56 protein-coding genes (2 of these 56 running past the window's edge) are annotated in these 55,266 nt (G+C 62.2%); 28 read left to right on the forward strand and 28 right to left on the reverse strand.

The window, feature by feature from the left end; genetic code table 11:
• The 4 genes from purE to B2S33_RS09270 form a co-directional block, all read left to right on the forward strand.
• Positions 1–192, forward strand: partial view of a 5-(carboxyamino)imidazole ribonucleotide mutase gene (purE, locus tag B2S33_RS09255; RefSeq protein WP_023532690.1) — the final stretch only. Its footprint begins 300 nt before the window's first position; the window shows 192 of its 492 coding nt (coding positions 301–492); its start codon lies off the left edge, out of view; the stop codon is at positions 190–192.
• 10 nt (positions 193–202) lie between these two features.
• A complete protein-coding gene (locus B2S33_RS09260) occupies positions 203–1,285 on the forward strand; it encodes a 5-(carboxyamino)imidazole ribonucleotide synthase (protein ID WP_028686788.1) in 1,083 nt (360 codons plus the stop codon).
• Between the two features lie 108 nt (positions 1,286–1,393).
• Positions 1,394–1,639, forward strand: coding sequence for a GlsB/YeaQ/YmgE family stress response membrane protein (locus tag B2S33_RS09265; protein ID WP_023532347.1), 246 nt, complete (start codon positions 1,394–1,396; stop codon positions 1,637–1,639).
• Between the two features lie 47 nt (positions 1,640–1,686).
• Positions 1,687–2,220 (forward strand): DUF3299 domain-containing protein, encoded by a 534-nt coding sequence (locus B2S33_RS09270; protein WP_027913341.1) that lies wholly within the window; start codon positions 1,687–1,689, stop codon positions 2,218–2,220.
• 15 nt (positions 2,221–2,235) lie between these two features.
• On the opposite strand, the gene B2S33_RS09275 is transcribed toward B2S33_RS09270, so the two are convergent.
• Positions 2,236–3,141 (reverse strand): D-hexose-6-phosphate mutarotase, encoded by a 906-nt coding sequence (locus B2S33_RS09275; RefSeq protein ID WP_088522814.1) that lies wholly within the window; start codon positions 3,139–3,141, stop codon positions 2,236–2,238.
• Positions 3,142–3,211: 70 nt separating this feature from the next.
• Entirely contained in the window at positions 3,212–3,610 is a 399-nt protein-coding gene (locus tag B2S33_RS09280; RefSeq protein WP_003253317.1) for an acyl-CoA thioesterase, read from the reverse strand.
• A 352-nt stretch (positions 3,611–3,962) separates the two neighbouring features.
• Between B2S33_RS09280 and B2S33_RS09285 the strand changes: the two genes are divergently transcribed.
• The 8 genes from B2S33_RS09285 (at position 3,963) to B2S33_RS09320 (ending at position 14,407) form a co-directional block, all read left to right on the forward strand.
• A complete protein-coding gene (locus tag B2S33_RS09285; RefSeq protein ID WP_023532734.1) occupies positions 3,963–5,252 on the forward strand; it encodes an MFS transporter in 1,290 nt (429 codons plus the stop codon).
• Positions 5,253–5,410: 158 nt separating this feature from the next.
• A complete protein-coding gene (locus B2S33_RS09290; RefSeq protein ID WP_088522815.1) occupies positions 5,411–6,409 on the forward strand; it encodes a phosphate ABC transporter substrate-binding protein PstS in 999 nt (332 codons plus the stop codon).
• 137 nt (positions 6,410–6,546) lie between these two features.
• Positions 6,547–8,835 carry an ABC transporter permease subunit gene (locus B2S33_RS09295; protein WP_288650180.1) on the forward strand — a complete coding sequence of 763 codons (2,289 nt, stop codon included), beginning with the start codon at positions 6,547–6,549 and terminating at the stop codon, positions 8,833–8,835.
• 71 nt (positions 8,836–8,906) lie between these two features.
• A complete protein-coding gene (pstA, locus tag B2S33_RS09300; RefSeq protein WP_173645903.1) occupies positions 8,907–10,523 on the forward strand; it encodes a phosphate ABC transporter permease PstA in 1,617 nt (538 codons plus the stop codon).
• A gap of 104 nt (positions 10,524–10,627) precedes the next feature.
• Complete coding sequence (pstB, locus tag B2S33_RS09305; protein WP_196128625.1) at positions 10,628–11,461, forward strand: phosphate ABC transporter ATP-binding protein PstB; 834 nt, start codon at positions 10,628–10,630, stop codon at positions 11,459–11,461.
• Between the two features lie 106 nt (positions 11,462–11,567).
• Positions 11,568–12,338: a phosphate signaling complex protein PhoU gene (phoU, locus tag B2S33_RS09310; protein WP_288650181.1), complete on the forward strand. Its 771-nt coding sequence runs from the start codon at positions 11,568–11,570 to the stop codon at positions 12,336–12,338.
• 165 nt (positions 12,339–12,503) lie between these two features.
• Complete coding sequence (locus B2S33_RS09315; protein WP_027913348.1) at positions 12,504–13,400, forward strand: response regulator; 897 nt, start codon at positions 12,504–12,506, stop codon at positions 13,398–13,400.
• Positions 13,401–13,510: 110 nt separating this feature from the next.
• Positions 13,511–14,407, forward strand: coding sequence for a M23 family metallopeptidase (locus tag B2S33_RS09320; protein WP_027913349.1), 897 nt, complete (start codon positions 13,511–13,513; stop codon positions 14,405–14,407).
• 33 nt (positions 14,408–14,440) lie between these two features.
• On the opposite strand, the gene B2S33_RS09325 is transcribed toward B2S33_RS09320, so the two are convergent.
• From B2S33_RS09325 to phoB, 3 genes are all read right to left on the reverse strand, one after another.
• Positions 14,441–15,781, reverse strand: a complete 1,341-nt coding sequence (locus tag B2S33_RS09325) for a hemolysin family protein (protein ID WP_027913350.1) — start codon at positions 15,779–15,781, stop codon at positions 14,441–14,443.
• A gap of 139 nt (positions 15,782–15,920) precedes the next feature.
• Positions 15,921–17,228, reverse strand: coding sequence for a phosphate regulon sensor histidine kinase PhoR (gene phoR, locus B2S33_RS09330; RefSeq protein WP_288650182.1), 1,308 nt, complete (start codon positions 17,226–17,228; stop codon positions 15,921–15,923).
• A gap of 114 nt (positions 17,229–17,342) precedes the next feature.
• Positions 17,343–18,032: a phosphate regulon transcriptional regulator PhoB gene (gene phoB / locus B2S33_RS09335; RefSeq protein WP_023532543.1), complete on the reverse strand. Its 690-nt coding sequence runs from the start codon at positions 18,030–18,032 to the stop codon at positions 17,343–17,345.
• 172 nt (positions 18,033–18,204) lie between these two features.
• On the opposite strand from phoB, the gene B2S33_RS09340 reads away from it, so the two are divergent.
• Entirely contained in the window at positions 18,205–18,576 is a 372-nt protein-coding gene (locus B2S33_RS09340) for a hypothetical protein (protein WP_027913352.1), read from the forward strand.
• A 94-nt stretch (positions 18,577–18,670) separates the two neighbouring features.
• On the opposite strand, the gene ubiA is transcribed toward B2S33_RS09340, so the two are convergent.
• Entirely contained in the window at positions 18,671–19,561 is an 891-nt protein-coding gene (ubiA, locus tag B2S33_RS09345) for a 4-hydroxybenzoate octaprenyltransferase (protein ID WP_028686782.1), read from the reverse strand.
• The gene (locus tag B2S33_RS09350) at positions 19,561–20,118 is read right to left on the reverse strand and encodes a chorismate--pyruvate lyase family protein (protein WP_145278783.1); all 558 of its coding nucleotides are present in this window, start codon (positions 20,116–20,118) and stop codon (positions 19,561–19,563) included. The genes ubiA and B2S33_RS09350 overlap by 1 nt, the downstream gene beginning before the upstream one ends.
• Before the next feature lie 167 nt (positions 20,119–20,285).
• On the opposite strand from B2S33_RS09350, the gene B2S33_RS09355 reads away from it, so the two are divergent.
• From B2S33_RS09355 to B2S33_RS09370, 4 genes are all read left to right on the forward strand, one after another.
• Positions 20,286–20,453, forward strand: a complete 168-nt coding sequence (locus tag B2S33_RS09355; protein ID WP_023532601.1) for a rubredoxin — start codon at positions 20,286–20,288, stop codon at positions 20,451–20,453.
• Positions 20,454–20,467: 14 nt separating this feature from the next.
• Entirely contained in the window at positions 20,468–21,616 is a 1,149-nt protein-coding gene (locus B2S33_RS09360) for an NAD(P)/FAD-dependent oxidoreductase (RefSeq protein ID WP_027913355.1), read from the forward strand.
• A 189-nt stretch (positions 21,617–21,805) separates the two neighbouring features.
• Positions 21,806–22,105, forward strand: coding sequence for an HU family DNA-binding protein (locus B2S33_RS09365; protein ID WP_023532344.1), 300 nt, complete (start codon positions 21,806–21,808; stop codon positions 22,103–22,105).
• A 146-nt stretch (positions 22,106–22,251) separates the two neighbouring features.
• The gene (locus B2S33_RS09370) at positions 22,252–22,626 is read left to right on the forward strand and encodes a helicase (RefSeq protein WP_110606339.1); all 375 of its coding nucleotides are present in this window, start codon (positions 22,252–22,254) and stop codon (positions 22,624–22,626) included.
• 32 nt (positions 22,627–22,658) lie between these two features.
• Here the strand turns inward: B2S33_RS09370 and B2S33_RS09375 are convergent, their stop codons facing one another.
• The 6 genes from B2S33_RS09375 to exbB form a co-directional block, all read right to left on the reverse strand.
• Positions 22,659–24,062 (reverse strand): aminoacyl-tRNA deacylase and HDOD domain-containing protein, encoded by a 1,404-nt coding sequence (locus B2S33_RS09375; RefSeq protein ID WP_145278785.1) that lies wholly within the window; start codon positions 24,060–24,062, stop codon positions 22,659–22,661.
• A gap of 75 nt (positions 24,063–24,137) precedes the next feature.
• Positions 24,138–26,216 (reverse strand): ATP-dependent DNA helicase RecG, encoded by a 2,079-nt coding sequence (gene recG, locus B2S33_RS09380; protein WP_128610025.1) that lies wholly within the window; start codon positions 26,214–26,216, stop codon positions 24,138–24,140.
• A 3-nt stretch (positions 26,217–26,219) separates the two neighbouring features.
• The gene (locus B2S33_RS09385) at positions 26,220–27,146 is read right to left on the reverse strand and encodes a hydrogen peroxide-inducible genes activator (protein WP_023532770.1); all 927 of its coding nucleotides are present in this window, start codon (positions 27,144–27,146) and stop codon (positions 26,220–26,222) included.
• A gap of 94 nt (positions 27,147–27,240) precedes the next feature.
• On the reverse strand, positions 27,241–27,972 hold the full coding sequence (locus B2S33_RS09390; RefSeq protein ID WP_027913359.1) for an energy transducer TonB: 732 nt from the start codon (positions 27,970–27,972) through the stop codon (positions 27,241–27,243).
• Positions 27,969–28,397 (reverse strand): TonB system transport protein ExbD, encoded by a 429-nt coding sequence (gene exbD, locus B2S33_RS09395; RefSeq protein WP_027913360.1) that lies wholly within the window; start codon positions 28,395–28,397, stop codon positions 27,969–27,971. The genes B2S33_RS09390 and exbD overlap by 4 nt, the downstream gene beginning before the upstream one ends.
• A 3-nt stretch (positions 28,398–28,400) precedes the next feature.
• Positions 28,401–29,363, reverse strand: a complete 963-nt coding sequence (gene exbB / locus B2S33_RS09400) for a tonB-system energizer ExbB (protein WP_288650183.1) — start codon at positions 29,361–29,363, stop codon at positions 28,401–28,403.
• A gap of 165 nt (positions 29,364–29,528) precedes the next feature.
• Here exbB and B2S33_RS09405 point away from each other — a divergent pair, with 165 nt between their 5' ends.
• Positions 29,529–30,380, forward strand: a complete 852-nt coding sequence (locus B2S33_RS09405) for an SDR family oxidoreductase (RefSeq protein WP_027913362.1) — start codon at positions 29,529–29,531, stop codon at positions 30,378–30,380.
• Between the two features lie 60 nt (positions 30,381–30,440).
• On the opposite strand, the gene B2S33_RS09410 is transcribed toward B2S33_RS09405, so the two are convergent.
• The 5 genes from B2S33_RS09410 to B2S33_RS09430 all read right to left on the reverse strand — a co-directional run bounded on the left by B2S33_RS09410 (position 30,441) and on the right by B2S33_RS09430 (position 35,175).
• Positions 30,441–31,172: a hypothetical protein gene (locus tag B2S33_RS09410; protein WP_027913363.1), complete on the reverse strand. Its 732-nt coding sequence runs from the start codon at positions 31,170–31,172 to the stop codon at positions 30,441–30,443.
• Between the two features lie 57 nt (positions 31,173–31,229).
• Positions 31,230–31,610 (reverse strand): RidA family protein, encoded by a 381-nt coding sequence (locus B2S33_RS09415; protein ID WP_009684531.1) that lies wholly within the window; start codon positions 31,608–31,610, stop codon positions 31,230–31,232.
• Between the two features lie 23 nt (positions 31,611–31,633).
• Entirely contained in the window at positions 31,634–33,742 is a 2,109-nt protein-coding gene (gene spoT, locus B2S33_RS09420; RefSeq protein WP_027913364.1) for a bifunctional GTP diphosphokinase/guanosine-3',5'-bis pyrophosphate 3'-pyrophosphohydrolase, read from the reverse strand.
• 59 nt (positions 33,743–33,801) lie between these two features.
• Entirely contained in the window at positions 33,802–34,065 is a 264-nt protein-coding gene (gene rpoZ, locus B2S33_RS09425) for a DNA-directed RNA polymerase subunit omega (RefSeq protein ID WP_012312123.1), read from the reverse strand.
• 237 nt (positions 34,066–34,302) lie between these two features.
• Positions 34,303–35,175 carry a LysR family transcriptional regulator gene (locus tag B2S33_RS09430; protein ID WP_027913365.1) on the reverse strand — a complete coding sequence of 291 codons (873 nt, stop codon included), beginning with the start codon at positions 35,173–35,175 and terminating at the stop codon, positions 34,303–34,305.
• A gap of 206 nt (positions 35,176–35,381) precedes the next feature.
• On the opposite strand from B2S33_RS09430, the gene B2S33_RS09435 reads away from it, so the two are divergent.
• Positions 35,382–36,764 (forward strand): glutamine synthetase family protein, encoded by a 1,383-nt coding sequence (locus tag B2S33_RS09435; protein ID WP_104926647.1) that lies wholly within the window; start codon positions 35,382–35,384, stop codon positions 36,762–36,764.
• Between the two features lie 109 nt (positions 36,765–36,873).
• Positions 36,874–38,415 (forward strand): APC family permease, encoded by a 1,542-nt coding sequence (locus B2S33_RS09440; protein WP_027913367.1) that lies wholly within the window; start codon positions 36,874–36,876, stop codon positions 38,413–38,415.
• Between the two features lie 63 nt (positions 38,416–38,478).
• On the opposite strand, the gene gmk is transcribed toward B2S33_RS09440, so the two are convergent.
• Both gmk and B2S33_RS09450 read right to left on the reverse strand, forming a co-directional pair.
• Positions 38,479–39,099 (reverse strand): guanylate kinase, encoded by a 621-nt coding sequence (gene gmk, locus B2S33_RS09445; protein ID WP_027913368.1) that lies wholly within the window; start codon positions 39,097–39,099, stop codon positions 38,479–38,481.
• Between the two features lie 13 nt (positions 39,100–39,112).
• The gene (locus B2S33_RS09450; RefSeq protein WP_027913369.1) at positions 39,113–39,976 is read right to left on the reverse strand and encodes a YicC/YloC family endoribonuclease; all 864 of its coding nucleotides are present in this window, start codon (positions 39,974–39,976) and stop codon (positions 39,113–39,115) included.
• Between the two features lie 225 nt (positions 39,977–40,201).
• Between B2S33_RS09450 and rph the strand changes: the two genes are divergently transcribed.
• Both rph and B2S33_RS09460 read left to right on the forward strand, forming a co-directional pair.
• On the forward strand, positions 40,202–40,924 hold the full coding sequence (gene rph / locus B2S33_RS09455; protein WP_023532860.1) for a ribonuclease PH: 723 nt from the start codon (positions 40,202–40,204) through the stop codon (positions 40,922–40,924).
• Positions 40,925–40,946: 22 nt separating this feature from the next.
• Entirely contained in the window at positions 40,947–41,315 is a 369-nt protein-coding gene (locus tag B2S33_RS09460; RefSeq protein WP_023532399.1) for a DUF4870 domain-containing protein, read from the forward strand.
• A 34-nt stretch (positions 41,316–41,349) separates the two neighbouring features.
• Here B2S33_RS09460 and B2S33_RS09465 read toward each other — a convergent pair whose 3' ends face one another.
• Positions 41,350–42,129: an exodeoxyribonuclease III gene (locus B2S33_RS09465; protein WP_023532406.1), complete on the reverse strand. Its 780-nt coding sequence runs from the start codon at positions 42,127–42,129 to the stop codon at positions 41,350–41,352.
• An 80-nt stretch (positions 42,130–42,209) separates the two neighbouring features.
• On the opposite strand from B2S33_RS09465, the gene pyrE reads away from it, so the two are divergent.
• Entirely contained in the window at positions 42,210–42,851 is a 642-nt protein-coding gene (gene pyrE, locus B2S33_RS09470; RefSeq protein ID WP_027913370.1) for an orotate phosphoribosyltransferase, read from the forward strand.
• A 102-nt stretch (positions 42,852–42,953) separates the two neighbouring features.
• Here the strand turns inward: pyrE and argB are convergent, their stop codons facing one another.
• The 4 genes from argB to coaBC all read right to left on the reverse strand — a co-directional run bounded on the left by argB (position 42,954) and on the right by coaBC (position 47,075).
• Positions 42,954–43,862 carry an acetylglutamate kinase gene (gene argB / locus B2S33_RS09475; protein ID WP_023532327.1) on the reverse strand — a complete coding sequence of 303 codons (909 nt, stop codon included), beginning with the start codon at positions 43,860–43,862 and terminating at the stop codon, positions 42,954–42,956.
• A gap of 29 nt (positions 43,863–43,891) precedes the next feature.
• Positions 43,892–45,283 carry a phosphomannomutase/phosphoglucomutase gene (locus B2S33_RS09480; RefSeq protein WP_288502191.1) on the reverse strand — a complete coding sequence of 464 codons (1,392 nt, stop codon included), beginning with the start codon at positions 45,281–45,283 and terminating at the stop codon, positions 43,892–43,894.
• A 119-nt stretch (positions 45,284–45,402) separates the two neighbouring features.
• The gene (gene dut, locus B2S33_RS09485; RefSeq protein WP_027913372.1) at positions 45,403–45,858 is read right to left on the reverse strand and encodes a dUTP diphosphatase; all 456 of its coding nucleotides are present in this window, start codon (positions 45,856–45,858) and stop codon (positions 45,403–45,405) included.
• 5 nt (positions 45,859–45,863) lie between these two features.
• A complete protein-coding gene (gene coaBC / locus B2S33_RS09490; RefSeq protein WP_023532606.1) occupies positions 45,864–47,075 on the reverse strand; it encodes a bifunctional phosphopantothenoylcysteine decarboxylase/phosphopantothenate--cysteine ligase CoaBC in 1,212 nt (403 codons plus the stop codon).
• Positions 47,076–47,198: 123 nt separating this feature from the next.
• Here coaBC and radC point away from each other — a divergent pair, with 123 nt between their 5' ends.
• Positions 47,199–47,879 (forward strand): RadC family protein, encoded by a 681-nt coding sequence (radC, locus tag B2S33_RS09495; RefSeq protein WP_028686774.1) that lies wholly within the window; start codon positions 47,199–47,201, stop codon positions 47,877–47,879.
• Positions 47,880–47,979: 100 nt separating this feature from the next.
• On the opposite strand, the gene B2S33_RS09500 is transcribed toward radC, so the two are convergent.
• Entirely contained in the window at positions 47,980–49,569 is a 1,590-nt protein-coding gene (locus B2S33_RS09500; RefSeq protein WP_104926645.1) for an ABC transporter substrate-binding protein, read from the reverse strand.
• Positions 49,570–49,930: 361 nt separating this feature from the next.
• On the opposite strand from B2S33_RS09500, the gene rpmB reads away from it, so the two are divergent.
• Entirely contained in the window at positions 49,931–50,167 is a 237-nt protein-coding gene (rpmB, locus tag B2S33_RS09505) for a 50S ribosomal protein L28 (RefSeq protein WP_003253504.1), read from the forward strand.
• Positions 50,168–50,178: 11 nt separating this feature from the next.
• A complete protein-coding gene (gene rpmG, locus B2S33_RS09510) occupies positions 50,179–50,334 on the forward strand; it encodes a 50S ribosomal protein L33 (protein ID WP_003253507.1) in 156 nt (51 codons plus the stop codon).
• A gap of 83 nt (positions 50,335–50,417) precedes the next feature.
• Here the strand turns inward: rpmG and B2S33_RS09515 are convergent, their stop codons facing one another.
• Positions 50,418–50,777 carry a cupin domain-containing protein gene (locus B2S33_RS09515; protein ID WP_028686773.1) on the reverse strand — a complete coding sequence of 120 codons (360 nt, stop codon included), beginning with the start codon at positions 50,775–50,777 and terminating at the stop codon, positions 50,418–50,420.
• 193 nt (positions 50,778–50,970) lie between these two features.
• Between B2S33_RS09515 and B2S33_RS09520 the strand changes: the two genes are divergently transcribed.
• Together B2S33_RS09520 and B2S33_RS09525 are read left to right on the forward strand one after the other, a co-directional pair.
• Positions 50,971–52,464, forward strand: coding sequence for an aldehyde dehydrogenase (locus B2S33_RS09520; protein WP_023532569.1), 1,494 nt, complete (start codon positions 50,971–50,973; stop codon positions 52,462–52,464).
• Positions 52,465–52,645: 181 nt separating this feature from the next.
• Positions 52,646–53,785: an MFS transporter gene (locus B2S33_RS09525; RefSeq protein ID WP_027913375.1), complete on the forward strand. Its 1,140-nt coding sequence runs from the start codon at positions 52,646–52,648 to the stop codon at positions 53,783–53,785.
• A 10-nt stretch (positions 53,786–53,795) separates the two neighbouring features.
• Here the strand turns inward: B2S33_RS09525 and B2S33_RS09530 are convergent, their stop codons facing one another.
• A protein-coding gene (locus B2S33_RS09530) for a phospholipase D family protein (RefSeq protein WP_028686771.1) crosses the window boundary here: on the reverse strand, positions 53,796–55,266 show its 3' portion. 83 nt of this gene lie beyond the right edge of the window; 1,471 of the gene's 1,554 nt are visible here — the last part of the coding sequence; its start codon lies off the right edge, out of view; it ends in the stop codon at positions 53,796–53,798.

Here is a 55,266-nt window from a genome sequence, read left to right on the forward strand (position 1 = left end):
TCGATCGTGCAGATGCCTGCCGGCGTGCCGGTTGCCACCCTGGCCATCGGCCGCGCGGGCGCAATCAATGCCGCGCTGTTGTCGGCCAGCATCCTTGGCGCCAAGCACCCTCAGTACCACGCGGCGTTGAAGCAGTTCCGCACGGAACAGACCGACACCGTGCTGGACAATCCAGATCCGCGTCAGGCTTGAGGTTCAACCCATGAAAATCGGTGTAATCGGTGGCGGCCAGTTGGGCCGCATGCTAGCACTGGCGGGTACTCCGCTGGGCATGAACTTCGCCTTCCTCGACCCGGCGCCCGATGCCTGTGCCGCCTCTCTGGGCGAGCACTTGCTCGCGGGCTATGGCGACCAGGAACACCTGCGTCAGCTGGCCGATCAGGTTGACCTGGTTACCTTCGAGTTCGAGAGCGTTCCGGCCGAGACCGTGGCGTTTCTTTCGCAGTTCGTGCCGGTGTACCCAAGTGCCGAGGCCCTGCGCATCGCCCGTGACCGCTTGTTCGAGAAAAGCATGTTCCGTGACCTGGGGATCCCCACCCCCGCGTTCGCCGACATCCTGTCCCAGGCAGACCTGGACGCCGCAGTGGCGAGCATCGGCCTGCCAGCGGTGCTCAAGACCCGCACCCTGGGCTATGACGGCAAGGGCCAGAAAGTCCTGCGCACCGCGCAAGACGTGGTCGGCACCTTTGCCGAACTGGGCAGCGTGCCGTGCCTGCTCGAAGGCTTCGTACCCTTTACCGGTGAAGTATCGCTGGTCGCGGTCCGGGCCCGCGATGGTGAAACGCGGTTCTATCCGCTGGTGCACAATACGCACGACAGCGGCATCCTGCACCTGTCGGTCGCCAGTCAGGCGCATCCGTTGCAAGCGCTGGCTGAAGACTACGTCGGTCGCGTGTTGCAACAACTCGATTATGTCGGGGTCATGGCGTTCGAATTCTTCGAGGTCGACGGTGGGCTCAAGGCCAATGAAATTGCACCGCGCGTGCACAACTCCGGGCACTGGACCATCGAAGGCGCCGAGTGCAGCCAGTTCGAAAACCACGTGCGTGCCATCGCCGGTTTGCCATTGGGTTCCACTGCCAAGGTCGGAGAGAGCGCCATGCTCAACTTCATCGGTGAAGTCCCCCCAGTGGAGCAGGTCGTGGCCATCGACGACTGCCACCTGCACCACTATGGCAAGGCGTTCAAGGCCGGACGCAAGGTTGGCCATGCCACATTGCGGTGCCAGGACATGGCCACACTCGAGCACAAGATTGCGCAAGTCCAGGCGCTGATCGGCAACTGATCGAGCGCCAATTCGAACTTCTGCATCCGGCTGGCCCTCTGAAGTGGCAACAAGCCAAAGCGCTGCCTAGGCTTTGGCTTGTTCCATCTTTACTGCAAGGGGATTGCCATGGGTATCATCGGAACCATCTTCATCGGCCTCATCGTCGGCCTGCTGGCTCGTTTCATCAAACCGGGCGACGACAGCATGGGCTGGATCATGACCATCCTGCTCGGTATCGCGGGCTCGCTGTTGGCCACCTATGGCGGTCAGGCGCTTGGTATCTACCAGGCAGGTCAGGCAGCCGGCTTCTTTGGCGCACTGGTAGGCGCCATCCTTCTTCTGGTGATCTACGGATTCATCAAGAAACGCTGAATACTGGTTAGAATGCCGGCAATTCATCCCGAGTTGCCGAGCATTCCATGCGTGCCTTCTTCATTGCCCTCCTGTTGTCGGCCAGCTCCCTGGCCCATGCCGAATTGCCCGAGACCGACTGGCTGGAACTGATGCCCAAGTCGGACCAGAAGGCGCTCGAGCAGATGCCCGAAATCGACCATAACTCTCCCGAAGCCATGGGCACCTTCACCGCCAAAGGTGGCTTGAAGCAGGGCAAGGGGCTGCCTGCGGTCATGTACTCGACGAAAACCGTGCCCGCCCTGAACGGCAAGAGCATTCGCCTGGGTGGCTACCCCGTGCCGCTTGAAAGCGATGCCAAGGGCCACAGCACCTTGTTCTTCCTGGTGCCATACCCAGGTGCATGCATCCACGTCCCGCCACCGCCACCCAACCAGCTGGTGTTGGTGCGCTATCCAAAAGGGCTGAAGATCGATGACATCTACACGCCGCTGTGGGTCAGCGGCACGCTGAAGGTGGAAAAGGTCAGCAACGACCTGGCCGACGCGGCCTATGCCTTGGACGCCGCGAAGGTGAGGGTAGTGGTGGACGCCGATCTTTGAGGCGTGTCCGAGTGGCTAGTCGCGCGGGGTCACTTCACAATCGATCCTGACCCCCAGCGAACTGCTGGCCCCGGGCTGCAACTGCACCACGTCGTCCCAGACGTTCGCCGTCTCGATGCACAGCATGCGTTGCCAGCCGTCATCGGCCATGTCCGGCAATTCCTTGGCCCGTGCGGTCCAGGGGTTCCAGATCACCGCCGAGCGGGATCCACTGCTGGTCAGGATGATCCGCCTGCCCCAGGCCGGGTCGACGATGCTCAGCGTTGGCGGCGTATCCAGATAGATCCGGTCCGTCTCGCCGGTAAACGCCAGCGCACCCTGCTGCAGGCGCTGTTGCCAGTCGGCCAGGGTTTCGATGTAAGCCAACCCCTCGACACCGTCGACCTTGGCCTGGCGCACATCACTGACGGCAAAATAATTGTGCAGGGCCTGGCTGATAGTGACCGGGCTATCGCCAAGGTTGCGGCTGGTCAGTTGCAGCGTCAACGCCTCGTCCAGCACGACCACCAGCTTCAGCGCCACGGTGTGCGGCCACCCGGGCAATCCACCTTGCGCTTCGGCCATTTCGAACTCGATCCGCAGGGTTTCGCCCACTTCCTCCAGGCTCAGCAATTGCCAGTCACGCGTGCGGACAAGGCCGTGGGCTGGCGCTTGTTCAGCGTGGTACATGGACTGGACGGTTTCAGGGTTGCGCTGCAGGTCGCCAAACCATGGCCAGCATACAGGCGCCCCTGCCCGAACCGACTTCCCCTGGCGGAAAATGGCCTTGTCGCTCAACCACAGCAACGGTGGCTCGCCTGTGCGCTGGTAGCTGAGGACCTGTGCACCCTGGCGGGCGATCAGTAGTTCGGCGAAGCTGCTGCGGATACGCCAGCAGTGAAGCTCGCCATGTTGCTCGGTCGTTACCTGGAAGGTGGCCATTGCGTCATCTCATTGGTTGCCAGTGGGCCTTGGACCCGGGCGCAGGCAATGAGTTTACCGCTGGCAGGCCTCAGCGACGAGGGACGGAACGGGTGCGGCCGCTGCCATCGATTGCGACGAAGACGAAGACGGCTTCGGTCACCTTGCGCCATTCGCTGGACAGTGGATCGTCGCTCCATACCTCGACCATCATCTGGATGGAGCTGCGCCCGATCTCCAGCGTCTGGGTATAGAAGGACAACTGTGCGCCCACGGCCACCGGTACCAGAAACGCCATGCGATCTATCGCCACGGTAGCGACGCGGCCACCGGCAACACGGCTGGCCATGGCGGTACCTGCCAGGTCCATCTGGGCGACCAGCCAGCCGCCGAAGATATCGCCAAAGCCGTTTGTTTCGCGTGGCAGTGCGGTGATCTGCAAAGCAAGGTCACCCTGCGGAATTGGATCTTCTTGTTCGAGCTCAATCATGCGGTGGGGCCTCTGACCCGTGACGCTTTTCCTGGATGCGGCGCTTAGGCCGGTAAACGATTCAGCTGACAACATACTACGCCGATTCGTATGACGAGACGGCCGTGGGAAATGCTTCGAAACCGTCTGAGTATAGTGACCGGAGTTTTCGCACAATATCCCACGCTAGCAGGACACATTTCGTACGAAACGCCAGTATATAGAGCATCTACGCAAGCGACGACCATGCGTTCTTGCAGGTCGGTATGGATTGCGTGTCGCTTTCAGCCGCGTTCGGCAATTTGCTATCTTCGCCTTCGCCTTGAACAAGCCGCATCCCGTGTGGCCTTGCCCTATAAAGAGAATAACCGTGATGACTTCCGCGCCGAGCAGTATCGAGCAGGCCCCGCGGCCGCTGACCCGCAGTGACTACAAGACCCTTTCGCTGTCTGCGCTGGGCGGGGCGCTGGAGTTCTACGACTTCATCATCTTCGTGTTCTTCGCCACCGTGGTCGGCAAGCTGTTCTTCCCAGCCGACATGCCAGAGTGGCTGCGGTTGATGCAGACGTTCGGCATTTTCGCCGCAGGCTATCTGGCGCGGCCCCTGGGCGGCATCATCATGGCGCATTTCGGCGACCTGCTGGGCCGCAAGAAGATGTTCACCCTGAGCATCTTCATGATGGCCCTGCCCACCCTGATCATGGGCCTGCTGCCGACCTACGCGCAGATTGGCCTGTGGGCGCCGATCCTGTTGCTGTTGATGCGGGTGATCCAGGGGGCGGCCATCGGCGGGGAAGTGCCGGGCGCCTGGGTATTCGTCTCGGAGCACGTGCCGGCGCGCAATACCGGCTATGCCTGCGGCACGCTCACTGCCGGTTTGACGGCCGGTATCTTGCTGGGCTCGCTGGTCGCGACCTTGATCAACAGCGTCTACAGCGCCGAAGAAGTGGCCAGCTATGCCTGGCGAATTCCGTTTCTGCTGGGCGGTGTGTTCGGTCTGTTTTCGGTCTACCTGCGCCGTTGGCTGCATGAAACCCCGGTGTTCGCAGAAATGCAGCAACGCAAAGCCCTGGCCGAAGAGCTGCCGCTGCGGGCGGTGCTGCGCGATCATCGCGGGCCCATCGTGCTGTCCATGTTGCTGACCTGGATGCTGTCGGCAGGCATCGTGGTGGTGATCCTCATGACGCCAGCCTTGTTGCAGAGCATCTACCACATCAGCCCTACCGACTCGCTCAAGGCCAACAGCCTGGCCATCGTGCTGCTGAGCCTGGGTTGCATTGGCGCCGGTAGCCTGGCCGATCGCTTCGGCGCGGGCCGTGTGTTCGTGGTCGGCAGCCTGATGCTGTTGGTCAGTTCCTGGGCGTTCTACCACAGCTTGCCCACACGGCCCGAGCTGTTGTTCCCGTTGTATGCGGTGACCGGCCTGTGCGTGGGCGTGATTGGCGCAGTGCCCTACGTGATGGTCAAGGCATTTCCGGCTGCGGTGCGCTTCAGCGGCTTGTCGTTTTCCTACAACGTCGCCTATGCCATTTTTGGCGGCCTGACGCCGATGGCGGTAACCGGGCTTCTGAAGGTCAGCCCCATGGCGCCCGCTTACTATGTGGCTGTCCTGTGCATGGTCGGCTTTTCGGTAGGTCTGTACTTGCTCGCCAACAAGCGTTGAATCGCCTTGGCCACTGACACTTGCTCCCTGTAGCAGCGCTTCGACACGATGATGGCATTTCATCCAATTGTCACAATCAAGTCATATCGTGTTCATGCGCGCTGCAGATACTGGCCCCCGTTCCCTCTCTGCACCCCCATTCCAGCTAGGAGCAAGGCATGAAATTGAAGCGTTTGATGGCGGCCCTTACCTTTGCCGCCGCTGGCGTTGCAACCGCCAACGCAGTGGCCGCTGTCGATCCTGCTATCCCGACCTACACCAAGACCACGGGTGTTTCGGGCAACCTCTCCAGCGTCGGCTCCGATACCCTCGCGAACCTGATGACCCTGTGGGCCGAGGCCTACAAAAAGGAATACCCGAACGTCAACATCCAGATCCAGGCAGCGGGTTCGTCCACTGCGCCACCGGCGCTGACCGAAGGCACCGCCAACCTCGGCCCCATGAGCCGCAAGATGAAGGACGTCGAATTGCAGGCGTTTGAGCAGAAGTATGGCTACAAACCGACTGCCATTCCGGTTGCGGTCGACGCCCTGGCGGTGTTCGTGCACAAGGACAACCCGATCAAGGGTCTGACCATGGCCCAGGTCGATGCCATTTTCTCTTCGACCCGCCTGTGTGGTGGCAAGGCCGAGATCAAGACCTGGGGCGATGCCGGAGTAACCGGCGACCTTGCCAACAAGCCGATCCAGCTGTTCGGCCGTAACTCGGTGTCCGGCACGTATGGTTACTTCAAGGAAGAAGCCCTGTGCAAAGGTGACTTCAAGCCCAACGTCAACGAGCAACCTGGTTCCGCCTCGGTGGTGCAGTCCATCAGCTCGTCGCTCAACGGTATCGGCTACTCGGGTATCGGCTACAAGACGGCCAGCGTCAGGACCGTGCCGCTGGCCAAGAAGGAGGGCGGCGAGTTCGTCGAGGACAACGAGACCAACGCCCTGAACGGCAGCTACCCGCTCTCGCGCTTCCTGTACGTTTACGTCAACAAGGCGCCGAACAAGCCGCTGGCCCCGCTGGAGGCCGAGTTCGTGAAGCTGGTACTGTCGCAGGCCGGCCAGCAGGTGGTCGTCAAGGATGGCTACATTCCGCTGCCTGCCAAAGTCGTCGACAAGACCCTGGCCGACCTGGGCCTGTCCCACGCCGGCAACGTCGCCAAGCAGTAATCGAACCCTGCAGGGGCAAGCCGTTGGGCTAGCCTCTTCAGCACTCCCAGCCCGGGGCCAGCCTTACTGTGCTTCGGGCTTTCGTGCGTCACTGCATTGTCATGTTTTTGTCATACGGGACCGCTAGGGTGTGCCCCATGAATGATCTGGCCAACTCCACAATGACCCAAGATTCCCAGCCTGCACGCATCGATTTCAACACGCCGGAGTTGCAGCGCAAGCGACGCCTGCGTGCGCTCAAGGACCGCCTGACGCGCTGGTACGTGCTGGTGGGCGGGCTGGCTGTGCTGGCCGCGATCACCTTGATCTTCTTTTATCTGGCGTATGTGGTTCTCCCGTTATTCCAGGGCGCCGAGCTGACCAGCAAGCAGGCATTGCAACCTGCCTGGCTCAAGGAGGAGGCGGGCAAGCCGTTGATGATCGCCCTCGAGGAGCAGAACCTGGTTGGCATGCGGGTTTCGGACCAGGGCCAGGTGCTGTTCTTCGACACCAAGACCGGCGAAGCGCTCGAGCGCGTCGACCTGCCCATCCCTGCCGGCGTACAGGTCTCTTCGATCGGTACCGACCAGCCAGGCAGCTCGATGGTGATGCTGGGGTTGTCCAATGGCCGGGCGTTGGTGTTCACCCATACCTACAAGATCACCTACCCCGACAACAAGAAAACCATCACGCCGACCATCGACTACCCCTATGGCAAACAGCCTTTCGTGCTGGATGAACAGGCGCGGGTGCTGGAGCACGTCAGCGCCAGCGTCAATGGCGACACGCTGTTGCTGGCTGGCTCCACGGGGGCGCACCTGCAGGTCATCGCGTTGACGCGCAGCGAAAACATGATGACCGCCGAAGTCACGACCGAGCAGACCCGCATCGAGCTGCCGCAAATGACCGAAACGGTGAAGAACATCTTCATCGATCCGCGCCAGCAGTGGCTGTACGTGATCAATGGTCGCGCCACTGCCGACGTGTTCAGCCTGCGCGACAAGAGCCTCAACGGGCGCTACACCCTGGCGCAGAGCGCTGATACCGAAGTGACGGCCACTGCGCAGCTGGTAGGCGGCATTTCACTGATCATCGGTGACTCACACGGTGGGCTGGCCCAGTGGTTCATGGCCCGTGACCCGGACGGGGAATCCCGTTTCAAGCAGATTCGTACCTTCCAGCTGGGCACCTCGCCCATCGTGCAGATTGACGCCGAAGAGCGCCGCAAGGGCTTCATCGCCCTGGACGCAGAAGGCAAGCTGGGTGTTTTCCACAGCACGGCGCACCGCACCCTCTTGGTCGAGTCCGTGGCCCAGGGCCCAGGTATCCTTGCCCTGTCACCGCGCGCCAACCGGATCATGATCGAAGAGCCCGGCAGGTTGCTGCCATTGAAGCTGCACAACCCCCATCCGGAAGTGTCTTTCAGCGCGCTGTGGGGCAAGGTATGGTACGAGAATTACGACGCGCCCAAGTACGTGTGGCAGTCGACCGCGTCCAATACCGATTTCGAGCCCAAGCTGAGCCTTTCGCCGCTGACCTTCGGTACGCTCAAGGCTGCCTTCTACGCCATGATCCTTGCCGCGCCGCTGGCCATTGCCGCCGCGATCTACACAGCCTACTTCATGGCCCCTGGCATGCGCCGCAAGGTCAAGCCGGTGATCGAACTGATGGAGGCGATGCCCACGGTCATCCTGGGGTTCTTCGCGGGGCTGTTTTTGGCGCCGTACCTGGAAGGCCACCTGCCAGGGGTCTTCAGCCTGTTCCTGCTCATGCCGGTCGGCATCCTGCTGGCAGGGTTCACCTGGAGCCGGCTGCCTGAATCCATTCGCCTGCGGGTACCGGATGGCTGGGAGGCGGCCATTCTTATCCCAGTCATTCTACTCACCGGCTGGTTTGCCCTTGGCATGAGCCCGTACCTTGAAAGCTGGCTCTTTGGCGGCGACATGCGCCTGTGGATCACCAATGACCTGGGTATCACCTATGACCAACGCAATGCACTGGTGGTCGGGATCGCGATGGGTTTTGCCGTCATTCCCAACATCTACTCGATTGCCGAGGACGCCGTCTTCAGCGTGCCGCGCAGCCTGACGCTGGGCTCCCTGGCACTGGGTGCAACGCCTTGGCAGACCCTCACCCGGGTAGTGATCCTGACCGCCAGCCCCGGCATCTTCTCGGCGCTGATGATCGGCATGGGCCGGGCTGTCGGTGAAACCATGATCGTGCTGATGGCCACCGGTAATACACCGGTGATGGAGATGAACCTGTTCGAAGGCATGCGCACGCTGGCTGCCAACGTAGCGGTGGAAATGCCGGAATCCGAAGTTGGGGGCAGTCACTACCGGGTGCTGTTCCTCGCCGCGTTGGTGCTGCTGATGTTCACCTTCGTCATGAACACCTTGGCCGAGCTGATTCGCCAGCGTCTGCGCAAGAAATACTCGTCGCTTTGATAGAAAGGTAGCGATCCGTGAAAAAGGATTCCCTCAAAGGCTGGTTCAAGAGCGGTGCCCCCGGTGTATGGATGAGCGGCGGCGCGGTGGCCATGGCGGTGATCATGACCGTTGGCCTGCTGGCAGTGATCGCCGTACGCGGCCTGGGGCATTTCTGGCCGGCCGATTTGATCCAGGCCACCTACGCCGTGCCGGGCCAGGCCCAGCAGACGGTCATCGGTGAAGTGGTACAGCAGGAAGAAGTGCCGCGTGCGCGCCTCAAGGGCGCCGGTTTGCCCGTGCCCGACCAGGGCCCGGAGTTCATGACACGCGAATTGATCAAGGTCGGAAACCGGGACCTCAATGGCAGCGACTTCACTTGGGTCGTGGGCGACTGGCTTGTCGATCAGCAGCGCCCCGAACAGCTGATGGCCCTGGAACGCCGCGAGTGGGGCAACTTCTATGGCTATCTGGTGAGCGTCAAGGAACAAGGCCGAGTGGTGGCGCAAGGGGCTGCGGCCTGGGGTGAGCTGCAAGCGCGCCTGGCCCGGGCCAGCGAGCTCAACAAGACGCTGCAAGCGCTGGAGAAGAAAGACATCGGTGCCATCAACCATGGCCTGGAGCGGTTGCGCCTGCAGGCGCGCAAACTCGAGCTTGAAGGCAAGCTGGACGCAGCGGCCCAGGCTGACATCGAGGCTGACCGCGCCGAGCTCAACAGCCGCTACAAAGCCATCGAAGATCGCCTGACCACGCTTCATCGGGATTTTGCCCGCGACACACTGGTGGCGCGCGATGGCAATGGCCGTGAAGTCGAGATCAACCTCAGCAAGGTGGTCCATGCCATCCAGCCCAACGGCATGTCGACCCTGGCCAAGCTGGGGGTGTACTTCGCCAAGGTGTGGGAGTTTCTCAGCGACGACCCGCGTGAGGCCAACACGGAGGGCGGTATCTTCCCGGCCATCTTCGGCACGGTGATGATGACCCTGATCATGGCCGTGATCGTCACGCCCTTTGGCGTGCTGGCAGCGGTCTATCTGCGCGAGTATGCCCGGCAGGGGCCGGTGACACGCCTGATCCGCATCGCCGTCAACAACCTTGCCGGTGTACCGGCCATCGTCTACGGCGTTTTCGGCCTGGGCTTCTTCGTGTACGTGCTGGGCGGCTCGATCGATCGCCTGTTCTTCGCCGAAGCCTTGCCGGCGCCCACCCTGGGCACGCCGGGCCTGTTGTGGGCGTCACTGACACTGGCATTGTTGGCCGTGCCGGTGGTGATCGTGGCCACCGAGGAAGGGCTGGCGCGCATTCCGCGCACCCTGCGCGAGGGTTCGTTGGCCTTGGGTGCCACCAAGGCCGAAACGCTGTGGAAGATCGTTCTGCCCATGGCCAGCCCGGCCATGATGACCGGCATGATCCTGGCCGTTGCTCGCGCCGCGGGTGAAGTCGCACCGCTGATGCTGGTGGGCGTGGTCAAGCTGGCGCCGTCGCTGCCGGTGGATGGCAATTACCCCTACCTGCACCTGGATCAGAAGATCATGCACCTGGGCTTTCATATCTACGATGTGGGCTTCCAGAGCCCGAACGTGGAAGCGGCGCGGCCACTGGTGTACGCCACGGCACTGCTGCTTGTGATGGTCATCGCGACACTGAACCTGTCGGCCGTGTGGATCCGTAACCACCTTCGTGAGAAATACAAGGCGCTCGACAGCTGAGCCAGGCGTCGAACGTTCAAGCGGCGTCGCCGACGCGAGGCGTCCGCTTCGTCCCAACGTGCTACTGGCGGCCATACGCCGGCAGCTCCCAATGGAGTGAGACCATGCAGCAACAACCGCCTAACCACGGCATCGACATGTCCGCCCTGGGCCGCAGCAAACAGGGCCTGCGCCTGGCCGAGGAAACGGTTGCCATCGAAGTGCCTGGGCTGAGCCTGTTCTACGGTGACAAGCAGGCCCTGTTCGATGTCAGCATGAATATTCCCAAGCAGCGCGTGACGGCGTTCATTGGCCCGTCCGGCTGCGGCAAGTCCACCTTGCTGCGCACCTTCAACCGCATGAACGACCTGGTAGACGGCTGCCGTGTGCAAGGCGCCGTCAACCTGTACGGCCATGACATCTACCGCAAGGGCGAGGACGTAGCCGAGCTGCGTCGCCGCGTGGGCATGGTGTTCCAGAAACCCAACCCCTTCCCCAAGACCATCTACGAGAACGTGGTCTATGGCCTGCGGATTCAAGGCATCAACAAAAAGCGTATCCTGGACGAGGCCGTCGAGTGGGCCCTCAAGGGCGCAGCGCTGTGGGACGAAGTCAAGGACCGTCTGCACGAGTCGGCGCTGGGTCTGTCCGGTGGGCAGCAGCAGCGCCTGGTCATCGCACGCACCATCGCGGTAGAGCCCGAGGTTCTGTTGCTGGACGAGCCTTGCTCGGCGCTGGACCCGATTTCCACGCTCAAGGTCGAAGAGCTCATCTACGAGTTGAAAACCAAGTTCACCATCGTCATCGTGACCCACAACATGCAGCAGGCGGCCCGGGTATCGGATTACACCGCCTTCATGTACATGGGCAAACTGGTGGAATTCGGCGACACCGATACCCTGTTCACCAACCCCGCCAAGAAGCAGACCGAAGACTACATCACTGGCCGATACGGCTGAAGAAGCACCGCGCACTGCTGCTCGCCGGGTGGAGGCACTCGGCGCAGGCAGGGGCACGCCTCGAACGACTTGAAGCTCGCAGCCAGCAGCTTCGCGGAGCCACAGCATGATCAACAAAGAAAGCCTGACGCATCATATTTCCCAGCAGTTCAACGCCGAGCTCGAAGAGGTTCGCAGTCACCTGCTGGCCATGGGCGGGCTGGTCGAGAAACAGGTCAACGATGCGGTCACTGCGCTGATCGAGGCCGATTCCGGCCTGGCTCAGCAGGTGCGCGAGGTCGACGAGCGGATCAACCAGATGGAGCGCAACATCGACGAGGAATGCCTGCGCATTCTGGCGCGTCGCCAGCCGGCGGCATCGGACCTGCGCCTGATCATCAGCATCTCCAAATCGGTGATCGACCTTGAGCGTATCGGTGACGAATCGACCAAGATCGCCCGGCGGGCCATCCAGCTCTGCGAGGAAGGTGAATCCCCGCGGGGCTATGTAGAAGTTCGGCACATCGGCGATCAGGTGCGCAACATGGTGCGCGACGCACTCGACGCCTTCGCCCGCTTCGATGCCGACCTGGCCTTGTCGGTGGCTCAATACGACAAGACTATCGACCGTGAATACAAGACAGCCTTGCGCGAGCTGGTGACCTACATGATGGAAGATCCCCGCTCGATCTCCCGTGTGCTGAGTGTCATCTGGGTCCTGCGCTCGCTGGAGCGCATCGGCGACCATGCACGCAACATCTCCGAACTGGTGATCTACCTGGTGCGCGGCACCGATGTACGCCACATGGGCCTCAAGCGCATGACCGCGGAGGTGCAGGGTCGAGCCAGTGTCGATGGTGAAATACCTAATGTTCCAGCCGAGGCGGACGATAAATAAAGTTCTCTCCGAGCATCGGCGCCCGGCTTGTGCCGGGCGTTTTCGTTAGTCCGCCTGGAGGTGCCAGAGACCATCGACCGGCTGTAGATGACCCGGCGTAACACACAGGTGGTAGCAAGTGGCCAGCAAATGGCAGTAGGCTAGTCGGGTTCAGAAGGAGTATCGATGAGTAAAGTGAATGTGCTGGTGGTGGATGACGCGCCATTTATCCGTGACCTGATCCGTAAGTGCCTGCGCAACGCGTTTCCTGGCATGACCGTGGAGGATGCCGTCAACGGTCGCAAGGCCATGACCCTGTTGGGCAAGGAAGCGTTCGACCTGGTGCTGTGCGACTGGGAAATGCCGGAAATGTCGGGCTTGGAGCTGCTCACCTGGTGCCGTCAGCAACCTGAGCTGAAGGGCCTTCAGTTCATCATGGTGACCAGCCGTGGCGACAAGGAAAATGTCATCCAGGCGATTCAGGCCGGCGTGTCGGATTTCGTCGGCAAGCCCTTCACCAACGAGCAGTTGCTGACCAAGGTCAAGAAGGCCTTGGCCAAGATCGGCAAGCTCGACAGCCTCATGAGCCCAGGGCCTGCGCGGGCCAATGCCGCGTTCGCCAATGACTCGCTCAACGCCCTGACGGCTGGGCGGCCCGAAGCCGTCAAGGTGGCTGCGCCAGCACCTGTTCCAACCAAGGTGGCCGCCACCCCTGGCAAACCTAGCGTAGCGACACCCGCACCCAGCGGTCGCGGCCAGGGCCAGCTGCGTTTGGCGAGCGGCATGCAGGCCTGCGTGATCAAGGCGTTGAGCCTGAAGGAAGCCCTGCTGGTCGTGCGGCGCAGTGAGACACTGCCGCAGGTACTCGAAGGCGCTGTGCTGAACCTGGAGCAGGGCGAAAACGCAGAGGTGGCGCGTTTGAACGGTTATCTGCACGCGGTGGCGGCCTTCGAGCCCAAGCCGGACAGCGACTGGCTGCAATTGACGTTCAAGTTCGTCGATCAAGACGCCCAGAAGCTGGATTACCTGTCCCGCCTGATCGCCCGCGGCACTGCCCAGAAGCATTTCACGCCAGGGGCCTGACGGGCCGCCGCAACAGCGAGCTGGCCAGCAGCATCCGACCAACTGTCATGGTGAACAGGGTGCCTGCTGCTAGGCTTGGACAGGTCCTCCACTGTCAAAAAGCCATCATCATGCATCTGCGCTTTCTGCTGCTGTGTACGTTAACCCTGGTCAGCGCCTCTAGCCTGGGGGTGACACTGCACCCCGTCACCGACGAAACGGGCAGGGTTTCCTATGCGCAGCGACCCGGCCCGGGCATCAAGCCCACGGTCGTGGATGAGTCCACCGTGGAAATCAACGAACACGACGTGCGCCTCAACGCGATCGTGTTTCAGGGCGGTGTGAGCTTCTCGGCCCGCAACGAATTGCCAGTCGCGGTGCAGGTGGAACTGCGCCTGGATAATCTGGTGAATGCGCAGGGTGGCGATGCGCCGCGAACCGTGCGGCGTCTGTTGCCGCCGCGATCGACGCAAGTACTCAGCATCGTCCGGGGACAGCCAGGCAAGTTGCTCAACTACCGTTCGACGCTGCTGCAAGCCATGGGCGACCCCGGCAAGCGCCCGCAAGGTTATCGTTATGCGTTTCCATGGGTGGGTGGGCCGTTTCGGGTGACCCAGGGGCCCAATGGCAGGTTCAGCCACTTCGGGCCCAAAGGGCGCTATGCAATGGACATCGCCATGCCCGAAGGCACGACCATTGTGGCGGCACGCGAAGGGGTGGTGGTGAGCACGCGTAGCGAGCAGAGCGGGCGAGGGGACAATCCCTCGGGCAACTTTGTCCGCATCCTGCACCCTGACGGCACCATGGGGGTGTACCTGCACTTGATGAGGGGGTCGATCGTGGTCGCGTCTGGGCAGCGTGTGCGCCAAGGGCAGGTGCTGGCCAGGTCGGGCAACACGGGTAACAGCACCGGGCCCCATCTGCACTTCGTGGTTCAGCGCAACGTGGGGCTGGCGCTCGAGTCGATTCCCTATCGGTTCGACCGGCCGATCAGTGGGCTGCCCGACTACACCGCAGGCAACCCCTGATCAGGGCTGGACCGAGCCAGGGGTTTTATAAGCTCAGTCCAGCTTGAGCACTTTGGCCAGCACGATCTTGGGGCCTTTCATCTTCTTGACGATGATGCGCAGCCCTTCGACCTCGAGCACTTCTTCTTCTTCCGGTACGCGCTTGAGCGTTTCGTAGACCAGGCCGGCCAGTGTTTCTGCCTCGATATGGTCCAGGTCCACGCCCAGCAAGCGCTCGACCTTGAACAGCGGGGTATCGCCGCGCACCAACAGCTTTCCTGGCTGATAGGCCAGGATGCCGCGCTCGGTCTTGCGGTGTTCGTCCTGGATGTCGCCCACCAGCACTTCCAGCACATCCTCCATGGTCAGGTAACCGATCACCTTGCCATCGGCCTCCTCGACCAGCACGAAGTGCGCACCGCCCTTGCGGAACTGCTCGAGCAACTGGGACAGCGGCATGTGCCTGGAAACGCGCTCCAGGGGACGAGCCAGGTCTTCCAGGTCAATGGTTTCTGGCAGGTGCTCGAGTTCGGCGAGTTCGAGCAGCAGGTCCTTGATGTGCAGCAGGCCCGTGAACTCCTCACGCTCGGTGTCGTACACCGGGTAGCGGCTGAACTTGTGACGACGGATCAGGGCCAGTATCTGCTTGAGCGGGGCATGGGCATCAATGATGACCATGTCTTCGCGAGAGTTGGCCCAGTCCACCACCTCCAGTTCACCCATTTCCACGGCGGATGCCAGCACGCGCATGCCTTGATCGCTTGGGTCCTGGCCACGGCTGGAGTGCAGGATCAGCTTGAGCTCTTCCCGGCTGTAATGATGCTCGTGGTGCGGGCCGGGTTCGCCTTGGCCGGCAATGCGCAGGATGGTGTTGGCGCTGGCATTGAGCAGGTAGATGGCCGGGTACATCAGCCAGTAGAACAGGTACAGCGGTACTGCGGTCCACAGCGACAACAGTTCCGGCTTGCGAATGGCCCACGATTTGGGCGCCAGCTCACCGACCACGATGTGCAGGTAGGAGATCACGAAGAAGGCGACGAAGAACGAGACGGCCTTGATCAGCTCGGGGGTATCGACGCCAAAGTAGGCCAGCAGCGGTTCGAGCAAGTGCGCGAAGGCCGGCTCGCCCACCCAGCCCAGCCCTAGCGAAGCCAGGGTGATGCCGAGCTGGCATGCCGAGAGGTAGGCATCGAGCTGGTTGTGAACCTTGCGCAGAATGCTGCCGCGCCAGCCGTGCTGCTCGGCGATGGCGTCCACGCGGGTTGCGCGCAGCTTGACCATGGCGAACTCGGCGGCGACGAAGAAGCCGTTGAGCAGCACCAGGACCAAAGCAAAAATGATCATGCCGAAATCGGCGAACAGGGAGGTGAAGCTGATACCAGGGGAAGGGTCCATGATGGAGTTTTTACGGGATCCGTCTTGAAGATGAGAAAAGTGCCGGCTCCAGCCGGCGCAAGGGATCAAATGTAGCGGCTAGGGCCGCAAAAGCAAAGGGCAGCCCATTGATCGGTGCTGCAAAGTGGCCCGAACGGCCTCAAACCGTGCCCGTGATCTGTTGCGCCGCTGCAAAATGGCAGGTGAAGGTGCTGCCGTGGCCTGGCACGCTGCTGATCTCCAGGCGCCCGCGGTGGCGCATCAGCACATGCTTGACGATGGCCAGCCCAAGGCCCGTACCACCGGTATGGGACGCACGGCTCGAATCCACCCGATAGAACCGCTCCGTCAGCCGTGGCAGGTGCTTGGCATCGATGCCGGGCCCTGAGTCCTGCACCGACAGATGGGCGCCCTGGGCATCGGCCCACCAACGAATGCGAATGCTGCCCTCGTCCTGCGTGTACTTGACGGCATTGAATACCAGGTTGGAAAAAGCGCTGCGCAATTCCGACTCGCTGCCTTTGAGCCAGATGCCTGGCTCGGCTTCCAGGGTGATGCGCTGATTGCGGGGCCCGGACAACGCCTGCGCGTCCTGCTTGATCGCATTGAGCAGGGTGTCCACGGCCACTGGCTGGTTGTCGGATGGGTAGTCGGTGGCCTCCAGCTTGGCCAACAGCAGCAGGTCGTTGAGCAGCGTTTGCATGCGCGAGCCCTGTTGGCTCATCTGCTGCAACGCTCGACGCCAGCGGGGGTTCACGTCCTCGACGTTATCCAGCAGGGCTTCCAAGTAGCCGGCGATCACGGTCAGCGGCGTTCGCAGTTCGTGGGACACGTTGGCTACGAAATCCTTGCGCATCTGTTCGAGCTGGTGGATGCGGGTCACGTCCCGAACCAGCATCAGGTGCTCGTTGTCGCCGTAGCGTGTGATGTGCAGTTGCACCCGCATGCGATCGTTGATGGGTGAGGGAATCTCCAGTGGCTCGACATAGTTCTCGGCTTCGAAGTATTCCTTGAAGCGCGGATGTCGCACCAGGTTGGTGACCTGCTGGCCGCCGTCCTGGGGTGTCTTGAAGCCCAGGAGCGTCTCGGCTGCGCGGTTCCACCACTCCAGGTTGCCGTGGCTGTCGAGCATGATCACCGCGTCACGTAGCGCCGCGGTGGACTCCTGTACCCTGTCGATCACTGCTTGAAGCCTGCCACGCACACGCTGATCCCGGCGTTGCAGATGGTAGATGCTGTCGAACACCTCGCCCCACAGGCCGTAGCCGTCAGGCGGTGCTTCGTCCGGTTGGTGATTGCGCAGCCAGGCATGCAGGCGTAGCAGTTGCTTGAGCGTCCAGCCCAGGTAGAGGGCCAGGCCAATGGCCAGGCTCCAGCCATAGTAGCCACTGATCAGGCCACCGATCAGGCAGAGGGTGATCAACAGCAGCAGGTGGCGGATCAGGGTCGCATGCCAGTTCTGGTTCAATTGGGGATCCTTCGAATCCAGCGATCAACAGCAAGTACGAACCTGCACGCAGAAGCGGATCGGTAGCGCGTTCACGTCCATTCGACGGCCTTGAGCCGAGAGCTGCGTTTCAGGTCAGACCTTGGTCGAAAAGCGGTAGCCTGTGCCGCGCACCGTTTGTACCAGATTTTCATAGGCCTCACCCAGCGCCTTTCGCAAGCGGCGAATGTGGACATCGACCGTGCGTTCCTCGACGTAGACATTGCCCCCCCAGACCTGGTCCAGCAACTGGCCGCGGGTATAGGCGCGTTCCTGGTGGGTCATGAAGAATTGCAGCAGGCGGTACTCGGTAGGCCCCATCTCGGCCGGCTTGCCATCGATGGTGACGCGATGGCTGATAGGGTCCAGCAGCAGTCCGCCGACCTCGATGGGTGTCTCGCCATCACTGGGGCCGGTGCGTCGCAGCACTGCCTTGAGGCGGGCCACCAGTTCACGCGGCGAAAACGGCTTGGTGATGTAGTCGTCCGCACCCACTTCCAGGCCTTGGATCTTGTTGTCTTCCTCGCCCTTGGCGGTAAGCATGATGATCGGAATGTCCCCGGTCAGCTCGTCGCGCTTCAGCCGCCGGGCCAGCTCGATGCCCGAGGTGCCGGGAAGCATCCAGTCCAGCAGGATCAGGTCCGGCTTACGGTCGACGATGATGGCATGGGCCTGTTGGGAGCTTTCTGCTTCCAGGCACTCATAACCTGCCATCTCCAGGGCCACGGCAATCATCTCGCGGATGGGCGCCTCGTCGTCGACGATCAGAATATTCCTGCCAGCCATGCTCAAAACCTCTCCTGGATTCGCTGTCTTGGCCCCGCATTAGATAACGGAATTATTGCAGCTGTGTGACAGGGTATTGGCGGTTCTCGCGACATTCAATGACTGGGCTAGGCTTCACAGGGCGGCGGTTGCGCCTGCAACCGAACCTTTTCCTCACGACACGGTGAATCCAATGACACGACATACGCTGAGCTGGATGGCCCTTTGCGCGGCCTTTTCGCTACCGGGCATCGCCTTGGCCGAGCCGGCCATGGAAAAGGAGGGCATGTGGGTGAATGACCAGGGCATGACGCTCTATACCTTCGACAAGGACACCGGTGGCAAGTCGATGTGCAACGGCGAGTGTGCCAGCAATTGGCCGCCCTTGATGGTCAAGGCCGAGGATCAGGCAGCCGAAGGCAAATGGACCGTGGTCATGCGTGATGACGGCAGCAAGCAATGGGCCTATGCCGGCAAGCCGCTGTATACCTTCGTCAAGGACAAGCAGGCGGGGGACAGGCACGGTGACGGGATCAAGGACGTCTGGCACATTGCCAAACCCTGATGGGTTAGCCACACGGCATCTCACCTGAACAGGTCGCCATGCGGTGTGGACCACGCGGCCCTTGCTGAGGCGGTACCGCGCCTCAGCGCACCGCTCAACGCAGCGCGTAATCCAGTACCACGCCCATGAACACCAGCAACCCGGCCCAGTGGTTGTGCAGGAACGCCTTGAAGCATGCCTCTCGGTCCAGGCGGCGTGTGGACCAGAATTCCCAGACGAAACAGCACGCGGCGCCCAGCAGGCCCAGGTAGAACCAGCCGCCGAGGGCGAAGCTGCTGCCGGCCAGCATCAGGCAGCCCAGCGAAAGCCCCTGCAAGCTCAGGATGATCACCCGGTCAGCCTCGCCAAACAGGATGGCCGTGGACTTCACACCGATCTTCAGGTCATCGTCGCGATCGACCATGGCGTAGTAGGTATCGTAAGCCACCGTCCACAGCAGATTGGCGATGTACAGTAGCCAGGCGGCGGCCGGCAGCTCACCGCCGGCCGCGGTGAAGGCCATGGGAATGCCCCATGAATAGGCGGCGCCCAGCACCACTTGTGGGTAATAGGTGTAGCGCTTCATGAAGGGGTAGCAGAACGCGAGCGCGACCGCCGCGAACGAAAGCCAGACGGTTTCGCTGTTGGTGCACAGCACCAGCAGGAAACTCACGCCCACCAGGACGGCAAACAGCGTCAGCGCTTCGCGTGGGCGTACACGCCCACTGGCCAAAGGTCGATCGGCGGTGCGCTTGACGTGCCCATCCACTTTGCGGTCGGCAAAATCATTGATGCAGCAACCGGCCGCGCGCATGAGCACCACACCCAACCCGAAGATCAGCACATTGGCCAACGTCGGTGAACCCTGACCGGCAATCCACACCGCCGACAGGGTTGGCCAGAGCAGCAGATAAATGCCGATGGGCCTGTCCATACGGCTTAGCTGGACAAAGTCCCAGGCGCGCGGGTGAAGGCGGTTCAACGACTTGAGCAGTTGCACGTACATCAACGGGTATCCTCGCGTGCCGCCTGCCACAACGCCGGCAGAAATACTTCGGCGACAAGCAGGTCGAGTCCATCTCGGGAGAAGCGTGAACGGCGTCCCCACAGGCCTGGGCTTGCGACTTCAGCGGGCAGCCAGGTTTCGGGGTAATGGCATGCCTGCAAGGGGTGGCGGGTGAACGCTCGGTCGCAGAACAGCAGCTCGCCCAGCGAGCGACTGCCGAGCGACTCGAGGTCCAGGCCGCCATGTTCCAGCGCCACACGGCTGGCCACGCTGCGGGCAAATACCCACGGCTGGCCATGCCCGCGCAGGAACACCTCCCTGACCCAACCCTGGGCGCCGGGCGCGATGCCAAGGGCCTGGCATTCATCTTCGCGCAGCGGCTGCCAGCCTTCGAACAGTGGCGTTACGCAGAAATCGTCGCCGGACAGTCGAGTCAGCCGACGTGTGAGCGAGCCCTCATCGAATAACCAGTCCAGTATCGAGGGGGCGAGGCTGGCCTGCACCTGTGGATACGCTAGCCACGCGACAGCGGCTGCGTGCGGGGTTGGGTACGACACGTCGGTCTGCTTGTTACAACCAAAGAGGCCGCGAGCTTAGCATGAATGCCCCGACTGCTTGCATACTGCCGGCAGGGCCGCTACAAAGCTTTTCGATTGCACCTTGGCCCGTGAAGAGGCCGCAAGTTCAAACCCAAGCCGAGCCTGAACCGAGGAAACCCGTTCCGATGAAAAAGTGGCAATGTATTGTTTGCGGTCTGATCTATGACGAAGCCGATGGCTGGCCGGATGATGGAATCGCACCCGGCACGCGCTGGGAAGACGTACCCGAAGACTGGCTCTGTCCGGACTGCGGGGTTGGCAAGAGCGACTTTGAAATGATCGCCATCGGTTGATCGAGGAAACCCCTATGACGCCTCCTATAGTCATCATCGGCACCGGGCTTGCGGGCTACAACCTCGCCCGGGAATTGCGCAAGTTTGATGCGCTCACACCCGTGCTGATGATCACTGCCGATGATGGGCGGTCCTATTCCAAGCCCATGCTTTCGACCGGCTTTGCCAAGCAGAAGGACGCTGAGGGGTTGTGCATGGCCGAGCCCGGCGCCATGGCCGAGCAATTGAACGTCGAGGTGCGCACGCATACGCGCATAACGGGTATCGACCCAGGCCACAAGCGCCTGTGGATCGGCGAGGAGGCAGTGCCCTATCGTGACCTCGTCCTGGCGCTGGGTGCACAGACCATCAGCGTGCCTGTCGAAGGGGATGCCAGCGACCTGATGTTCCCGATCAACGACCTTGAAGACTACGCGCGCCTGCGTGCTGCGGCTGACGGCAAGCAGCGGGTGTTGATCCTGGGCGCCGGTCTTATCGGCTGTGAGTTTGCCAACGACATGCGTCTTGGCGGCTTCGAGGTCGACGTGGTCGCGCCCTGCGAGCAGATCATGCCCACCCTGTTGCACCCGGCGGCGGCACAGGCGGTACAGGGCGGGCTGCAGGGTATCGGTATTCGTTTTCATCTCGGGCCCGTGCTGACGCGCTTGCAGCGCCAGGGTGACGGCGTGTGCGCACAGTTGTCCGACGGCCAGGTCATCGCATGCGATCTGGTCGTGTCGGCCGTAGGCCTGCGCCCCCGAACGGACCTGGCTGCCGCAGCGGGCCTGCAGACGGGGCGGGGTATCCGTGTGGACCGGTTTCTGCGTACCTCTCATGCCAATATCCACGCCTTGGGCGACTGCGCCGAGGTGGACGGCATCAACCTGCTGTACGTCATGCCGTTGATGAGTGGTGTTCGAGCGCTGGCGCAGACGCTGACAGGCACCCCCACTGCCGTCAGCTATGGGCCCATGCCCATCACGGTCAAGACGCCTGCCTGTCCTCTGGTGGTTTCGCCACCACCGAATGGACAAGTCGGGACGTGGCAGGCGGAGGGGGAGGGCAATGACGTCAAGGCGCTCTGCCATGCAGCCGATGGCCAGCTGATCGGGTACGCCCTTACGGGCAATGCCGTGATGGAACGACTGACCCTCAATCGCCAGCTGCCACCGGTTATGGCGTAAATGGCGCCCGAACTGTCGTGTATGCCTTTTTTGTGCATGCATTATGGCCGTACCGATACTGGCGCGGTACTCAAGCGCGTGCCATTCTCACACTCGTCTGCTGCGGCTTAGAGCCTGTGGCGCCTTGAACGCTGCCCACGAGGCGGCACGGCATAACAACAAGAATCCCGTCAAAGAGGCTTCATCATCATGCGCAAACCAGAACTCGCCGCTGTCATCGCCGAGAAGACCGACCTGACCAAAGACCAGGCCAACCAGGTGCTGAACGCGATCCTCGAAAGCATTACCCAGGCTGTGAACAACGATACAGTGACGCTGGTGGGTTTCGGCACCTTCGAGAAGCGTCATCGTGGGGCGCGGACCGGTAAAAACCCGCAGACGGGTGAGCCCGTCAAGATCAAGGCAAGTAACACGGTAGCCTTCAAGCCAGGCAAGAATTTGCGCGACAGTATCAACGTGCCTGCCAAGCCTGCCAAAAAGACGAAATAACCCAGGCCTGTCAGCGTCATGACGATCGAACGGGCGCTGACAGCGCCCGTTGCCGTTGCATGCGAAAAAAGATTCGTTGAGCCCCTGCAAAGCATATAAAGCGGATAAACTGGCGCTCACAGTCACTTTTTATACGAGACGCTTGAATGAAGTTCCGCTTACTTCTCTGGGTCATGGGCCTGCTGATGGCCAGGGCAAGCCGAAACAATCCGGCTTTCCAGCAGCAGCTCAAGGGCAAGGATCTGGTATTCCAGATGCAGACCCTCGATGGCAAGATCGCCCGTCATTTCATCGTCGCCAACGAACGCATCCGTAGCAAAAGTGGCGCGTTCGCGCAGCCTGCCTTCGCCATCGCCTTCAAGGACGCTGCCTATGGCTTCACTACCTTGCAGGCGCGCAACAAGCAGCTGGCATTCATGCAGGGCATCCAGGACAAGGCGATCCAGATCAAGGGCAACCCGGCTTTGGTGATGTGGTTTCAGGGCCTGATGAAGTACCTGAAACCAAAAAAGAAGCATTGACCGCGCAGGGGCCGAGCTAGCGCCCCTGTCAGTCAGTGCGGCGCCGCGAACTGAGAGGCAAGCTCGCGCAGCAAGGCCTCGGCATCGAGTACCTTGTTTACGGCATCCTCGGCCTTGTCGCGGGAAAGCCCGAGCCGCTCAAGCAATGCATCGGGAATCTCCTCTTTCGGGCCCGAACCGATACCCCGTGAGCGAAGCAATCGGGTGGCGAGGAAAACCAGGTTGGGAAAGGCTGCATAATCGCCGACGTAGGTGGGGTCATGCTGGAAGCGCAGCGCCGTGGACAACTCCTCGGGCATGTCCCACAGCTTCATCAGCCAGGCACCAATCTGCTCGCGGCTGATTCCCAACAGGTGGCGCTCCACATAGGTGTGGCATAGATGTGGGTTGACCTCCAGGTGCCGGCAGATCAGCGAAAAATGCGGCGGAAACACATGCGCCAGCAGCAAGTACCCGAAATTGTGCAGAAGGCCGGCAAGGTAGGTGAGCCCTGCCTCGGGTCGTTCGGCACGGGGCATTGCACGAGTGAGACCCTCGATGACAGCTGCCGTGTAGATAGAGTGCTGCCAGTAAGGCGTCGCTTGCTGAGGCTGGTCCTTGGGCAGGCTGAGCGTCTTGCCCATCGCCAGGCCCAAGGCCAGGTTGATCACCAGATCGAAACCCAGCACCCTGACAATCGCATCTTCGACCGAGCGTACCTTGCCGGGCGAGGCGTAATAGGGCGATGCCGCCCAGCTCACGACCTGCGCCGCCAGTGCCGGGTCGGTTTCCACCACGCCGGTGATATCGTCGATGCTGGCATTGGGGTCGACACGCAGCTTCATGATCTTCTGCGCGGTATCGGCCAGAGGCGGAATTTCAATGGTTTCTTCGAGCCGCTTCTGAATGCGTCGCGCAGTGAAGGCCTGAACTGCCTGGTTGATCTCGCGGGTGTCATCGTCCGGGCGGTCCAGGTTGAGGGTAATGGCCTGCACCTCCTGCCCGAAGGCACTGGCGCTGGCTTTGCTCAGCAGGCGTTTGAACGGGTCACGGTCGATGGCCAGCAGCAGGCCCTCTTGGCCGGACTGGATGAATACGGTCGCCGGTTCGAGCAGGCTTTTTTCGTACTGGCAAGGTGAGCTGGTCAGCGCCGGTATGCCCGGGAGAACCTTGAGATGGTGTTTTTCCAGCATTTGGCGCAAGCGGGGCACCGGCACAGCGGTGAGCGTGCGGCCGGTCAGCTCGGTAAGCCGGCTCAGGTCCAGCAGTTGGCTTTGCGGCAGCAGCACCATGAGTGCGCCCACCTCGTCGTCCAGTAGCACCGCCTGCACACAGGCCTGAGCCGGCGGGCGTGAATGTGCCAACACCTCACGGTAGGCGACGCCGAGCTTGTCGAGCAGCAACCGGATAACCGACGGTGTTTGTGGGGTTGCGGTGTCCAAGGCAGCTTGAGTCATGGTCCGTGTCCACTGATTCCTAAAAGCGAAGTATAACCAGCCTCGCCGGGAGGCTGGATCCATTGACCACTTGGGTCAGACTTGGCCGTACTGCTGCCCGTGACGCAGCCAGCGTTCAAGCAAGGGGCTGACATGTTCCGGCCAGCGGGCCACCAATGCCTGGGCTGCATCACGAACGGCCGGAAGCAGATCGGCATCGCGCATCAGGTCAGCGACCTTGAACTGCAGCAGGCCCGTCTGGCGCGTGCCGAGCATCTCGCCAGGGCCGCGCAGCTCCAGGTCCTTTTCCGCGATGATGAAGCCATCGTTGGTTTCGCGCATGATGCCCAGGCGTTCGCGGCCCACCTGTGACAAGGGCGGGTGATACAGCAGGACGCAGTGGCTGGCAGCGCTGCCACGGCCCACCCGCCCACGCAACTGGTGCAGCTGGGCCAACCCCAGGCGTTCCGGATTTTCGATGATCATCAGGCTGGCGTTGGGCACATCGACGCCGACTTCGATCACGGTCGTGGCAACCAGCAGTTGCAGATCACCGGCTTTGAATTGGGCCATGATCTCGGCTTTTTCTGCCGGTTTCATGCGCCCGTGAATCAGCCCGACCCGCAACTCGCCCAGGGCGCTGCCAAGTTCCTCGTAAGTGCTCTCGGCGGCCTGGCAGGTCAACTCTTCAGACTCTTCGATGAGGGTACAGACCCAATAGGCCTGACGGCCTTCAGCGCAGGCAGCGCGTACCCGTTCGACCACCTCGAAGCGGCGGCTGTCGGCCACCAGCACCGTGTTGACCGGTGTACGTCCGGGAGGCAATTCGTCCAGCACGGACGTATCCAGGTCAGCATAGGCGCTCATGGCCAACGTACGCGGAATGGGCGTCGCCGTCATGATCAGCTGATGCGGACACAACTCGCCATTCACACCCTTTTTGCGCAAGGCCAGGCGCTGCTGGACGCCAAACCGGTGCTGCTCGTCGATGATGGCCAGGGCGAGGTGCTTGAACTTGACCTCTTCCTGGAACAGGGCATGGGTACCCACCACCATTGGCGCACCGGCGGCGATCTGCTCCAGTGCACTGGCCCGGGCCTTGCCCTTGAGCTTGCCAGCGAGCCAGGCGACTTCGATGCCCAGTGGCTCCAGCCAGCGCTTGAAGGTGATGTAGTGCTGCTCGGCAAGAATCTCGGTAGGCGCCATCAGCGCAACCTGGTAACCCGCCTCCAACGCCTGAAGGGCTGCCAGTGCCGCAACCACGGTCTTGCCGGCCCCCACATCACCTTGAACCAGGCGCAGCATGGGTTCGTGCTGGCTGAGGTCGTAGGCAATTTCATTGGCGACCCGCTGCTGCGCCCCGGTAGGCTTGAAGCCGAGATTGGCCAGGTACTCGTCCTGCAGGCGCGAGGGCTTGGGCAGCACCGGCGCGCGCAGGCTGCGCAGGCTTTCGCGCAGTCGCTGCTGCGACAGCTGGTGGGTCAGCAGTTCTTCGAACGCCAGGCGGTGCTGGGCCCAGTGGTGGCCTTCGGCAAGCTCATCGAGGTCGGCGTCAGCCGGCGGGTTGTGCAAGTAACGTATGGCATCGTCCAGCGGGGCCAGCTGATAATCGCGTGCAAGCTCCTCGGGTAGCCAGTCCGGCAAGCTGCGCGGCCCGAGCAGGGCGAGGCTCTGTTGGCAGAGCAGGCGCAGCCGTTGCTGGGTGAGCCCCTCGGTGGACGGGTAAATCGGGGTAAGCGTCTGTTCGACCGGCGGCGGCGGTTCGTCGCCGTTCAGCGCACGGTATTCCGGGTGATAGATCTCCAGGCCCGACGCGCCCGGCCGGGCTTCGCCGTAGCAACGCAGGTGGGTGCCGCGTTTGAGCCCTTCCTTCTGTGCGTTGCTGAAATGGTAGAAGCGCAGGCTCAGCACGCCGCTCCCGTCGCCGAGACGAACGACGAGGCTACGTCGCTTGCCCATGGTCACGTCCGCGCCGCTGACCACGCCCTCGATCACCGCATCCTGCCCCGGCCGGAGTTGCCCGATCGGCACCACGCGGGTGCGGTCCTGGTAGCGCAAGGGCAGGTGGAACAACACATCCTGCAGGTTCTCCAGGCCCACCTTGGCAAGCTTCTGCGCCATGGCGTCTCCGACACCCTTGAGTACCGTGACCGGTACCTTCGACAACTCACTCATGGCTCAGGCAGTTTGCTCAGTGGGCGTTTTGGCGACCGAGCACAGGCGGATCGAGTCGGCAAGAATCTCGATGGCTTTGGGCCGCGGGAAACTGGCGCGCCACGCGATCGCCACGGTACGAAATGGCGCTGGTGCAGTCAGCGGGCGCACCTCGATCACGCCCGGTGCATAGTGATGGCTGTGCACGGCCGACAGCGGCAGAATAGAGACCCCCAGCCCAGAGGCCACCATGTGGCGAATGGTTTCCAGCGAACTGGATTCGACCGTGGTGTGGCGTGCGCCTTCACCGCCCTTGTTCAAGGTGGGGCACGCCTCCAGCACCTGGTCGCGGAAGCAGTGACCCTCGCCCAGCAGCAACAGGCTCTTGTCGTTCAGCGATGCCGCATCGATGGTTTTCTTCGCCGTCCATGGGTGGTCGGCTGGCATCAGTGCGCAGAAAGGCTCGTCGTAGAGCGGCAGGGTCAGCACGTCGGCCTCGTTGAAGGGGAGGGCGACGATCACCGCATCCAGTTCACCGTTACGCAGCTTCTCACGCAGCACATGGGTGAAATTTTCCTCGATGTACAACGGCATCTGCGGTGCCACGCGGTGCAGCTGTGGGATCAGGTGAGGAAAGAGGTAAGGGCCGACCGTGTAGATCGCGCCCACCTTGAGCGGAGCGGTCAATTGGTTTTTGCCGGCCTGGGCCAGCTCGCGGATGCCCTGAGCCTGTTCGAGGACTTTCTGAGCCTGGGCCACGATGCCTTCGCCAACTGGCGTGAGGCGCACCGCGCTCTTGCTGCGCTCGAAGATCAGTACGCCGAGCTCATCCTCGAGCTTCTTCACACCCACCGAAAGGGTAGGCTGGCTCACGTGGCAACGCTCGGCTGCATGGCCGAAGTGCTGTTCCTGGGCGAGTGTGACGATGTAACGGAGTTCTGTGAGGGTCATAACGTGCGTCCATGAAGTTGCGAGCCCAGCATAGCGGCTGCAATCGATAGACGCACGTTATCAGACTTGCCGATTTGTGACAGAAACAAAAGCGTCAGCGGCGGTCCAGTGAGTACACGAACGGCGCGACGACTTCGATCGTCCCGTTGTTCAGCAGCTCAGCCGGCGGTTTGGGCACCTTGCCCGCTCGCCGAATCATTTCCATGGTCGCCCGGTCCAGTGACGCGCTACCCGACCCCCCGGCCAGTGAATACGACACGACCTTGCCCTCGGCATCGACCACGAAGCGCAGGCGATTGATGCCCTGCAAGCCTCTGCGGCGCGCGTCTTCCGGGTATCGCTTGTACTTCGCCAGGTGGCGCAGCAGGTCACTCTGCCAGGTCGGCAGTGCGGTGCTGTTGGATGCGACGCTCGGTGCCGGTGCTGCGGATTTCTGCGGCGGCGTATTGCTGGGTGGTGCGTCTACCGTTTCCTTGGTAGGCGGCGCTTCCTTCGGCGGCTCAGGCTTTTTCTCAGGCTTGGGCGGCTGTGGCTTGGCCTTCGGCTTGGGCGGCTTGGGAATGGCGATTTTGGGTTTAGGGGCTTCCACTACCTTCGGCAGCGGGGGTTCTTCGACCGGCGCCGGTGGTTGGGGAACTGCTTTGGGGGGAGGTGGTGGCGCAGGCTCCGGCAGTGGTGCCAGCTCGACCATCATGGCTGCCGGGGGCAGCTCGATGGCCTGGGGCACCGACCAGTTGAGCATGAGCAGCACAGCGACGGCATGGACACCCAGCACGAGCGCCAGGCTGCCGCTGTAACGCGCCAGATTGTGCCGCGTCTTCGTCATTTCTTGGCTGCCGTCTCAAGACCTACCAGACCGACTTTGAGGTAGCCGGCCGCGCGCATGTTGTTCATCACTTCCATCAGGTCACCGTAATCCACGCCTTTGTCGGCCTGGAAGAAAATGGTGGTGTCCTTGTCACCCTTGGTCTTGGCATCCAGCATCGGGCCAAGGCGCTCGGGCGCCGGAACCGGGTCATCGCCGACATAGAGCTTCTGGTCGGCCTTGACGCTGACGAAGACAGGCTTCTCGGGCCTGGGCGCCGGCTTGGCCGTCGAGGCAGGCAGGTCGACCTTGATGTCGACCGTGGCAAGGGGCGCTGCGACCATGAAGATGATCAGCAGTACCAACATCACGTCGATGAACGGCGTCACGTTGATTTCGTGGTTTTCGGCGAGGTCGTCGCCACCTTCGTTCAGATGCAGGCCCATGGCTTACCCCACTTTCACCATGTGCGGGGCGGCGCGATCGCTGCCCTGATGGTCCAGGTCACGGCTGACCAGCAGCAGTACCTGGGCCGACGCGTCGGACACCTGCGCCTTGTAGCCGGCGATAGAGCGGGCGAAGACGTTGTAGATGACCACGGCGGGGATGGCGGCAACCAGGCCCAGTGCAGTGGCCAGCAGCGCTTCTGCAATACCCGGGGCGACCACGGCGAGGTTGGTGGTCTGGGTCTTGGCGATGCCGATGAAGCTGTTCATGATGCCCCACACGGTGCCGAACAGGCCCACGAAGGGCGCAGTGGAGCCGATGGTGGCCAGCACGCCCGTGCCGCTGCTCATGTTACGTCCGCTGGCGTGGACCAGTCGTTCCAGACGGAAGCTCACGCGCTCCTTGATGCCTTCCTTTTCACGGGCATTGGCCGACAGGCGCATTTCCTCGAGCGCATCGTGAACCAGGGTGTGGGCCAGGGTGCCTTCCTTGTTGGAGACTTCGCTGGCTTCCTTGAGGCTGGCCGATTTCTTCAGGCGGGCGATTTCCCCGCGCAGGCGGCGCTTGGCACCCATCAATTCGAAGCCTTTGGCGATCCAGATGGTCCAAGTGATGATCGAGGCGATGGCCAGGCCGATCATGACGGCCTTGACCACGACATCGGCGTTTTTGTACATGCCCCAGGGCGACAGGTCATGGGCCATGCCGAGCGAGGTATCTTCCACCAGGGCTTGCACGTTAGGGTCTGCAGTAACAGGAGCCGGTGCGACGGTACCCGGTGCCGCTTCGCCGGCCGGAGCGCTAGCGGGCGCTGCAGCGCTGGCCGCGGGGGCCGTTACCGGAGCGGTGGCATTGGGCTCATCGGCCATGGCGACCGGGGCCAGCGCCAGGCTGAGAATCAGCGCAGCGGTGGCGCGCCAGGCGCGCGATGGGGTTGGCGAAGCGGAAGGTTGGGTACGTGTCATGCTGGCCGGACCTGATGAAGATGATGGGTGAGCGTTCTTCAAGGCCTCGAGGCAGGCCGAGAACAATTTGGCCGCCATTATTGCAAGTAATTCTTGTTAACAAAAGTAATATTGTTGCTTTTTCTCCTGCAGGCGGGCTGAGTAATCGGCCCTAGAGGGCTTCAGATGTCTGACTTGAGTGTGTTGATCGTAGGATGTGGTGACGTCGGTAGTCGCCTCGCGCGACAAATGCTAGCGCGTGGTTGGCAGGTCAGCGGTTTGCGCCGTTCGGTGGCGCAGTTGCCTGAAGGTGTAGTGCCGATCGCGGCTGATCTGTCGGACCCGACCATTCCAGCCGCCTGGCCTGAGCAGGCACCTGACTACCTGGTGTATTGCGTGGCTGCCAGCCAGCATGACGAGGCAGGTTATGAGGCGGCGTATGTCCAGGGGTTGCGTCATGTGCAGCGCTGGCTGGCCGAGCGAGGGCAACGACCACGACGCCTTTTGTTCGTATCCAGCAGCAGCGTATTTGGGCAAAAGGGGGGCGAGTGGGTTGATGAGCAATCGGCCACCGAACCTGACGGCTACTCGGGGCGCATCATGCTCGAGGCTGAAAGGCTGGCGTTATCCGGTGCTGTCCCAGCCAGCGTGGTTCGCCTGACCGGCATCTATGGCCCAGGCCGCGAGTGGCTGTTGCGTCAGGTGCGTCAGGGTTATCGCGTCGCCGAGCAACCGCCTTTGTATGGCAACCGCATTCATGTAGACGATGCTGCCAGTCTGCTGGCATTCCTGCTGCAATGCGACAGCGAAGGCAAGGCGCTGGACGATTGCTACATCGGCGTGGACGACAGCCCGGCGCCACTGGCCGACGTCGTAACTTGGCTGCGTCATCAGTTGGGGGTCACGCAGTGGTCCGATGAGGAGCGAGTGCGTCGCACGGGCAGCAAGCGCTGCAGCAACGCCCGCGCACGGGGGCTAGGCTGGTCGCCGCAGTACCCCAGCTACAAGGAAGGCTACGGGGCAATCCTTGGGCAGTGATCGCCTGGCTGACGCTCAGGTAGCCTGCGTGCTACCTAAGCGCTGACTGGACGGGTAGGGTCAGTTGTGTTGCAGGAGCCACTGACGCTTGCCGGCGGCCAGCATCGGCATTTCATCCGGCTGGGCGCGGTTTACCGCCTGGAAGATTTCCAGCTGGTTGCCATTGCGCTTGATGATGAATGGCGCCCCGCGCTGGTTGCGCTCCAGCCATAGGCTGTCATTGCTGCCGCCCATCGTTGCGCAATCACCGGCCAGGCACAGGGCAAAGCGATCCGGACCAGGTAGGCCGGTGACGTTGCCGCTGTCGCTGAACGTCACGTTGGCACCCTTGCCTGGGCCCTCCATGATCGTCCAGGCGCCGCCGAGCCAGGCCTGATACAGCGCCTGCTCGAAGCTGCTGCCCAGTGGCGCATTGTTGCCACTGGGCGTCTTGGCGCGCTCGAAGCGCTGTTTGGCGCCCTGCTGGTCGACCGTTTGCAGTTCGTCGCCGTCCAGCGACAATTGCTCGGTGGCACCGCCTTCGAAGGTGGCCAGCCACTGCTTGTCATTGGCGCTGAGCTGACCGTCCGAGGCCTCGAACCCATTGCTGTAGCTGGCGCGCTGGGTGGCAACATCGAGCTTCCACTCGAACACCGGGCCATGCTCGTTCAGGGCCTGGCGAAGGTTGCCTTGCTTGACGGCCGCAGTGATGGCGTCCTGATTGATCCAGGTGCCGTTGAAGTCTTCAGGTTTGTGGCTGGCGCAGCCGCCCAGAACCAGGGCTGCCAGCGTGAGAGGCAAAGCTATGCGCATGACGGGAACCTTTCAGGAGAGAGAGGGCGGCGAGGGCAATGCTCGCCGCCTGGGGCATCACTCGATGACGAGGATGGCGTCCATCTCGACCTGCGCGCCTTTTGGCAGCGCGGCTACACCAATGGCGGCGCGAGCGGGATAAGGCTGCTCGAAGTAGCGACCCATTACCTCGTTGACCTTGGCGAAATGGCTCAAGTCGGTCAGGAAGATGTTCAGCTTGACGATGTCCTTGAACGAACCGCCTGCGGCTTCGGCCACAGCCTTGAGGTTCTCGAACACCTGGACGGTCTGGGCCTCGAAGCCTTCGACCAGTTCCATGGTCTTGGGGTCCAGCGGGATCTGGCCAGACATGTACACGGTGTTACCGGCCTTGATCGCCTGCGAGTAGGTGCCGATGGCGGCAGGGGCCTTGTCGCTGTTGATGACGGTCTTGCTCATGATGACTCCTTGCGGTTGGCGGACTACGTACGCATGCGGGTGATGCGAACTACACCAGTCAGGGTACGCAGCTTCTTGATCACACGCGCCAGGTGCACGCGGTCGTGCACGCTGACCACCAGTTGGACCACGCTGATACGGCCGTCGCGTTCGTCCATGCTGATCTTCTCGATGTTGCCATCGGCCGCGTTGACGCTGCTGGCCAGCAAGGCGATCAGGCCGCGCTGGTGCTCCAGCTCTACGCGCAATTCGACGTTGAATTCGCCAGTGATGTCCTTGGCCCAGGAAAGCTGGACGCATTTCTCGGGATTGTGACGAATTTCACTGATGTTTCGGCAGTTCTCAAGGTGCACGACCATACCCTTGCCCGCCGAAAGGTGGCCCACGATTGGGTCGCCCGGAATCGGCGTACAACACTTGGCATAGCTGAGCACCAGGCCTTCGGTGCCGCGAATCGCCAGCGGGCCTTCAGGGGCCGGCAGTTGCTCGCCTTCTGCAGACAGCAGGCGGCGAGCGACCACGTAGGCCATGCGGTTGCCCAGCCCGATGTCTTCGAGCAGGTCTTCGATCAACTCCAGGCGGTATTCGCTGAGGATGGCCTGCACGCGCTCGCGCGGAATCTGTTCCAGCGCGCTGTCGAAACCGGTCAGCACCTTGTTGAGCAGCCGCTCGCCCAGGCTGATGGATTCGGAGCGGCGCTGCTGCTTGAGCGCATGGCGAATATGTGTGCGCGCTTTGCCGGTGACCACGAAATTGAGCCAGGCCGGATTGGGTCGGGCCCCTGGTGCGCTGACGATCTCTACCGTCGAGCCACTCTGCAACGGCTCGGAGAGCGGTGCCAGGCGCCGGTTGATACGGCAAGCGATGCAGCTGTTGCCGACGTCGGTGTGCACCGCGTAGGCGAAGTCCACGGCAGTGGAGCCCTTGGGCAGCTCCATGATGCGGCCTTTGGGCGTGAAAACGTAAACCTCGTCCGGGAACAGGTCGATCTTGACGCTCTCGATGAACTCCAGCGAGTTGCCTGCACGCTGCTGCAATTCAAGAATGCCTTTGACCCACTGCCTGGCACGGGCATGGTTGCCCTTGGGCTGCTCATCCCCATTGGCCTTGTACAGCCAGTGCGCAGCGATACCGTTGTTGGCCATCTCTTCCATTTCGCGCGTACGGATCTGGATTTCGATGGGCACGCCGTGCATGCCGAACAAGGTGGTGTGCAACGACTGGTAGCCGTTGGCCTTGGGAATGGCGATGTAGTCCTTGAAGCGCCCTGGCAGCGGCTTGTACAGGTTGTGCACGGCACCGAGGACGCGGTAGCAGGTATCGACCTTGTCGACGATGATGCGGAAGGCATACACGTCCATGATCTCGTTGAAGGCGCGACGCTTGCCGCGCATCTTCTTGTAGATGCCATAGAGGTGTTTTTGTCGACCACTGATCTCGCCTTCGATACCGTCGGCAGCCAGGCAGTTGGCCAGCGACTGCTCGATCTTGGCGACGATTTCCTTGCGGTTGCCCCGTGCGCTCTTGACGGCGCGATGGATCAGCGACGAGCGCATCGGGTGCATGGCCTTGAAGCCAAGGTCTTCGAACTCGACGCGTACCGTGTGCATCCCCAGGCGGTTGGCGATGGGGGCGTAGATCTCGAGGGTTTCCTTGGCGATCCGGCGCCGTTTCTCGCCGGACAGCACTTCCAGGGTGCGCATGTTGTGCAGGCGGTCGGCCAGCTTGACCAGGATCACGCGAATGTCGCGTGCCATGGCCATGGCCATCTTCTGGAAGTTCTCGGCTTGCGCCTCGGCCTTGGTTTCGAAGTTCATCTGGGTCAGCTTGCTGACCCCGTCCACCAGCTCGGCAACCGTCTCGCCAAATTGCTGGCTGAGGGCTTCCTTGGCAATACCAGTGTCTTCGATCACGTCATGGAGCATGGCCGCCATCAGGCTTTGATGGTCCATGTGCATGTCGGCAAGGATGCTGGCCACGGCCAGCGGGTGCGTCACGTAGGGCTCACCGCTGCGACGACGTTGCCCATCGTGCGCCTGTTCGGCGTAGAAGTAGGCGCGCCGTACCAGGTTGACCTGTTCGGGGCCTAGGTAAGTCGACAGCCGTTCGGCCAAGGCCTCTATACCCGGCATTGCTTAGCCTCCTGCCGAGATAGGGGGCCTTGCGCCTCGCGACGTCGACCGGGCATCAATCAGACAGCCTCGTTCGACTCGTCCTCGAACGCGGCAAAGACCGGATCCTCGGTGACAATTTCTTCAGCGGCGATGAATTCGTTGGTCACGATGCCTTCGGCGATTTCGCGCAGGGCGACGACGGTAGGCTTGTCGTTTTCCCATGCAACGCGTGGCTCTTTACCGCCGGTCGCCAGCTGGCGAGCGCGCTTGGTCGAGAGCATGACCAGCTCAAAACGGTTATCCACGTGTTCCAGGCAGTCTTCAACAGTTACGCGGGCCATGGTCTTCCTCAGTAGCAAATGCGGTAGGCGTGCAGCCCATTAGTGGGCAGGCGGACTCGATAGTATAAAAATTCACCAGCCAATAGGGAAGCGCTGTTTTGTCGAGCGTCGCCGTGCGGTGCGGTGCGAATCATTCAGGTACTTCGATGCATGTCCGCGTTTGCCAGGCCTGATCATACCGCTAGAACGCAGTGCAAGGACCGCCATAGACGCCTTGCAATGGCCCTGACAATAACCTCAGAGCATCGCGTCACGCAACCGTGGGGTGAGCTCCTCGAAGAGGGTCTGCACCGAGCGCAGCGCGCGGCAGTCCGGTCGGGTCAAGAGCCACAACTGGGTGTCGCAACCCGGCAACGGCCCGCTGAGTGCATCGACCCCTGGCAGGCTATGCACCATGTAGTCCGGCAGCGCTGCCACGCCCAGGCCAGCGGTGACCAGTTGGGCAATGGTGGACATACCGCTGCACTGGTAGCGCGGGCTCAGGCCAGGGTGTTGCTGGTTGCGCCAGACCACCGTCGGATGGTCCTGCATGGCGTCATCCGGCGCGATCCATGGCACCGCGCTGGCGCTTTCACCGAGGCGGTCGCGCCAATGGGGTTGGCCGCATATCACATAGGAAGTCGAACCCAGGTTGCGCCCCACCAGGTGCTCGGGCGGCGTGTTGGTCAGGCGCAGGGCGATGTCTGCGTCTCGCCGGCTGAGGTTGGCGAACACATTGGAGGTGCCCATCTCCAGCGACAGCGCGGGGTAATTCTGCATGAAGTCGGCCAGTGCAGGCAGCAGCAGGCTGTGCATGACGGCCTCCGTGCAGGTCAGCCGCACGGTACCACTGACGACCTGTTCACCGCTGGTCATGGCAATGCGCGCCGCTTCGAGTGCCTGTTCTGCGCGCTCGGCCTGCTCGGCCAGGGCCTGTGCAGTGTCGGTGGGCAAGTAGCCTTTGCGGCTCTTGACGAACAGGGCCGTGCCCAGCGCTGATTCCAGGCGACGTATCGACCGGAAAACGGTCGACACGTCCACCTTGAGCAACTCGGCCGCCTTGGCCAGAGAGCGCCCGCGTTCCAACGCCAGGACCAGCGAAAGGTCGGCATGGGTAATTTGATATTGCATCGGTGCACGCTCTCGTTGCCGAATTGCCAATGTCTGTTGCGTCAGGGCCATTTTATAGTGAAACGACCCCCGGGAATCAATGCGCCCGCTGCGGTTACCGATCCCCACGATGGGAAAGTGAAAACAACAACAGCTGCAACCATCGTCGCCTACCAGGCGCCAGCCGTCTCTCCACATCGCCGCAGCCAAGCAAAGGATGTACAGCCATGACGTCGCTAGCCCCGTGCGCCCGCTTCTCACGCGAGATGAATGACTTCCTGCAGGCACACCCCGACACCCAATACGTCGACTTGCTGATTGCCGATATGAATGGAGTCGTGCGTGGCAAGCGCATCGAGCGGGCGAGCTTGCACAAGGTGTATGAGCGAGGTATCAATCTGCCAGCATCGCTGTTTGCGCTCGACATCAACGGCGCTACCGTGGAAAGCACTGGACTGGGCCTGGACATGGGCGATGCCGATCGCATCTGCCACCCCATTGCCGGTACGCTTGCGCATGAACCTTGGCAGAAGCGCCCCACCGCCCAGTTGCTCATGACCATGCACGAACTGGACGGCCAGCCGTTCTTCGCCGATCCGCGCGAAGTCTTGCGTCAGGTCGTGGGCCGGTTCGAAGCGCTTGGCCTGACCCTGCGCGTTGCATTGGCGCTCGAGTTTTACCTGATCGATCAGGACAACCTCAATGGGCGACCGCAGCCGCCGCGCTCGCCGTTGTCCGGAAAGCGTGCGCATTCGACCCAGGCCTACTTCATCGACGACCTGGACGAGTACGCCGACTGTTTGCAGGACATCCTCCAAGCGGCAAAGGCCCAAGGCTTGCCTGTCGATGCCATCGTCAAGGAAAGCGCGCCTGCGCAGTTCAAGGTCAATCTGCATCACGTGGCCGACCCTCTGAAAGCCTGTGATCAAGCGATCCTGCTCAAGCGCCTGATCAAGAACGTTGCCTACGACCATGAAATGGACACGACATTCATGGCCAAGCCCTATCCCGATCAGGCGGGCAATGCTCTGCATGTTCACCTGTCGCTTGTAGAAAAACACAGCGGCAAGAACCTCTTTGCAAGCGACGACCCGCTCAGGTGCGAAGCGCTGCGCCATGCCATCGGCGGTGTACTGGAGACACTTCCCGCGTCGATGGCCTTCCTGTGCCCGAACATCAATTCGTATCGCAGGTTCGGCGCCCAGTTCAATGTGCCAAACGCCCCAGGCTGGGGCTTGGATAACCGTACCGTGGCCCTGCGTGTGCCCACAGAAAACAGCCACAGCGCCCGCTTGGAACATCGCGTGGCAGGTGCAGACGCCAACCCTTACCTGACGCTTGCGGTGATTCTTGCTGGCGTTCACCATGGCCTGACCCATCAGATCGAGCCGCAGGCGCCCATTGAAGGCAATGCCTTCGAGCAACTGGAACAGAGCCTTGCGAACAACCTGCGCGACGCGCTGCGCGCGCTGGAAGACAGCGAAGTGCTCAAGCGGTACATCAGTGCGCATTACATCGATATCTTCGTGGCCTGCAAGGACAGCGAGCTGGCCGAATTCGAGGTGTCGATTTCCGACCTCGAATACAACTGGTACCTGCACACCGTGTAGCGCCAAGGCGCCTGCATGAAGCCAGGGGAAGGTTTTGCAGCGGGCTCTGAGTGGGCAGGCCTTGGCGAGAGGCTTGTTAAAAACAATTCCAACACTACGGCTGATATTCATGAGCGATTACACAGAAGCCGGCCGCCCACCCGATGTGGCGGCTGGCGAAAGCATCCAACAGGGTGGCAAGGGCCTGGCCAAAGGCCGGTTAGGGCTGTTGGCCAGCGTGGTGCTTGGCATCTCCACCATCGCCCCGGTCTACACCCTTACCGGCGCCTTGGGCCCGACCGTGCGCGAGGTCGGCGCTCACCTGCCGGCGGTGTTCATCGTCGGGTTCCTGCCCATGCTGCTGGTCGCCCTGGGCTATCGCGAGCTGAATTCGGCCGAGCCGGACAGCGGTACGTCGTTCACCTGGTCGGCGCGAGCCTTCGGCCCGATGATTGGATGGATCGGCGGTTGGGGGCTGGTGGTGGCGACCACCATCGTGCTGTCGAACCTGGCCGGTGTGGCAGTGGACTTTTTCTACCTGTTCCTCGGCCAGATCACAGGCAACCCTGGACTGGCGGCGCTTGCCGACAACTTGCTGATCAATATCGTGACCTGTTGCGTGTTCATCGCCTTGGCCGTGTGGATCTGTTGCCGGGGCATGACCACGACCATGACCGTGCAGTACGGTCTGGTGGCGTTGCAACTGCTGGTACTGGTTGGTTTCGCCTTCGCAGCATTCGGCGAAACGACGGCGCCACCGCCCCTGGCATTCGATTTCGCCTGGTTCAACCCGTTCGGGGTCGAATCCTTCTCGGCGTTCGCCGCCGGGCTGTCGTTGTCGATCTTCATTTTCTGGGGCTGGGACGTATGCCTGACCGTCAGTGAAGAATCGGTAGGCAGCGAAGAGGTTCCGGGCAAGGCGGCCACCTGGACCGTGTTGTTGATTCTGGGGCTGTACTTGCTGACGGCCATTGCCACGTTGCAGTTCGCCGGCATCAGCGAGTCGGGGCTGGGCCTGAATAACCCGCGCATCCAGGAAAACGTGTTCGCCCATCTGGCCGGCCCGGTCATGGGGCCGCTGGCGATCCTGATGTCCATCGCGGTACTGGCCAGCACCGCTGCTTCCCTGCAATCGACCTTCGTTTCGCCTGCGCGCACCTTGCTTGCCATGGGCTATTACGGGGCGGTACCGCAGAAGTTTGCCAAGGTCTGCCCGCGCTCGCAGACGCCGCGTTACGCCACGGTATGCGCCGGGGTGGCCGCCGGGCTGTTCTACGTCACCATGCGCACGCTCAGCGAAAACGTACTGGCCGACACCATCACCGCCCTGGGCATGATGATCTGCTTCTATTACTCACTCACGGCGTTCGCCTGCGTCTGGTATTTCCGCAGCAGCCTGTTCGGCAGCCTTCGGCATTTGCTCATGCGCGGGCTATGCCCTTTGGTGGGCGGTGTCATCCTGTCGGTGATCTTCGTGCGCACAGCCATCGACAGCGCCTCGCCGGACTTTGGCAGTGGCTCGCACGTCGGCGGGGTCGGGCTGGTCTTCGTGATCGCGGGGATTATTTCCGTCCTGGGGATCGTGCTGATGCTGATGTCCCGGCTGCGAGCCCCCGCCTACTTCCTGGGAGCCACGCTGCGTCAGCACGCTACCTTGCCGTTGCGGGACTGACCAGGGCCACTACCTGCGACGTGCAGAAGATTGCGCGAGGGCCTTCCGGAAGGCCCGCGCGCGTCAGCCGATCAACTGCTCGAGCAGCGCCCCATGGCGGTGTTGCTGCTTCTTCAGGAGCAGGCGATTGGCGCGGAACACGGCTTTCAAGTCCGCCAGTGCCGTATCGAAAACATCGTTGATGATCACGTAGTCGTACTCGTCGTAATGCACCATCTCGCTGACGGCCTCTTTCATGCGCCCGGCGATGATCGCGTCGCTGTCCTGGCCGCGGCCATCGAGGCGCTCGCGCAATGCGGCCTGGCTTGGCGGCAGGATGAAGACCGACAACGCCTGTGGCATCAGCTTGCGTACCTGCTGCGCGCCTTGCCAGTCGATTTCCAGGATCAGGTCGAAGCCTTGGTCCAGCGTCTGCTGCAATGCACTGCGAGAGGTGCCATAGAAGTTGCCGAACACCTCGGCATGCTCCAGAAAATCGCCCTGTTCGATCAGTGCCCTGAACGCGTCATGCTCGACGAAGTGGTAGTTCACACCATGCTGCTCGCCAGGACGCATGGCCCGGGTGGTGTGCGAGACGGAAACACGAATCTGCTTGTCGTCCTGGGTCAGGGCGTTGACCAGGCTGGTCTTGCCGGCGCCGGACGGAGCGGAAACGATATAGAGGGTGCCGCTGGTGTGGTTCATGGTCGGTGTGGCCTTACTCGATGTTCTGTACTTGTTCACGCATCTGTTCGATCAGGACCTTCAGGTTGACCGCCGCCTGCGTGCTGCGGGGATCGAAGGCTTTGGAACCGAGCGTGTTGGCTTCGCGATTGAGCTCTTGCATCAGGAAATCCAGGCGGCGCCCGGCGGCACCTGCACCCTTGAGTACGCGCCGTACTTCGGCGACATGGGTGTCGAGGCGATCAAGCTCCTCAGCCACGTCGCTCTTCTGGGCCAGCAGGACCATTTCCTGCTCCAGGCGCTGCGGGTCGATTTCGGCCTGAAGGTCGTTGAAGCGATCCAGGATCTTCTGGCGTTGCGCGGCCAGCATCTGTGGCACCAGCGCTCGCAGCGTCGTGACCTCTTCGGCCATGCTGTCCAGGCGCTCGTTGATCAGACGGGCCAATTCCTGGCCTTCGCGCTGACGCCCGGCCTTGAGTTCGGCAAGCGCGTCGTTGAACAGCGCCATGGCTTGGGCATTGAGTGCCTGTGGGTCGCTGGCGTCAGCGACCAGTACGCCCGGCCAGGACAGCACTTCCAACGGGTTGAGCGGCGCCGGCTGCTGGATCAGCGCTGCCACTTGCTCGGCGGCGGCCACTAGCTGCGCAGCGCGCTCGCGGTCGACCTGCAACGGCTTGCCGCTGCTGTCCTCGTTCAGGCGCAGGGTGCATTCCACCTTGCCTCGGGAAAGGCCTTGGCGCAGGCCTTCGCGCACGCCACCTTCAAGGTCGCGCAGGGCGTCGGGCAGACGCAGGTGCGGCTCCAGGTAACGATGGTTGACCGAGCGCAGCTCCCAGACCAGGGTGCCTTGGCTGCCGGCGCGCTCGACCCGCGCAAACGCGGTCATGCTGTGCACCATGGGGGTACCTCGCATAAAGATTGGACATGGCAGCCTGCTGGCTGCGAGGCGCAGGATTGTAGCGCACTGGGGCCTTGCGACCCAATGCGCCAGTGCGCCTGAGCGACGGACAGGACCGTCGCAAATGCAGGCGCGCACGACCGTCAGCGACGATAGGCGTGTCCTCACTAGGCTACGGGCTCTATAATGCCTGCCAGATTCAATGTCCCAGTACAGGTATCCCAGATGAAACGTCCAAGTGGTCGCGCCGCCGATCAGCTCCGCTCGATCCGCATCACCCGCAACTACACCAAGCACGCCGAAGGGTCGGTACTGGTCGAGTTCGGTGACACGAAAGTCATCTGCACGGTCAGCGTGGAAAACGGCGTGCCGCGCTTTCTCAAAGGCCAGGGCCAAGGTTGGTTGACCGCCGAATACGGCATGCTGCCGCGCTCGACGGGCGAACGTAACCAACGCGAAGCCAGCCGTGGCAAGCAAGGCGGTCGCACGCTGGAGATCCAGCGCCTGATCGGCCGCTCACTGCGCGCAGCGCTGGACATGAGCAAGCTCGGTGACATTACGCTGTACATCGATTGCGATGTCATCCAGGCCGATGGCGGCACCCGTACAGCCTCCATCACCGGTGCCATGGTTGCCGTCTGCGATGCCCTGGCCGTGATCAAGAAGCGTGGTGGCCTGAAGGCGGGCAACCCGCTCAAGCACATGATCGCCGCCGTGTCGGTGGGCATGTATCAGGGTGAAGCGGTGCTCGACCTGGACTACCTGGAGGACTCGGCAGCCGAAACCGACCTGAACGTGGTCATGACCAGCGCTGGCGGTTTCATCGAGGTGCAGGGTACGGCAGAAGGTGCACCGTTCCAGCCAGAAGACTTCAACGCCATGCTCGCCCTGGCGCAGAAGGGCATGGACGAGATCTTCCAGCTGCAGCAAGCCGCGCTGGCAGACTGAACCTGATCAGGAGGGTGCAGGCATGACCGATCCGAATCTTTCGATCATCCCGCCCAGTGCCGAGGTCAGGCAGTGGGCGATGCTCTGTCACCTTTCCGCGCTCCTTGGCCTGGTGATCCCGCTCGGGCACCTGCTGGGGCCGTTGGTGCTGTGGCACCTCAAGCGCGAGCAGGACCCGTTCATCGATGCGCAAGGCAAGGAAGCGCTGAATTTCCAGATCAGCGTGACGGTGGCAGGGTTCATCTGCCTGCTGCTGATATTCGTGGTGATCGGGCTGGTGCTGTTTGCCGTGCTGTCAGTGGCGGTGATGATTCTGATCGTCATCGCTGCGGTACGCGCCAACGAAGGCAAGCCTTACCGCTACCCGATGATCTGGCGGCCGATCAAATAGCCAAGTGGGGCTGCAAGGCAGCCCCACTGGTTGTTCAGATAGTCAGCGTCCAGTCGTAGTCGACGATCAATGGCGCATGCTGGGAGAAGCGCGGCTGACGTGGCAAGCGCGCGTTGCGCACGAAGCGGCGCAGGCCTGGGGTGAGGATCTGGTAGTCGAACCGGTAGCCCAGGTTCAGCATTTCGGCCTGCTCGTTGTCCGGCCACCAGCTGTACTGGTCACCCTCACGGCTGACTTCGCGCAGGGCATCCACGTAACCCATCTCGCCGGTGATGGCATCCATCCAGGCACGCTCTGGCGGCAGGAAGCCCGGCGACTGCTGGCTGTCACGCCAGTTCTTGATGTCGAGCTTCTGCTGGGCAACATAGAACGACCCACAGTAGATGTACTCACGGCGCTTGCGACGCTGCTTGTCCAGGTACTTGGCGAAGTCGTCCATCAACTTGAATTTCTGGTTCAAGTCTTCATCCCCGTTCATGCCCGAAGGCAGGAGCAGGCTGGCAATACTGACTTTGTCGAAATCTGCTTGCAGGTAACGCCCGTAACGGTCGGCTGTCTCGAAGCCCAGGCCGGTGATGACTGCCTTGGGCTGCATGCGCGAATAAAGGGCCACACCACCTTGGGCAGGCACCTCCGCGTCGCAGGCATAAAGGAAATAGCCATCGAGCTGGAAAGCTGGGTCATCGAGTTCAAAGGCCGAGGCGCGGGTATCCTGAAGGCAGATGACGTCGGCATTCTGGGCTTGTAGCCAGCTGAGCAAACCACGCTCGGCCGCAGCCTGAATGCCATTAACGTTCACACTGATGATCCGCATAAATGGCCCCATAAATCTCGTGCGTGTATGATACCCGAGCTCAACCCATTTAGCTAAATCCGTGGTGTCCGGGACTTTCCATGCAGCCGTATCAGCGCGACTTCATCCGTTTTGCCATCGATCGCGGGGTCCTGCGTTTCGGTGAGTTCACTCTCAAGTCCGGGCGTACCAGCCCGTACTTCTTCAACGCTGGCCTGTTCAACACAGGTTCGGCACTGGCCGAGCTGGGGCGTTGCTACGCCGCCGCCATCGTCGACAGCAAGATCTCGTTCGACGTGCTGTTCGGCCCGGCCTACAAGGGTATTCCCCTGGCCGCGACCACTGCCGTCGCGCTGGCTGACCAGCATGGGCAAGATGTGCCCTGGTGCTTCAACCGCAAGGAAGCCAAGGATCACGGCGAGGGCGGCAGCCTGGTCGGTGCGCCTCTGGCAGGCGATGTGCTGATCATCGACGACGTGATCACTGCCGGTACCGCCATTCGCGAAGTCATGCAGATCATCAAGGCGCAGCAGGCCAACGCCGCTGGCGTGCTGATCGCGTTGAACCGCGAGGAGCGTGGCAATGGCGAGCTGTCGGCCATCCAGGAAGTGGAGCGAGACTTCGGCATACCGGTGGTCAGCATCGTCTCGCTGACCCAGGTGCTGGAGTTCCTGGCTGACGACCCGCAACTCAAGCAGCACCTGCCGGCGGTCGAGGCCTACCGGGCGCAGTACGGGATCTGACCCAGGGTCTGAAAGCGAAAAAGGCGACCTCGGTTTGAGGTCGCCTTTTTTGTGTCGCCAGTTCTGGCCTGTCGCCGGCTTGGCGGCGACAGGCCTGGCAGGTCAGGAAAGCGACTTGTGGTTGGTGATCAAGGTGCCCACGCCGCTGTCGGTGAAGATTTCCAGCAGCACCGCGTTCGGCACGCGGCCATCGATGATGTGCGAGCTGTTCACGCCGCCTTGCACCGCATCCAGGGCGCATTTGATCTTCGGAAGCATGCCACCGTAGATGGTGCCGTCGGCGATCAGTTCGTTGACCTGCTCTGTGGTCAGACCGGTCAAGACCTGGCCCTGCTTGTCCATCAGCCCGGCGATGTTGGTCAGCAGCATCAGCTTCTCGGCCTGCAGCGCTTCGGCCACCTTGCCTGCTACCAGGTCGGCATTGATGTTGTAGGACTCGCCATTGATGCCGACGCCGATGGGGGCGATCACCGGGATGAAATCACCCTTGACCAGCATGTTCAGCAGGTCGGTGTTCACGCTCACCACTTCACCCACATGGCCGATGTCGATGATCTCGGCGGTGGTCATTTCCGGCGTCTGGCGGCTGACGGTGAGCTTGCGTGCACGGATCAGTTCCGCGTCCTTGCCAGTCAGGCCGATGGCGCTGCCACCGTGCCGGTTGATAAGGTTGACGATGTCCTTGTTGACCTGGCCGCCCAGTACCATTTCCACAACGTCCATGGTCGCCGAATCGGTCACGCGCATGCCGTCGATGAAATGGCTTTCGATGGAAAGCCGCTTGAGCAGATCACCGATCTGCGGGCCACCCCCGTGCACTACCACCGGGTTGATGCCCACGGCCTTCATCAGCACGATGTCGCGGGCGAAGCCCGTCTTGAGCTCCTCGCTTTCCATCGCGTTGCCGCCGTACTTGATCACCAGCGTCTTGCCGACGAAGCGGCGAATGTAGGGCAAGGCTTCGGACAGAACTTCGGCTACGTGGGTGGCGGCATCGCGATCGAGGGTCATGCAGGGCTCCTGTGAGGCCAGATAGTCGGTCAGAACGGCAGTTGCAGGTCAGGTTCTACCCGCAGCAACTGAGTGCGGAAAACATCCTTGATACGCTGCAACTCGGCGTCGCTGTCGGCCTCGAAGCGCAGTACCAGAACCGGTGTGGTGTTGGAGGCACGCACCAGGCCCCAGCCCTGTGCATAGTCCACCCGCACACCGTCGATGGTGGTCAGGCGCGCGTCACCCCAGTCGGCATCGCGTTGCAGTGCATCAATGATGCTGAATTTACGTTCGTCGGTCACATCAATATTGAGTTCCGGCGTGGAAATATCATCAGGAAAAGCGGCGAACACGGTTTCGGCACTCTGTTCGGTCTTGCTGAGGATTTCCAGCAGGCGCGCAGCGCTGTAGATGCCGTCGTCGAAACCGTACCAACGTTCCTTGATGAAGAGATGACCGCTCATCTCGCCTGCGAGCAAGGCGCCGGTCTGATGCATCTTCTTCTTCATCAACGAATGACCGGTCTTCCACATCAGGGTACGACCGCCCAATCGTTCGATCAGGGGGATGAGGCGTCGGGTGCACTTGACGTCGAAGATGATTTCGGCGCCTGGGTTACGAGCCAGGACATCCTGGGCGAACAGCATCAGCAAGCGGTCGGCGTAGATGATGCTGCCGGCCTCGGTCACCACGCCGACGCGATCCGCGTCGCCGTCGAATGCCAGGCCGAGGTCCGCACCCGTGCGCTTGACCGTGTCGATCAGCACCTGAAGGTTCTGCGCCTTGCTGGGGTCGGGGTGATGGTTCGGGAAGTTGCCATCCACTTCGCTGAACAGCGCAATCACCTCGCAACCCAACGCTTCGATCAGTTGCGGGGCGATCACGCCAGCGACGCCGTTGCCACAGTCCACGACCACCTTGAGCCTTCTGGCCAGCTTCACGTCACTGACGATCCGCTGGAAATAGCGCTCCAGAATCGCTACCTGCTGCACGTGCCCTGTGCCCAGGGTCAGGTCATTGGCCTGCAAGCGGCCGAGCAGCGCCTGGATCTGCTCGTTGGCCAGGGTGTCGCCTGCAATGACGATCTTGAAGCCGTTGTAGTCCGGGGGGTTGTGACTACCGGTGAGCATCACGCCCGATTTGCCGCCCAGTTCGTGAGTGGCGTAGTACAGCGCCGGCGTGGGTACCAGACCAAGGTCGTTCACATGGCAGCCTGCTGCGACCAGGCCGCGGATCAGCGGCTCGACGAGCAGCGGGCCGGACAGGCGACCATCGCGGCCCACGCTGACCTGGGGTTCGCCCATGGCCAGGCTCTGTGCGCCGACGGCGCGGCCTATCCAGTAGGCGGTATCAGCGTGCAGCGTCTTGCCGACGATGCCGCGGATGTCATAAGCGCGAAAAATACCAGGCGGCAAGTGGGCGCGGCCCGCCGGGGCCATGTCGTTCATCTGGAAAACCCCATCAGTCAGAAGCGCTCGGTTGCAGGCGCACGCAGAGCGCTTGGACGAAGGTTGCGGCCCGGAGTTCGCCATCCATGGCGAATTTGCTCATGTGCGGTTCAACGGGTGCCGGAGTGACCGAAGCCACCGGCGCCGCGCTGGCTTTGATCGAACGATTCGACGATCTCGAACTGCGCCTGTACCACGGGCACGAGCACCAGCTGGGCGATACGCTCACCGACAGCGATGGTGAAGGCGGTGGTGCCGCGGTTCCAGCACGACACCATCAGTTCGCCCTGGTAGTCCGAATCGATCAGCCCGACCAGGTTGCCCAGCACGATGCCATGCTTGTGGCCCAGGCCCGAGCGCGGCAGCACGAGTGCGGCAAGACCCGGGTCGCTGATATGGATGGACAGGCCCGTTGGAATCAGGACCGTCTGACCGGGTTCGAGCACCGTGTCCTGCGTGAGCAGCGCGCGCAGGTCAAGGCCGGCGGAGCCCGGAGTGGCGTACTGCGGCAACGGGAATTCGGTACCCAGGCGTGGGTCGAGGATCTTGGCTTGTAATGCGTGCATGTAACTTACTGAACCTGATTGAGCCGTTCGGCGATGAAGGCAACCAGCTGACGGGCGATCTTGCCCTTGCTGGTCTGCGCGAAGAGGGTCTGGTGCTGCTGGCGATCGATCACGGTCAAGGCGTTCTCTTCACTGTTGAAGCCGATGCTGGGGTTGGCCACATCGTTGGCGACGATCAGGTCGAGGTTCTTGTCCTTGAGCTTGCGCGTGGCGTAATCGAGCAAGTGTTCGGTCTCGGCGGCGAAGCCGACACTGAAAGGGCGGTCGGTGCGACCGGCCAGGGTGGCAAGGATATCGGGATTGCGCACCATCTGCAGCAGCATGCCATCGCCAGTCGTAGGATCTTTCTTCAGCTTTTGTGGCGCTATGACCTCTGGGCGGTAGTCCGCCACCGCCGCCGAAGCGATGAACAGGTCGCATGGCATGGCCGCCTCACAGGCTGCCAGCATGTCCCGCGCGCTGACCACGTCGATACGGCTGACCCGGTCGGGGGTAGGCAGGTGGACGGGACCGGTCACGAGGGTCACCCGAGCCCCGGCTTCGGCGGCCGCCTCGGCCAGGGCGAAGCCCATCTTCCCGGAGCTATGATTGGTGATGTAGCGCACCGGGTCGATGTTCTCCTGAGTGGGGCCGGCGGTGATCAGCACGTGCTTGCCGGTCAATGCCTGGCGCTTGAAGCTTTCGGCGGCGCACCAGGCCAGGTCGGTGGCCTCGAGCATGCGGCCCAGGCCCACGTCGCCACAGGCCTGGCTGCCCGAGGCAGGGCCGAACACCTGAATGCCTCGGCTCCTGAGCACTTGGAGGTTGGCCTGGGTGGCAGCGTCACGCCACATGGCCTGGTTCATGGCAGGGGCGACGGCGACGGTGGCGTCGGTGGCCAGCACCAGGGTCGTCAAGAGGTCATCGGCCATGCCCTGGGCCAGGCGTGCCATGAGGTCGGCGGTGGCCGGAGCGATCAGCACCAGATCAGCCCATTTGGCCAGCTCGATATGGCCCATGGCCGCCTCTGCTGCCGGGTCGAGGAGGTCCAGGTGCACCGGATGGCCGGACAACGCCTGCAAGGTCAGCGGCGTGATGAATTCGGCGCCACCGCGGGTCATGACGACACGCACTTGGGCGCCGTGCTCCAGGAGTCGGCGGATCAGTTCGGCGCTCTTGTAGGCGGCGATGCCACCACCGACGCCAAGAACGATGCGCTTGCGATACAGCCGCTGCATAGGGTTGCCTTTTTCCAGTGAAAGCGGGCGGCGACAGAAACTGCGTGCGGCAGAACGTCGCATGTACGAGGGCAAATAGATTAACACAGGGCCGAAATGGGCCGCAGCAAGGGCAGGGACGCGATGAACATCAGGGAATGGCCGGTTCAGGATCGGCCAAGGGAAAAGCTGCTGCAGCGTGGGGCGGCGGTGCTGTCTGACGCCGAGCTGCTGGCTGTGCTGCTGGGGTCAGGCGTTGCAGGGCACAACGTGCTCGACTTGGCGCGCGGCTTGTTGGTGCGTTTTGGCGGCTTACGGCCGTTTCTGGAGGCCGATCGGCGGGCCGTCTTGCGCGAGCCTGGCATAGGGGAGGTCAAATACGCACAGCTGCAGGCATTGCTGGAAATCGGTCGTCGCTACCTCGATGAGGGGATCACCCGCGCAGCGGCGTTGGAGGACCCCCAGGCCGTACGACGCTACCTCAAGGCCATGCTGCGCCATGAACCCAGCGAGGTGTTCGGCTGCCTGTTTCTGGACACCAAGCACCGGCCACTGGCGTTCGAGATTCTGTTCAGGGGTACCATCGACCGAGCCAGTGTCTATCCGCGGGAAGTCGTGCGACGGGCATTGATGCACAACGCCGCGGCGCTGATCCTGTGTCACAACCACCCTTCGGGGAACAGCGAACCGAGCAAGGAGGATGTGCACCTGACCTTGTCGCTCAAGCGTGGGCTGGCCTTGATCGATGTGCGTGTGCTGGATCACATCATCATTGGCGACGGGGAGCCGCTGTCCATGGCCGAGCACGGGTGGGTCGTGGCTTAGGGCACGCCGCTGTGGTAGCGGCGCTGTCCAGGACGACCTGTCATGACCGGGGAAGGGGCGCCTTCCCCCGTTCATGACAAGGGCGAGGCGTGGCCAGGGCTTACTTGGTCACGCTCACCTTGCTGAAGTCCAGCCGGCCGAACGGGTTGACCTGATAACCCTCGACACCCTGGCGCAGCAGGGCCGCCGCATTCGGATGCGCCAATGGCACCCACAGCGCCTGCTGCTGGATCAGGGTCTGCGCCTGCTGGTACAGCCGGCTGCGCACGCTCTGATCATTGGTGGTGCGACCGGCACTGATCAGCTGGTCCAGGCGATTGTCACAGAACCGCGCGAAGTTGGTCCCGGACTTGACCGCTGCACAGGAGAACTGCGGGGTGAGGAAGTTATCCGGGTCACCGTTGTCACCTGCCCAGCCCATGAACAGCAGGTCGTGCTCGCCGGCCTTGGCGCGGCGGATCAGCTCGCCCCATTCGATCACCCGAATGTCAGCCTTGATGCCCACCTTGGCGAGATCAGCCTGCAGCATCTGCGCGCCCAGGCTGGGGTTGGGGTTGAGCAGGCTACCCGAAGGACGTGTCCAGATCGTCGTGCTGAAGCCGTCCGCCAGGCCGGCCTTGGCCAGCAAGGACTTGGCTTTCTTCACATCCAGTGGGTAACCGGGCAGGTCCTTGGCATAGCTCCAGGTATTAGGCGGGTACGGGCCATTGGCCGCGATGGCCGAGTCTTCGAAAACAGCCTTCACGTAGGCCTGTTTGTCGAAAGCCAGGTTGATGGCCTGACGCACCTCTGGCTTGTCCAGGGGTGGGTGCTGGCTGTTGAGCGCGATGAATGCCGTCATGAACGCTGGCGTGCTGGCCACCTTGAGGCTGCTGTCCTGGCTGGCCTCGGCAATGTCCAGTGGCTTGGGCGACAGGGCTACCTGGCACTCATTGCGTTTGAGCTTCTGCAGGCGCACGTTCGCATCGGTGGTGATGGCGAAGATCAGCGGGTCGACGGCCGGTTTGCCGGCAAAGTAGTCAGGGTTGGCGCGATAGCGCACCACCGCATCCTTCTGGAATCGCTGGAAGACGAATGGCCCGGTGCCGATGGGTTGGCTGTTGAGCTTCTCGGGAGTGCCTGCCTTGAGCAACGTGTCGGCGTATTCGGCGGAGTAGATCGAGGCAAAGCCCATGCTCAGGGTAGCCAGGAAGGTCGCATCCGGGTGGGTGAGGGTAAAGCGCACGGTATTGGGCGCTGGTGCGTCGATCGTTTTGATCAGGCTGCCCAGTTGCAGCGACTGGGCATGGGGGTAGCCGCCGGGTGCCGTCTTGTGCCAGGCGTGGGCGGGGTAGAGCATGCGCTGGAAGCTGAACAGCACGTCGTCGGCATTGAGCGTACGGCTGGGCTTGAAGTAGCCGGTGGTATGGAATTTCACGTTGTCGCGCAAGGTGAAATCGTACACCAGGCCATCGGCCGACACCGTCCAGCTGGCGGCCAGGCTCGGCACCACTTTGCCTTTGCCGGCATCGAACTCCACCAGGCGGTTCATCAGGACATCGGCCGTGGCATTGGTGGTAGTCAGCGAATTGTACTGCACCACGTCGAAGCCTTCGGGGCTGGCTTCGCTGCAAACGCTCAGTGGCGCTGCCTGGGCTGCACCCACGGCAAGCAGGGAAGTGAACAATAAGGAAAGAGCGGCGGCACGCATGGTGGCTCCTTGGCTGTCAGTGGCCCATCTGCCAGTGCAGTCTGGAAAAGGCCTACCCTAGTGTGACTGCCGGAAAATGACCACACTCTTTTTTACAATCTTGGCGACGAGCGGTCAGCGTCCGATAGGGCCTGCGGCCGTGCCGCCCGCGGCGGTTCGCCCCGGCTCGAATGTTGATCAGGTATTGTTGCAATCGAGTCTTTCTGGTATAAAGCAGCGCTCTTTTCTAGGGGCTCGGCCTGTCGCATCAGCGAATCCGGTCGATAAGACCTCCAGAATCACGGCGCCTCGGCGCCAAAGACTGAGAGATTAAGCGGCCAACCCATGCCGGGTTGGGCATGTGGTTTTAGAGGGCTGAGTCATGTCGAGAGTCTGTCAAGTTACTGGTAAGGGTCCAGTAACCGGGAACAACATTTCCCACGCAAACAACAAAACCCGTCGTCGTTTCCTGCCAAACCTGCAGCACCACCGTTTCTGGGTTGAATCCGAGAAGCGTTTCGTGCGTCTGCGCGTTTCCGCCAAAGGCATGCGCATCATCGACAAGCGCGGCATCGATGCCGTTCTGGTTGACATCCGTAAAGCTGGCGCCAAGGTTTAAGGGAGAGCATCATGCGTGAATTGATCCGTCTGGTTTCGAGTGCCGGTACCGGCCACTTCTACACCACCGACAAGAACAAGCGCACCACCCCGGACAAAATCGAGATCAAGAAATACGATCCCGTTGTTCGCAAGCACGTGGTGTACAAGGAAGCAAAGATCAAGTAATTGATCGGCGACCTGAAAAAAACCCGCCTCTGAACAGAGGCGGGTTTTTTTATGCCTGGCCGAAAGGGTGGGCAGGCCAGGGGTTACTTCTGCTCGAACAATGCATAGATCTTGCGGCAAGGCTCCAGCACTTCCCATGTCCCTTTGAACCCGGCGGGTATGACGAACCGATCACCCGCACGCAGTGTCTTGCTGGCGCCTTTTTCGTCACGCAGCACCGACACGCCCTGCACGATTTCGCAGTACTCATGTTCGGTGTAGTTGACCTTCCACTGGCCGACTTCCCCCTCCCAGACGCCAGCGGCAAACTGCCCGCAGGGGCTTGCATAGTGGTTGTACACGGCCTGGTCCGGCTCGCCCTTGAGAACCTTTTCGGCTGCGGGGCGATAGCGCTCGGCCTCGGTAATGGCCTGGGCGAAGTCGATGATGCTGTCGATGCTCATGAGGGGGCTCCTGTATGTTCAATAAAATTAACATCGCTGGGCGTTTGAGCCGATAGTGTCAAATATATTGATAGTTTGAAAGGGCTGGTTTAGGGTATTGCATGCCTGTGTGCGCCTGTCGCACGCCCGGACCCCGACAACGCCTGCAAGTCCTCAGTGCAGCGTTGCACCTAAACAAGAGGAGGAGTTTCGTATGACCACCCTGACTCGTGCAGACTGGGAACAACGTGCCCAGCAACTGAAGATCGAAGGCCGCGCCTTCATCAACGGCGAATACACCGATGCCGCATCCGGTGAAACCTTCGAATGCCTGAGCCCGGTCGACGGACGCTTCCTGGCCAAGGTTGCCAGCTGCGACCTGGCCGACGCCAACCGCGCGGTCGAAAACGCCCGCGCGACCTTCAATTCGGGCGTATGGTCACAGCTGGCTCCGGCCAAGCGCAAGGCCATTCTGATCCGCTTCGCCGACCTGCTGCGCAAGAACGTGGAAGAGCTGGCGCTGCTTGAAACGCTGGACATGGGCAAGCCAATCGGTGACGCCTCCAGCATCGATATCCCAGGCGCTGCCAATGCCATTCACTGGACAGCCGAAGCCATCGACAAGGTGTACGACGAAGTCGCTCCTACGCCTCACGATCAACTGGGCCTGGTCACCCGCGAGCCGGTAGGCGTGGTGGGTGCCATCGTCCCGTGGAACTTCCCGCTGCTGATGGCGAGCTGGAAGTTGGGCCCCGCATTGGCTACGGGCAACTCGGTTGTGCTCAAGCCTTCCGAGAAATCGCCGCTGACGGCCATTCGCATCGCTCAGCTGGCGGTGCAAGCCGGCATCCCGGCAGGTGTGCTGAACGTGCTGCCTGGCTATGGCCACACCGTGGGCAAGGCCCTGGCCCTGCACATGGACGTCGACACCCTGGTATTCACAGGTTCCACCAAGATCGCCAAGCAGCTGATGGTGTATGCAGGCGAATCGAACATGAAACGCATCTGGCTGGAAGCCGGTGGCAAGAGCCCGAACATCGTCTTTGCCGACGCGCCCGACCTTGAGGCCGCCGCCCAGGCTGCTGCCAGCGCCATCGCCTTCAACCAGGGTGAAGTGTGCACCGCAGGTTCTCGCTTGCTGGTGGAGCGCTCGATCAAGGACACCTTCCTGCCCATGGTGGTCGAGGCCCTCAAGGCCTGGAAGCCCGGCAACCCGCTGGACCCGCAGACCACCGTTGGTGCCCTGGTCGATACCCAGCAGATGAATACCGTGCTGTCGTACATCGAGGCCGGCCACAAGGACGGTGCCAAGCTGCTGACCGGTGGCAAGCGGACGCTGGAAGATACCGGCGGCACCTACGTCGAGCCGACCATCTTCGATGGCGTGACCAATGCCATGAAGATCGCCCAGGAAGAAATCTTCGGCCCCGTCCTGTCCGTGATTGCTTTCGACACGGCCGAAGAGGCGGTTGCCATCGCCAACGACACACCCTATGGGCTGGCGGCGGGCATCTGGACTTCGGACATTTCCAAGGCGCACAGGACGGCCCGCGCCGTGCGCGCCGGCAGTGTCTGGGTCAACCAATATGATGGCGGCGACATGACCGCGCCATTCGGTGGCTTCAAGCAGTCGGGCAACGGCCGTGACAAGTCGCTGCACGCGCTGGAGAAGTATACCGAGCTCAAGGCCACCTGGATCAAGCTGTAATTCCAGCAGCCTGTAGCAGGCAATTCGGCTTCCAAGGGCCTGGTATCGCTGTTGCGAGCTGAGCAGGGCCTGAGGCAGCTCGATTGCACGCGGGGCGGACACTCCACCACTGGCCGGGGCGGCTCATACCGTCCCGGCTTCGTTGTTTCTGTCATACAACAATGCTGCCTGGGAGGCCGTCATGCGTTGGGGAACCTATTTTGCCGTGCTGGCGTCGGTGCTGAGCGTCGGGCTCGCATTGGGTGTGAGCATGCCGTTGGTGTCCTTGCGTCTGGAGGCCTGGGGGTATGGCGGCTTCGCCATTGGTGTCATGGCCGCCATGCCTGCTCTGGGCGTGCTGGCCGGCGCCAGCCTAGCCAGCCGTCTTGCCGGGTGGGTAGGCGTGCCTGCGGCCATGCGCCTGTGCCTGTGGGGCGGGGCATTGTCCATCGGCCTGTTGGCCCTGCTGCCAAGCTACCCGCTTTGGTTGCTGCTGCGGCTGTTGATCGGCATGGCGTTGACCGTGGTGTTCGTGCTGGGTGAGAGCTGGATCAACCAACTGGTGGTCGAGCAGTGGCGCGGACGGCTGGTAGCCCTGTACGGGAGTAGCTATGCGCTGAGCCAACTGGCAGGGCCGTTGGTGCTGGGCATGCTGGGGTCGGACGACGACTTCGGCTTTTGGGCGGCGACCGGTCTGCTGCTGGTGTCGCCCTTGCTGTTGCTGGGCCGCGGTGGCGCGCCCTCTACGCAAGCATGCAATGTCACCTTTGCCGACCTGTTTGCCTTCTGCAGAAGGCTGCCCGTGATCGCCTGGGCCATCGCATTGTTCGCTTCGTTCGAAGCCATGATCCTGACCCTGCTGCCGATATACTGCCTGCAACAGGGCCTGAGCACGGAAATCGCGTTGTTCATGGTCAGTACGGTGGTGGTCGGCGATGCGGTGCTGCAGTTGCCCATTGGCGCACTGGCGGACCACATGTCGCGGCGCGCGCTGTTCACCGGTTGCGCCTCGGCATTGTTGGGGTCGAGCCTTGCCATCCCCCTGCTGTTGCACACCTGGGCGATCTGGCCTGTGTGGGTATTGTTCGGCGCAAGCGCCGGTGGGTTGTTCACCTTGTCGCTGGTATTGATCGGTGAGCGCTATCGAGACGATGCCCTGGTGCGGGCCAATGCCCACGTGGCCCAGCTGTGGGGCATCGGTTGCCTGCTGGGGCCGTTGCTGGCCGGCGCGGGTAGCCAGTGGATCAGTGGGCACGCCTTGCCGCTGCTGATGGCAGCAGGCGCCGCTGGGCTTGTGGTGCTGACCCGGCGGCCCGGAGCGTTCGAGCCTGCGGCGGCGTGACTGCGCAGCGCTAGAGCATCTTTTCCAGCCCGACCGCCTTGCTGATCCAGGCATTGAACCGCCGCCACAGGCTACCAGGCTCTGACGTGAGCACCCGCCGCTGTCCGTCCTCCTCGGTCACCCAGACCAGCTTGCCGCCGACGAGCTCAGGCTGGTAGCTCAGGGCCGGTGCCATGCCCTGCACCGCCAGCGCACGGGTGTATTCGGCAAGTTCGGGGCTGTCGACCAACACGCCGACTTCGGTGTTCCACAACACCGAGCGCGGATCGAAATTGAACGAGCCAATGAACGTCTTGTGACGGTCGAACACGATCGCCTTGCTGTGCAGGCTGGAATTGGAGCTGCCATGAAAACTCAGCTTGCCCGCGCTGGGGTCCCCGGGTTGGCGGCGCATTTCGTATAGCTTCACCCCGTGCTCCAGCAATGCCTTGCGGTAAGGGGCATAACCGCCGTGTACGGCAGGCACATCGGTGGCCTCCAGCGAGTTGGTCAACAGCTTTACCGAAATGCCCGCGTCGGCGCTCTGAGTGAGGTAAAGCAGCCCTGGTTCGCCGGGCACGAAATAAGCCGAGACCAGAATCAGTTCGTGACGCACATCGCGCAGGTCAGGGCCAAGTTGCCGTGTCAGCAGCAGCTGTGGGTCAGGCTCGTCATCGGCCAGCACCTTGCTGGGTGCGTCCCACAGCGCCTGGGCATGGGCCCATATGAGTTCGTTGCGCCAGGTGTCCAGCCGCGGCTGGGATTGATAGGCCATCAGGCGGTCATACAAGACCTTGCGCCGAGTTCTGGCTTCGGCCAGCGAGACCTCCAGCCGATGGCGGCTGGTGCGCAGGTCGCTGGCATTGGGCTGGTGCCAGAGGAAGTCGGTGATCGGGCGGCTCAGGGCGCTGTTCCAGTACTGATCGAAACTGTGTCCCAACTGCTCTGCTATAGGGCCCACACCCAGCAGATCGATGTCGGTGAAGTTCAGGTTGGGCTCGGCATCGAAGTACTCGTCGCCCAGGTTTCGCCCGCCGACGATGGCCATGCTGTTGTCCACCAGGAACAGCTTGTTGTGCATGCGCCGGTGCTGACGCGACAGGTTGAGCAACCGGCCCATGGCGCGCGTGACCCCGGTGGCGCGTCCCAGGTGCAGGGGGTTGAACACGCGGATCTGGATGTTCGGGTGGGCGGCGAGGGTGCCCATGATTGCATCCAGGCCGTCACTGGTGGTGTCGTCCAGCAGGATGCGTACCCGCACCCCCCGGTCTGCCGCCCGCAACAGTTCATGGACCAGGGCGCGGGTGCTGAGCCCGTCATGGACGATGTAGTACTGCACGTCGATGCTGGCCTGTGCATTGCGTATCAGCTCGGCGCGCGCGCGGAAAGCCTCGTTGCTGTTGGGGAGCAGGCGAAAGCCGGAACGGCCTTCATAAGGTGCTGCCTGGCGCAACACCGAGCGGCCGAACGCCGAGCCATCGGCCGGCAGGGCTTGGCTGGTT

It is taken from the genome of Pseudomonas sp. UBA5568 (assembly GCF_002425525.1).
Classification (GTDB): domain Bacteria; phylum Pseudomonadota; class Gammaproteobacteria; order Pseudomonadales; family Pseudomonadaceae; genus Aquipseudomonas; species Aquipseudomonas fulva.

Coding starts and splice junctions, on each gene's coding strand:
- dut (WP_027913372.1), bottom strand. CDS start 45,858: ATGCACGCATTACAAGCCAAGATCCTCGACCCACGCCTGGGTACCGAA.
- spoT (WP_027913364.1), bottom strand. CDS start 33,742: ATGCCGGGTATAGAGGCCTTGGCCGAACGGCTGTCGACTTACCTAGGC.
- B2S33_RS09340 (WP_027913352.1), top strand. CDS start 18,205: ATGACACGACATACGCTGAGCTGGATGGCCCTTTGCGCGGCCTTTTCG.
- B2S33_RS09295 (WP_288650180.1), top strand. CDS start 6,547: ATGAATGATCTGGCCAACTCCACAATGACCCAAGATTCCCAGCCTGCA.
- rpmB (WP_003253504.1), top strand. CDS start 49,931: ATGTCGAGAGTCTGTCAAGTTACTGGTAAGGGTCCAGTAACCGGGAAC.
- B2S33_RS09435 (WP_104926647.1), top strand. CDS start 35,382: ATGACGTCGCTAGCCCCGTGCGCCCGCTTCTCACGCGAGATGAATGAC.
- B2S33_RS09320 (WP_027913349.1), top strand. CDS start 13,511: ATGCATCTGCGCTTTCTGCTGCTGTGTACGTTAACCCTGGTCAGCGCC.
- rph (WP_023532860.1), top strand. CDS start 40,202: ATGAAACGTCCAAGTGGTCGCGCCGCCGATCAGCTCCGCTCGATCCGC.
- ubiA (WP_028686782.1), bottom strand. CDS start 19,561: ATGTACGTGCAACTGCTCAAGTCGTTGAACCGCCTTCACCCGCGCGCC.
- pyrE (WP_027913370.1), top strand. CDS start 42,210: ATGCAGCCGTATCAGCGCGACTTCATCCGTTTTGCCATCGATCGCGGG.
- B2S33_RS09525 (WP_027913375.1), top strand. CDS start 52,646: ATGCGTTGGGGAACCTATTTTGCCGTGCTGGCGTCGGTGCTGAGCGTC.
- B2S33_RS09405 (WP_027913362.1), top strand. CDS start 29,529: ATGTCTGACTTGAGTGTGTTGATCGTAGGATGTGGTGACGTCGGTAGT.
- pstA (WP_173645903.1), top strand. CDS start 8,907: ATGAGCGGCGGCGCGGTGGCCATGGCGGTGATCATGACCGTTGGCCTG.
- exbB (WP_288650183.1), bottom strand. CDS start 29,363: ATGACACGTACCCAACCTTCCGCTTCGCCAACCCCATCGCGCGCCTGG.
- B2S33_RS09430 (WP_027913365.1), bottom strand. CDS start 35,175: ATGCAATATCAAATTACCCATGCCGACCTTTCGCTGGTCCTGGCGTTG.
- B2S33_RS09460 (WP_023532399.1), top strand. CDS start 40,947: ATGACCGATCCGAATCTTTCGATCATCCCGCCCAGTGCCGAGGTCAGG.
- recG (WP_128610025.1), bottom strand. CDS start 26,216: ATGAGTGAGTTGTCGAAGGTACCGGTCACGGTACTCAAGGGTGTCGGA.
- B2S33_RS09275 (WP_088522814.1), bottom strand. CDS start 3,141: ATGGCCACCTTCCAGGTAACGACCGAGCAACATGGCGAGCTTCACTGC.
- B2S33_RS09480 (WP_288502191.1), bottom strand. CDS start 45,283: ATGGCCCCGGCGGGCCGCGCCCACTTGCCGCCTGGTATTTTTCGCGCT.
- B2S33_RS09315 (WP_027913348.1), top strand. CDS start 12,504: ATGAGTAAAGTGAATGTGCTGGTGGTGGATGACGCGCCATTTATCCGT.
- B2S33_RS09390 (WP_027913359.1), bottom strand. CDS start 27,972: ATGACGAAGACGCGGCACAATCTGGCGCGTTACAGCGGCAGCCTGGCG.
- exbD (WP_027913360.1), bottom strand. CDS start 28,397: ATGGGCCTGCATCTGAACGAAGGTGGCGACGACCTCGCCGAAAACCAC.
- B2S33_RS09410 (WP_027913363.1), bottom strand. CDS start 31,172: ATGCGCATAGCTTTGCCTCTCACGCTGGCAGCCCTGGTTCTGGGCGGC.
- B2S33_RS09450 (WP_027913369.1), bottom strand. CDS start 39,976: ATGGTGCACAGCATGACCGCGTTTGCGCGGGTCGAGCGCGCCGGCAGC.
- B2S33_RS09285 (WP_023532734.1), top strand. CDS start 3,963: ATGACTTCCGCGCCGAGCAGTATCGAGCAGGCCCCGCGGCCGCTGACC.
- B2S33_RS09280 (WP_003253317.1), bottom strand. CDS start 3,610: ATGATTGAGCTCGAACAAGAAGATCCAATTCCGCAGGGTGACCTTGCT.
- rpmG (WP_003253507.1), top strand. CDS start 50,179: ATGCGTGAATTGATCCGTCTGGTTTCGAGTGCCGGTACCGGCCACTTC.
- B2S33_RS09440 (WP_027913367.1), top strand. CDS start 36,874: ATGAGCGATTACACAGAAGCCGGCCGCCCACCCGATGTGGCGGCTGGC.
- B2S33_RS09360 (WP_027913355.1), top strand. CDS start 20,468: ATGACGCCTCCTATAGTCATCATCGGCACCGGGCTTGCGGGCTACAAC.
- B2S33_RS09270 (WP_027913341.1), top strand. CDS start 1,687: ATGCGTGCCTTCTTCATTGCCCTCCTGTTGTCGGCCAGCTCCCTGGCC.
- B2S33_RS09500 (WP_104926645.1), bottom strand. CDS start 49,569: ATGCGTGCCGCCGCTCTTTCCTTATTGTTCACTTCCCTGCTTGCCGTG.
- B2S33_RS09385 (WP_023532770.1), bottom strand. CDS start 27,146: ATGACCCTCACAGAACTCCGTTACATCGTCACACTCGCCCAGGAACAG.
- B2S33_RS09355 (WP_023532601.1), top strand. CDS start 20,286: ATGAAAAAGTGGCAATGTATTGTTTGCGGTCTGATCTATGACGAAGCC.
- radC (WP_028686774.1), top strand. CDS start 47,199: ATGAACATCAGGGAATGGCCGGTTCAGGATCGGCCAAGGGAAAAGCTG.
- B2S33_RS09515 (WP_028686773.1), bottom strand. CDS start 50,777: ATGAGCATCGACAGCATCATCGACTTCGCCCAGGCCATTACCGAGGCC.
- B2S33_RS09415 (WP_009684531.1), bottom strand. CDS start 31,610: ATGAGCAAGACCGTCATCAACAGCGACAAGGCCCCTGCCGCCATCGGC.
- B2S33_RS09370 (WP_110606339.1), top strand. CDS start 22,252: ATGAAGTTCCGCTTACTTCTCTGGGTCATGGGCCTGCTGATGGCCAGG.
- rpoZ (WP_012312123.1), bottom strand. CDS start 34,065: ATGGCCCGCGTAACTGTTGAAGACTGCCTGGAACACGTGGATAACCGT.
- gmk (WP_027913368.1), bottom strand. CDS start 39,099: ATGAACCACACCAGCGGCACCCTCTATATCGTTTCCGCTCCGTCCGGC.
- pstB (WP_196128625.1), top strand. CDS start 10,628: ATGCAGCAACAACCGCCTAACCACGGCATCGACATGTCCGCCCTGGGC.
- phoB (WP_023532543.1), bottom strand. CDS start 18,032: ATGGCTGGCAGGAATATTCTGATCGTCGACGACGAGGCGCCCATCCGC.
- B2S33_RS09365 (WP_023532344.1), top strand. CDS start 21,806: ATGCGCAAACCAGAACTCGCCGCTGTCATCGCCGAGAAGACCGACCTG.
- B2S33_RS09265 (WP_023532347.1), top strand. CDS start 1,394: ATGGGTATCATCGGAACCATCTTCATCGGCCTCATCGTCGGCCTGCTG.
- B2S33_RS09520 (WP_023532569.1), top strand. CDS start 50,971: ATGACCACCCTGACTCGTGCAGACTGGGAACAACGTGCCCAGCAACTG.
- B2S33_RS09375 (WP_145278785.1), bottom strand. CDS start 24,062: ATGACTCAAGCTGCCTTGGACACCGCAACCCCACAAACACCGTCGGTT.
- argB (WP_023532327.1), bottom strand. CDS start 43,862: ATGACCCTCGATCGCGATGCCGCCACCCACGTAGCCGAAGTTCTGTCC.
- B2S33_RS09465 (WP_023532406.1), bottom strand. CDS start 42,129: ATGCGGATCATCAGTGTGAACGTTAATGGCATTCAGGCTGCGGCCGAG.
- coaBC (WP_023532606.1), bottom strand. CDS start 47,075: ATGCAGCGGCTGTATCGCAAGCGCATCGTTCTTGGCGTCGGTGGTGGC.
- B2S33_RS09290 (WP_088522815.1), top strand. CDS start 5,411: ATGAAATTGAAGCGTTTGATGGCGGCCCTTACCTTTGCCGCCGCTGGC.
- B2S33_RS09260 (WP_028686788.1), top strand. CDS start 203: ATGAAAATCGGTGTAATCGGTGGCGGCCAGTTGGGCCGCATGCTAGCA.
- B2S33_RS09325 (WP_027913350.1), bottom strand. CDS start 15,781: ATGGACCCTTCCCCTGGTATCAGCTTCACCTCCCTGTTCGCCGATTTC.
- phoU (WP_288650181.1), top strand. CDS start 11,568: ATGATCAACAAAGAAAGCCTGACGCATCATATTTCCCAGCAGTTCAAC.